Origin of the sequence: Streptomyces sp. NPDC048507, from assembly GCF_043199995.1 — a bacterium.
GTDB lineage: Bacteria > Actinomycetota > Actinomycetes > Streptomycetales > Streptomycetaceae > Streptomyces.
On record NZ_JBICWZ010000027.1, the window covers coordinates 1 to 55,796 of the forward strand.

Genomic DNA, 55,796 nt, shown 5'->3' on the forward strand with positions numbered 1-55,796 from the left:
CAGGGACTGCTCGCCTCCGAGCACGGCGGCCGCACTCGTCCGCACCGTCACGACGGCACCGCGCCCGTGCGCGGCCAGTCCACGGCCTGCCGGCGGGGCCGCGCCGGGTCGCGAGGCGAGACCGCGTGGGGAGCCGGGTACGCACCTGTGCTCGCGCGCTCGCGTGCACGGTCCGTCCGAACAACTGTGGACGCGGCCCGGGAGCGGCTGTCTCTACGGGATGGTGAAGAGGGGAGGGTGTCGGTTGCTTCGAGGAGGCGCCGTGTCTGACGGTTGAGGCCGGTCAGCCGGATCTCGGTGCTCTTCTTCTCGGCGCCGACGCGGGCGGTGATCAGGGCGTTGAGCCGAGGAGGGGGCGGCTGCGCTGGGTGATCATCGGAGGCACTCCGGGGGCTGGGGCTGGGGCTGGGGTTGGCAGGGGTGGGGGAGTGGGTCGGGCCAAGGCCTGGTGCGTGGTCAGTTCTTGCGCTTTTCGTCGCTGTCCGAGCGGAGCCGGTGGGTTTCCTTGCGGAGGTCGTCGACGCGCGTGGCGAGTTCGCGGTGGTGCTCGCGTAGGTCGGGGTGGGTGGCGGTGAGGGCCTCGGCGAGGCGCGCGGTGTCCGGTTGGCCGAGGGCAGCGGTCAGCTCGTCGATCCGGCCGCCTGATCCTGCGGGGAGGTCGCCGAGTCCGAGGATTTGTCCGGCGAGCTGGCGCAGCCGGCCCGCGTTGGTCTCGGCCCAGGCCGCCACGGTGCGGTCGGCGGCGCGTTGATCGCGGACGGACTGTACGCGTTCTTCGCCGGTGGAGCCCTTCTTGCCGGGGCGCAGGCGAAGGTAGCGGCGTTCGGCGGCCTGGCGGGAGGCGACGCCGAGGGGGCCTGCGAGGTCGGCCCAGCTCGCCCCCTGGCCGCGGGCGATCTCGATCAGCCCACTTTCCCAGCCGGCCAGTTGCTCCCGCACTTCGCGCAGGGTGAGCAGTGCGGCCAAGGCGGACTGGCCGGGCTCAGGCGTGGACGGCTCTGGGGCATCGGCTGTCCGGGCGGAGGGGCGGTGGGCGTTCTTCACGGACTGGTCGATGGCTTCCAGGGCCGCCGTGGCGGCCCGGAGGGAAACCGGCTCGGCCGACCGTTCGGCTTCTGTCATGGGCCTCTCCGTCTCTTGTCGTCCTCCGGATGACCTGTTGCTTGTCATCGTTTCGATGACATGCTACAACGGAGGCACGTTGAAGCGCATTGGCAGTTTCTGCCTGAACCAACTGGAGGTGTTTCGCGATGTTGATGCGCACTGACCCGTTCCGCGAGATGGACCGGATCGTCCAGCAGCTGTCGGGCACGTCGGGTACGTGGTCGAAGCCGTCGGTGATGCCGATGGATGCCTACCGGGAGGGCGACGCGTACGTGATCGCGTTCGACCTGCCCGGCGTGAATCCGGAGGCGATCGACATCGACGTCGAGCGGAACATGCTGACCGTGAAGGCGGAACGCCGCCCGGCAGCCAACGCCGACTCCGTCAAGATGGAACTCTCCGAACGCCCCCTGGGCGTCTTCTCCCGCCAGATCATGCTGGCCGACACTCTGGACACCGAGCGCATCGAGGCCGATTACGACGCGGGTGTCCTGACCCTGCGCATCCCGATCGCCGAGCGTGCCAAGCCCCGCAAGATCAGCATCGGCGCCGGATCCGGCCGCAGGCAGATCTCCGGCTGAACGCCCCCGCGGCCGGCCGCGGAGGGCGGGAAAAGCCGATTCCCCCCTCCGGCATCCCGCCCTCCGCACCCTCGACCCTTCCGCCTTCGCCGGAGGTGACGTCATGTCGATCCGCAGGGAAGCGTTCCTGTCCACGTCCACGTCCACGTCCAAGGCCACGGCGCGTACGCGACCGTGGGGCAAGCCGACCGGGTGGCCCGCGTCGTCCCGGCCCTGCTCGGCGCACATCTGGTCGGCACGGTGCGTGCCGAACTCGCCGCCCGACTGCCCCAAACGTACGCGCTGATCCTTCCCATCCGCTACAGGCCGTGGAAACCGCTCTCGCCGCAGCGGTTCGTCCGCGCGACCGCGGCCCGGATGGACGGCGCCACCGAGAGCACAGCCCTGTGGGGGGACATCGGCGCGGTCCTGTCCTGTCCACGGCCGCCGCGGCGGCGGGCGATGACCTCACCGGCGAGTTCCTCCCCAGCTCCCACCCGGCTACACGCCCTCCTTTTCGGCCGCCCCCAGCACGCCTGACCGCCGCCGCCACCACCACCGGCCCGAGGCCGGACACCCTCCGCAGAGAAAGGCAACCGCAGCCATGTACGACCAGCCTCGACCGAACGCCTCCCCGACGGCCATGACGTTCGAACAGATGCTGGAACGCGTGCGTTACGAGGGCGCCTACCCCACCCGAGAGCGCGCCGCGGAAGCCGTCCACCAGGTCCTGGCCGCCCTCGGCCGCCAGGTCACCGGTCAGGAACGCGCCGACCTCGCCCGGTGCCTGCCCATCGAGGCCGGCCTCGCCCTCACCACATCCGTCCACGCCATCGAGCCCCTCACGGGCTGGGGCTTCGTGAAGGACCTTGCCGCCCGTACGGGGGCCACCCCGGCCACGGTCCGCTGGGACGCCGGCGCCGTCCTCGCCACCGTCAAGCGCCTCGCCGGAGACGACCTCACCGCCCGTATCCTGAACCGGCTCCCCGACGGCTGGGCCCTGCTCTTCGGACAGGCACAACTGCGCCGCCGTGAACCGATCGCCGCCTGACCGAATCCACCTGCCGCCCCAACGGGCCCGGCCCGGCAAGGCCGGTGAGATCGGTGCGATCGCGGGTACGTCGGCCGCGCTCGGTGGGCAATCGGCGGAACCCGGCGACGGCGTACCGCTCGGCGATGCCCACTGCACCCCGGGGATCCGTCGTCCCGGCCAGCTCGGCCGTGACGCGACGAAGCCCGGACTGCCGGCCCGTGACCAGCACACCCGCACCCCCTCCGGAGGGTTCGGTCCGGCGGGGACTCCGGCCCGGACCGGCTCACGCCGCAAGGGGCCGAGGCGCGCTCTTTCCGGGGCTTCCGCCAGGGAGGACCATGTGTCGGACCATGTGTCGCGGCTCGCCGGCAACGCACCGGGTGGGCTTCGCCCGTGTCTGCCCGTTTGCAGCCGGTACGGCTACCGTCCCGTTGTGCAGCCGCCGTTCGTGACGGATCCGGAGCATGCCGTGTGCGTGATCTGCCCGGCGCCACGGCTGCCCCGCGCCGCGTTCGTCGCCCACGACCGGCCTTCCCGCGAGTGTCCCTTCGACCCGGCGGACGGATACCGCTACCCGGCCGGCCGCATTCCGGCCTGCGTCCACCCCCACAGACTCGGCGTGGACGCGGACCGCACCGCACCCCGCGCCGACGCCAGTACGGCCCCAGGCGTGAAGCCGCACCACCGCTGATCACGAGCCCTCGCGTTCCGGCGTCCACGGCGCCGTCCCCGGAGTCACCCCCATGCGTCATCCGGCGCTGCGGCCACGGAATCGGCAGGGGACGGTGCGAGGGGAAGCGGTGAGGAAGACGTGTTCCTCCCGCGGGGCCCGGCCCCGGCCTGTCGCCGGCCGGCCGGGCAGTGCCCGGGGCGCGGAGAAGGCGGACGGCGATGGGGATGCCGTCCGCCTTCCGGCTCTGCTACTGCTTGGCGCTGGGGACGGCGAGGGGCTCACCCGGTGCCTTCTTCTTCGCCGCCTCCATCTGCTCGCCGAGTTCGGTGAGGCGGTTGCGGCCCATGGCCTTGCGGACGTCGGGGAACCACTCCTTCTCCTCTTCCTCGACGTGGTGGCGGACGTTCTCCATCAGGACCGACATCTTGGCGTCGAACCGCTCGTCCTCGGGGTCCATGCCCTTCAGCTCGGAGAGCATCCACAGCACCACGTGGTGCTCCTCGACGCTCTCCAGGACGTGGTCCTTGGTGTCGGGGGCGGCTTCGCGGGCGGCCGGGTAGAAGATCTTCTCCTCGATCCAGGTGTGCGTGGTGAGCTCTTCGATCACCTGGTCGACGATCTTCCGCTTCTCGGCGCAAGCCTCCTCGCCGGCCTTCTCGAACTGCTTGAACAGCTTCTCGACCGTCTTGTGGTCTTCCTTGAGCAGCACGATCCCGTCCACGGGCGCCTCGTCTCCTGAGCGTCATCGGTTGACCCGGACGGCCACCGAAGGCGGTCTACCCGCAAGAGGCGCGTCCGGCGCAACCACGTCGACCCGTTGGCCCGCAGGGGTGACGCATCTGCTCCGTACGCCGCGCCGCACGAACGGGAACCCCTTGACCTCGCGGAGCGGGAGTCGCGCGGATGCGGGTGGTCAGCGGTGGGGGTGGCCTTGCTCGGGGTCGTCCTGGGGGGTCTGCCAGGAGTCCTGGCGAGACTGGGTGCCCTGGAGGGGTTCGACGGGCGGCTCGTGCCGTCGGGCCGCGCGCCTGCTGCCCCACCAGAACCCGGCCAGGAGGAGTGCGGCCACGACCACACCGACGATGATGAGCAGGAGCGGGCCCGTCTCCTTCTCGGCGGCCAGGACAGTGGTGGAAAGCATGGAGTCTCCTTCTTGTGCGGGGAGTACGGCGGCTACCCGGTTCCGGTCACCCCATGCAGCGGTGCACCCCGGCGCGATCGGAGAACGGCGGACAGCGCCGTACGGGGTCCGGACCTGCCCTGCCCCACAGCTCTCGTACCCGCGCGGCTCCGGCCGGCCCGTCGGCACCCTCGGTCACCCCGTTCCCTGCGAGGTCGATTACCTCTCTGTGGTGCGAACAAAAATCTGTGTTGGCCGGGGTAGACATTGGGTGTCAGTCTGGTTATGGTTTCTCTCGTAACCAAGAAGGACCGCAGGGCCCGGCAGACACGAACTGCCGGGCGGGCAGGACCGCAGGACCCGTAGTTGCAGTACGCAGAACGGTGCGGTTGTGGAGTGTCGAAGCCATGGCTTTCGCGGGACGGCGACGGGACTGATGACCGGACCGGGTGGCCCGCAGTGATCAGGGGCCGCCGCAGGTGGAAGTACCCGGCAGCGATGTTGGTGAAGTACCTCGGTGAAGGCGTCGGCTGCGGGCGCGCGCACCGGGAGGTTCGGCAGTGGGGTTCCAAGCCAGAGCAGACGCACGATGGGCAACGGGGCTGGCTGCCGAAGTGGCGCTGGAAGAGGCCACCAGCAGTAAGAGCGGTACCCGCCTCACGGCGGTTCGCAGTACCAGCAGTACGCAGTACCCGCTTGGTAAGTAGTTGATGGCCAGAGGGATAGAACGGAGGGGCCGAGCATCATCGGGATCGCCCGGACGCCACGCGAGTCCGGGTACCGCAGGACATCGATAGTGAGGTGGTCTGAGGTCACGCATCCGCGATCCCCGCACTCCCGACGACCTTCAGGTCGGGTGGGCGGAAACAGAAGGCCGGCGCACGATCAGGGCCGGCAGATGGTGTAGCAGTTCCTTCGGGGCCCGGGAGCAACAGCTCCCGGGCCCCTCCACGCGTTCCACAGAGAGGTTCGATGACCGCAGGAAACCCGACCGGCGGGCCGCTCGCCGGGCACCTGGACGACGACGATTTCCCCGCCTACACCATGGGCCGCGCCGCCGACATGCTCGGCACCACCCAAGGCTTCCTCCGCGCCCTCGGCGAATACTGCCTGATCACCCCGCTCCGCTCGCCGGGCGGCCACCGCCGCTACTCCCGCTACCAGCTCCGCATCGCGGCCCGCGCCCGCGAACTCGTCGACCAGGGCACCCCCATCGAGGCGGCCTGCCGGATCGTGATCCTCGAAGACCAGCTCGAAGAAGCCCAACGCCTCAACTCCCAGTACCGCCGCGCCGGCGAGCAGCCCCCACCCTCCGCGGGCTGAAGAACACCTGGCGAGGGTCTCGGGCCCTGTTCCTGCGGGCGGCCGTCGGCGCGGCCGGTCGTGCCGGGGTGATGGTGAAGAAGGCGATGACGCCGGTCCTCCAGCAGGCCCGGCAGGTGGGGCCGGCCGCGAGCGCGGAGTGCCTGACCGGCCCGCTGGTGGCAGACGTATCCGGGGTGGAGCTCGCGGATTCTCCGCTCCGCAGCCGGCGCCTCCACCTGGACGACTCGGCCCGGGTGACGTTGTGCGGGCTGGCGGGCTGGCGGGCTGCCCGGGACGGACGGGTGCGTGCGGCGGGATGCCGGCGCACGACGGGTACCCGCGCGGGCAGGGCCCGGCCGGTGCCCGGATGGCCCCCAACCCGGCCGCGCCCTGTCGGCCGCGCCCTGTCGACCCCGCCCGCACGCCCAGGCCCGCGGAGTGCATCCCGCCCGCCCGCGCACGTCCTGGCCGCCGGGGCGGCCTACGAGCAGAACTTCGGGGAGCGGCTGGTCACCCGGACCGGCGTATCGGGGGTGGATGGGCTGGTCGCCGGGCCCCTGTCCTGCCTGTACCGGCCCAGCTTCCGCGGCCGGACGAAGGCACGCCTCCACGACACCACCGAAACGATCACCGGCGCGATCGCCGCCACCCTGACCCATCCGAAGCCGGTGCCTGCGCCGACATGCTGCCGAGACGTGCCGCATTTCCGGGTCAACTGCGGTGGAGGGCATCAACACAACGCGCCAGCAGACTCTTCAGAGAGTCGCGCTCCTCCGGAGTGAGCTCATCGAAGATCGTGCGGTCGATGCGCACGGTTTCCCGGTCGGCGTGAGCGAGGAGCTCGGCCCCCGCATCGGTGAGACGGACCTCCAGGACCTTGTGGTGCCAGGGGTGCTGCGCCCTGGTGACCAACCCCCGCTCCTCAAGGTTCTGTACCACGGTGAGCCCCACCGTCTTCACTGCTGCCGCTGCTGTCGGCCTCCGCCCCCCTCGCGCGTCGTCAACGTGGCCTCGGTGGGACAAGCGCCCATCGACTTCGACGACGTCATGATGGAACGCGGCCATGAGGGACTCGAAGCGTGCTGCCGGAGCAAACTCGCGATGATCATGTCGACCTCCGGCCTGGCGGAGGAGCTCGCAGCCCTCGGGTGACCGACATGCCCTGCACCCTGCCCACCTCATGGATACGGGAGCGGTGCGCGAGTACGGCCTTGTGTCTCAGGCCGGGACGGACGCGGGGGTGCGGCCCACGATGCGGCTGATCACGGACCCGGGCCTCACGACTGTCACCGGCCCTACTTCGACCGGCTCAGCGAGGCACGGGCTCACGAACAGGCATACGACACTTCCGCCCGCGATCGCCCGCGCCGCGATCACCGATCGGCTCGCCCTCACCTGATCGCACCACCAGGCCCCACCCGTTCGTGACGGGCGGAGCCTCGGTGGCCGAGGGTGGTGCCCGTGGTGCGGGGCGGGCGCCGTCGCGGTGCTGGGGACGCTCCACCGCGACGATGCCTACCGGGCCGCCCCGGACTCGGCCGTCAGCCCACCGGCGCCTGATATCCCCGGCAGCCCGCCTTCTACTGCGGCTTGGCGGCGTCGACGACCTCGTCTGCCGGGGGAGCCTGCGGCTCGACGGGCTTGTTGAAGTCCGCGAAGGAGGTGGTGGAGTTCCCCTTGGCGCCCTTGCCGTCGATCTTGAGGATGTACGGCTCGCCCTCCGTGGCAACGTGGACGGTCAGGGTCTCCCCTTCGGCGGTCGTCTTGGTCAACGTCGCGGTGTTCTGCCCGTTGACCTGGGCGTCGGCGCCCCGAGCCATGCCCTGCCGCTCGGACTTGTCATTGTCGAGGGCCGCCAGAATCGCGTCCTTGTCACAGCCGGCCTGCGCGGCCTTGGCGCCCGATGCGGGCAGCTTGACCCACTTGTCCTTGAAAGCTTCCACGCTCTGCTGCGCCTTCGCCTCGCCGCCCTGCTGCTTGGCGGCCGCTTCCCAGTAGCTTTGGTTGCCCTTGATGAAGGTGTCCGGCCCGATGCGCCGCATCTCGGCCTTCGCGTCCTGCACGGTGTTCGTGCCCTGACAGCTGCCCTTGGTGTCGACGAGGTAGTCGGCCGAGGCCGACTTGCCATCCGCGTTCGTCTCGCTGGTGAGACGCAGCGACTGCGCCTTCTTGGTGGCGGCGACGGCCTTGTCTGCGATCTCGTCCGGCGAACTCCCCGCGAAGGCCTGTTCCTTCCCGCTCTCTCTGTTCTTGCCGTCCGTGGCGGAGTCCTTCGCCCCGGAACAGGAGGTCGCACCGATGGCCAGGGCGGCACATGCGACGGCGGGAAGGAGAATCCCACGGTTGAGCGTCCTAGCTGTCTTCAGCATTTCGGTGTGCTCCCTCGATAGTCAGCAGGACCGCGCTCCGCCACACCAACTCGGTTGCGACGCAACCGAGATGATGGTGGCCGGGCTCCGCTCCGCTGAGTCGGCGTGGTGTGTTTCAGCCCGGATGTCCTGGATCTTGGAGACGAAACCAAGCCCGTGGCCCTCCAGAGCAATTCGCGCCACCTTCGGTGCTTTCCCACCCGTCCCAGAAGTCCCTCACCCGGCGGCGCCCCCGCCCCGGCCCACCCCCGCTCCGGCCCGCGCCCGGCTGCCCGCACCCGCCGCTGTGCCGAGTACCGCCCCGACCGCCGAGCCCGCTCCAGCCGCTGCTGCGCCGGTAGGCCGACGATCCGTGGACGCCGCCCGCGAGTACGGACGCAAAGGGTTCCCGGGGCCCGCTGGCCAAGGGCCTGGACATGCTCCGGGATCTGGACCTCGGCGACCTCACGAATCCCACGAGCAGCTCGGCGGCAACCTGCTCGGGCACGCCACGATCGTCGGGCTCGTCAAGGACGTGCTGGCCGAGACGCAGGCCGGTCTCCTGGGCGCTTCGCGCCCTTGGCCCGTGCTCACCGGGCCGCACGGACCGGATCCGTGGCCAGGGCGGCTCCGCGCGCCTGGTCGGCCTCGCCACCGACACCTCCTGCAAGGAAGGGCGCCTGGAAGCGAAGCGGCGGCTCGGCCGAGGCCTGGCGTCTCGCGGACGCGACCCTCCACGCCTGACGACCCCAGCCCTCCACTCCGGCCGCGCCCCGCCCAGCGGGTGCGTGTCTCCTTGGCGGCGGCCCATTCCCGCCCCCGGCCGCCGCCCGCTGCCTGTCGCCCGTACGGGGTCCGTCCTCCAGTCCCGCCGGGCCAGCTCCGCCCGGTCGTCGCCGTGCCGGGTGACGCCCGGTGTGATCGTGGGCAGGAGCGCGCCGTCGTCGGGGAACGGGGCGAGGTAGGCGTACTGCCGCTGCCAGTCGACGGTCCGTCTGTACGTGCCCGGGTTCCAGGCGGGTCGATCACGGCCGGCTCGGCGGATGGTGGTGAGCCACTGGCCGATCGCCTGGTCCATCGAGGTCACATGCCGCGGCGCGGCAAGGGTCCCGTGCTGCTCGTAGTACGCCTGCGCGACGGTGAGTCTCCCGGCGAAGCCGGCGTCCGGGGTGTCCCACACGATCCCGAGCTGCTCCAGCTCGGCCGCGCGCCGCCCGGTCATGGCCCGGCTCGGTAGGTGCGCCGCCAGTCGGACAACCACCTCCCGAGCGGGTAGGCACCTTCGGTCTGGTCGTACGGGACCTCCAGGTCCCGGGCCCGTTCCGGGTAGCGCCATGCGGCTTCGTAGCCGCGTCGCCATCTGCCCTGCTCCGGGCTTTTGGCGCAGTGCCGCCCGCCGCGCACACGGCGCCCGAAGTCCGCGAGGACCGCTGCCCGGTGCTTCGCCTCGTGCTCTCCGCGCAGCCACCCGGTCCACGCGGATCCGGGATACCGGGCCGGATCGGCAGAGTGAAGCGGCGCGCCACGCGGTCCAGTCCCTCGGCGAACCCTGCGCCTCCACGGTGCGGTGAACTGGTGGTCCGCTCCCGGGGCAGGATCCGCGCGGACGTGGTCCACAAACGGATTGCCGTGATGGGCTTCACGGGCGGGGAACGCACCACCCGCCGGGTCACCCGGGAATCGACGATCTCCGTCGAGGCCGTCCGCTCGTCGGTCCAGCACGAGCTCATCGACACCGGGTCTGGGCACGTTTCCATGGCGACGAGCTGATCGTCACCGCCGTCGACGAGGCCGGCTCCGCCCGCGAGGTCGCCCGCCACCACCGCGGCGAGCCCGGCAGCGCGGTCCTGGACGACGGCCACCACCCGCCCCGCGAGGACAAGGAAGGCGACCGGAGGCCGAAAGCCCCCTCGGCAGAGGAATCCGCGTTCCTCCAGCTCGGGCCGGGTGCCGCGAGCTGGCTGATCGAGGCCGGGGCAGCCGGGGTCCGCCGGATGAAGACGAAGATGGTGGCCGCGATCGCAGCTAACCTCATTCCGTCATGCGCCGCCATGGCCACACCGGGCCGCCCCACCCCACTGCGCCGCGCTCAGGTCCGCTGCCTTCCGCGCACCGGACCGCGGCCTGGCGCCGACCGATCCCTCGTGGATCGCCGCGCTGTCCCGGCGTGCGGTGCTCCCGGCGTCCTGGACGCGCGCCTGCTCCGCCCCGAGCTCATCGCGGAGACATCCGCCGCCCGGGCCGCTGGGCGAGGCAGCGTCGACGCCGCATGGGTGGCGGCTGGGCCGCCCGTGCATCCCCCATGCGAGCTACCCCGTCGTCCACTCACGGGGGATGCCCCGCATGGGAGATCACCTTCTACTTTGGCCGGGTCGGCCCGCCACAGGTGGCGGGCCCGTTTCCCCGGGCAAGGAGTGGTACGTGTCCAGACGGAAAGTTGTTGCCATGACCGCTGCGGCTGCCGCCGCTGTGGGCCTCATATCGTTCTCTCCGCTCAGTTCTCCGGCTTTCGCGGCGGAGTGCTCCACGCCCTACTCCGCTACCGCCGTCTATACGGGTGGCTCCACCGCTTCGTACAACGGCCACAACTGGGATGCCAAGTGGTGGACGCAGGGTGAGGCCCCGTCCGCCGGAGGTTCGGGCGTCTGGGCCGACAAGGGCGCCTGCGGCCCCGGGCCCGGGGACCCGACACCGACACCGACCCCGACACCGACGCCCACGAGCCCGTCCTGCAGCCACCCCGCGTGGATGGCGGGGACGCAGTACGCGACCGGCGCGGTGGTGACGTACACGCTGAACGGGCAGTACTACATCGCCACGCACGACAACCCGGGCTACGACCCGACGGTGTCCACCTGGTTCTGGAGCCCCTACACCTGCACCGGTGACCCGACACCCACCCCGAGCCCGACCAACCCCGGCGACAAGGCACCCGGCGCTCCGGGTACCCCGGCCGCCGGCAATGTCACGGACACCTCGCTGACCCTGAGCTGGGCGGCGGCCACGGACGACAAGGGCGTCAAGAACTACGACGTGCTGCGCAACGGCACGAAGATCACCACCGTGACGGGTACCTCGTACGCGGACTCGGGCCTGACCAAGGCGACCTCCTACAGCTACACGGTCGTCGCCCGCGACACCGCGGACCAGATGGGTCCCGTGTCCGGCGCCCTCTCGGTCACCACCGCCGGCGGTGTGGTCGACCCGGGTGGCAAGGTCAAGCTCGGGTACTTCACCGACTGGGGCACCTACGGGCGCAACTACCAGGTGAAGAACCTGGTGACCTCGGGCACCGCGTCGAAGATCACCCACATCAACTTCGCGTTCGGCAACGTCCAGAACGGCGCCTGTACCGTCGGTGACAGCTACGCCGACTACGACCGTGCCTACACCGCGGCCGAGAGCGTGGACGGTGTCGCCGACACCTGGGAGGACGGCGCCCTGCGAGGCAGCTTCAACCAGCTGCGCAAGCTGAAGAAGCAGTACCCGAACATCAAGATCCTCTGGTCCTTCGGCGGCTGGACCTGGTCCGGCGGCTTCGGCCAGGCCGCGGCCAACCCGACCACATTCGCGGAGTCCTGCTACAAGCTGGTGGAGGACCCGCGCTGGGCCGATGTCTTCGACGGCATCGACATCGACTGGGAGTACCCGAACGCCTGCGGACTGTCCTGCGACACCAGCGGCGCCGCCTCCTACAAGAACCTCATGCAGGCGCTTCGCAGCAGGTTCGGCGGCTCCAACCTGGTCACCGCGGCGATCTCCGCCGACGGCACGAACGGCGGCAAGCTCAACCAGGCCGACTACGCCGGCGCCGCCCAGTACGTCGACTTCTACAACGTCATGACGTACGACTTCTTCGGCTCGTGGGATGCCAAGGGCCCCACCGCCCCGCACTCCCCCCTCACCTCCTACACGGGCATCCCGAAGGACGGCTTCAACTCCGAAGCCGCGATCACCAAGCTCAAGAACAAGGGCATCGCCGGCTCCAAGCTCAACCTCGGCATCGGCTTCTACGGCCGCGGCTGGACCGGAGTCACCCAGGACGCTCCCGGCGGGACCGCCACCGGTCCCGCCCCCGGCACCTACGAGGCCGGAAACGAGGACTACAAGGTTCTGAAGAACACCTGCCCCGCCACGGGCACCGTGGCCGGCACCGCCTACGCGAAGTGCGGCAGCAACTGGTGGAGCTACGACACCCCCGCCACCATCACCTCCAAGATGGCCTGGGTGAAGCAGCAGGGCCTGCGGGGCGCGTTCTACTGGGAGTTCAGCGGCGACACCGCCAACGGCGAACTCGCCAGCGCGGTCCACGCCGGCCTCCAGTAACCAGCCGGTGCGGCCGGGGAGGACGGGGCCGCTTGCTCGTCTCCCCGGCCGCGCCTGTCTGCACTCGTGTGCGGGCTGTTGATGGTCCGGCCCGTCGACGGTCGTCAGACCGACTGCTGCGACCGCCGCGTGCGACGTCGCACAGGGCATGACCACATTGCGAAGAATGGAATTCGTGCTGTGCTCGACCTCCCGATGACCATCCTGGCCTCCGACGGAACACCGCTGGCCGGAACCCTCACTCTTCCCGACGGGCCGGGGCCCTTCCCGGCCGCTCTGATGCTGCAGGGATCGGGTCCGCTGGACCGCGACGGCAACACCCTCCGCCTCCGCATGGACCTGGGACCGTCGCTGGCCTCCGCTCTGGCAGCCGCCGGGATCGCATCCCTGCGCTACGACCGTCGCGGAACCGGCCGCACCCCCGGTTCCTGGCGCGACAGCGGCTTCACCGGCAACCGTGAAGACGCCGCCGCCGCTCTTCACGCACTGGCCGACCGACCGGAGATCCAGGCCGATTCAGTGAGTATCGTGGGCCACAGTGAAGGAGCTGTGCACGGCATGGCCATCGCAGTACATGAGCGGGTCTGTGCGGTCGTGCTGCTGGCCGGCTACGCTCGGACGGGAGAGTCCGCACTGCGCTGGCAGATCCGCTCGCTGACGGCAGGCCTGCCCGCGCCGGCCCGAGTCCTCGGCAGGGTGCTGGAGCCGGCAGGTCAACGGGCGCTGGAGCGGGTGCGGTCAAGCTGCACGCCTACGGTGCAGATCGCGGGGAGCGTGGTCAATGCCCGCTGGATGCGGGAAATGCTTGTCCACGACAGCCGCCATGACCTGGCGGCCATCCCGGTGCCGGTCCTCGCCGTCACCGGCGACAAGGACATCCAGGTCGACCCTGACGACCTGGAGGAGATCAGCCGTCTCGTGCCGGGTGAGGCGGAGGTGCACTGGCTTGAGGGTCTGACGCACCTGCTGCGGCGCGACCCGGGCCGGCACACGATCCGCTCCTACCGAGGTCTCCTGAAGCAGCCGGTCGACGCCCCCACGCTCCAACTCATCGTTGGCTGGCTGGCCCGCCACCACTGAGACAGGCTATGCGCTCACCGCCAGGAGGCCGTGAACGCCGCTGTGCTGTTCAGGCTGGTTCACCTCGGCGAGGCAAGCTCCCCGTGGGCAGTCACCGCGCCGGCACGCACGCGGATCCACGATCGAGCAACCCGACCTGGTGGCGGCCACGGACTGGGAGGCGGGAGAGGCCGGCCCGGGAGTGGCGTCCACCTGCTGCGGGTCGGCTGGAAAGTCATCAGCAGGTTCGCCGACGGCGATCATATGATCCTCGCCGAGCACGCTGAGCGGTCCCCTTGCCGCCCACGAAGTGTCCGACCACGAGAGGAGTGTGGCCGGTCCGGTGCTTCTGGACGCCACACGGGCCCGCCGCGCCACCGGCCCTTCTCGTGATGGTACCTGGGGCGCCGGCAGTCCCGGCCCCCGACGTCCGTAACCAGATCCTGGCACCTGAAGGGCCGGTGGCCGGAGCAGCGCGTGCTGGCGGACGCCCCGGCACGGGCAGCCGGCCATACCGGTGGAGGTGAGCCGGCCCGGGGGTGCCGTACCAGGAACGGTCCATTCCCGTGTACCGTCCGGCCCTGCAAAGCCCTGGAGACGCGGCCGGCCCAAGCGGCTGGCCATAGCCGCCCAGGGCGCATCAGCACGGCTGCCGACCGAGACCACGCCATCCACCTCGCCTGCCCAGACCTGGCCGAACGCGCCATCCATCAGGCTGCCGGCCAGATCCGCCACGGGGCATCAGCCGAGCCCAGCTCGCGCAGCGGCCCTCCAGGCCGCCACCATGGCATGTGATGGCCCCGCTCCGGCGGCCCACGCTGCGGGCCGGCTTCGAAGTGAAGAGCCCAGCAGCAGCTGAGGATACGGAGCACCCGTTGGCGGAGCCGCTGCAGTCGAGGATCCGCGCGCAGCTGCTCGGAGAACCGGACTTGCCCCAGCCCCGCCGATATCCCGCACGAAGACCAGGCGCTGGGCTGCTTACAACTCCCTTGTAAATTGGCCCTGTTACTGAATATCGCAGGCTTGCCATCCCCCGAGCGAGCTATCCCGGACACCCCCTGCCGGGTGACGTCAGATAGCAGCGCCCTCTTGTTGACTCATCGCAGTCAGCAGGTCGAGCAGCCAAGGACAGAGCCATGTACAGCTCCCCCCGTTTCACAGCACATCGTTCTCTTGCCCACAAACGCGCCGCACGCCGACGGATCGCCGCTGGGCTCGTCGTCGCCCTGACCGGCGGCATGCTGGTCGGGTGCGAAGGCGGCGCTCCGGTACCCGCCAGGACTTCGTCCTTCACCGGGCCGAGGCCGGCCAGTGGCAGCCCCCAGGCCGCCGACCCGGGCGGGCAAGAGGGCAAGGGCAAACGCATCACGTGGGGTGCCTGCCCGGCCCCCGCCGCCGGGCAGACCCGCAACTCCGAGCTGCGCTGCGCAACCCTGGCGGTGCCGCTGGATTACCAGCAGCCGCGCGGCCCCAAGATCAAGGTGGCCGTCTCCCGGCTCGCCGCCACCGGCCGTGGGCAGCGGCACGGCGTCCTGCTGCTGAACCCCGGCGGCCCGGCGCTCGGCGGGCTCTCCATGCCGGAGACGATGGCGCCTACACTGCCCGCCTCAGTGCGGGACCAGTACGACCTCATCGGCTTCGACCCCCGCGGCGTCGACCACAGCACCCCGCAGAGCTGCAAACTGCCGAACCCGTCCGTCGCCGCGATGTTCCCCTACCCGGCCGCCGACGGCTCCATCGGCAAGAACGTCACCCTGGCCAAGTCCTACGCCCGCAAGTGCGCCGACGCGATCGGCAAGGACCTGCGTCACTTCACCACCGCCAACACCGCCCGCGACATGGACCGCATCCGCGAGGCGCTCGGCGAGCAGAAGGTCTCCTACTGGGGCCAGTCGTACGGCACCTACCTCGGAGCCGTCTACCGCTCGCTCTTCCAGGACCGTACCGACCGGATGATCCTGGAGGGCAACGTCGACCCCACCAAGGTCTGGGACCGCGAAGTCGCCGACAGCTGGGGCCAGGGCATGGCCGAACGCTTCCCCGACGCCGCCCGTGCCGCCGCTGCGCAGGACTCCACCCTCAAGCTCGGCGCGACCCCGGAGCAGGTCACCGACACCTACCTCGCCCTGGCAGGCCGGCTCGACCGCACCCCCGCCCCGCTCCCCGGCGCACCGGTACCACTGGACGGGGCGCTGCTGCGCAACGTCACCTACGCGCTCCTCCTGCACGACGAGACGCTGCCGGTGGCAGCCCGATTCTGGCGGGCTGCCACCGACGTCGCCGACGGCAAGCCCACCGAGGCCGACGCCGCAGTTCTGAAGGAGGTGCTGGCCCAGCCGCCGGCCCCCCAGGACATACCTGCGGACAATCAGGCCACCATGTTCATGGCCCTCACCTGTGGTGACGCCCAATGGCCCAAGGACGTCGACGGCTACGCCACGCGCACCGCCGCCGACCGGAAGAAGTGGCCTCTGACCGCCGGCATGCCCGCCAACATCTGGCCCTGTGCCTTCTGGGACAAGCCCGCCGAGAAGCCCGTCGCCCTGACCACCGGCCCCCGCAACACACTGATCCTGCAGAACCGCCGGGACAACGCCACCCCCTGGGCCGGCGGCCTCGGCATGCACAAGGCCCTCGGAGCAGGTGCCGCCTTCGTCGGCGTCGACAACGGCGGCCACTACGTCTACAACGCAGGCTCCGCCTGCGCCGACCAGGCCACCGTCACCTTCCTAACCACAGGCCGCCTCCCCGGCCAGGAGACCACCTCCTGCAGCGACGTGAAGGTGAAATGACCCAGCCCGCCGGCTCGGCCTCACGGCCGGCCGGCACGCAGGACGATCCGCACGAGCACTCCGTGGAGCGACGACGAGACACGCGGCATCGGCACCGCCCGCCTGGATGCGCTGCTCGAACGCTGGGCGGGCGGCTCTGACTGGGGCGTGCACGAACGCCGTATCGCCGCACTCCCCTGGGCGACCGTCCAGGCAGGCGGCAGCCAGACGCGAGTGATCCACCAGCGGTCCCCGGATCCCGGCGCCCCCGTGGTCGTACTGCTGCACGGCTGGCCGGACTCCGTCCTGCGCTTCGAGCGCGTCCTGCCGCTGCTCCCGGACCTGAACGTGGTGGTGCCCGCCCTGCCGGGCTTCCCGTTCGCGGCCCCGCTCACCGAGCCCGGAATGTCGGCGAACCGGATGGCCGAGATCGTCGCGGACGCCCTCGACGAGCTGGGGCACTCCCGGTACACGCTTTCCGGCGGCGACGTGGGCGGCACCGTCGCGGAAATCCTCGCAGCCCACCACCCGGACCGGGTTCCCGCCCTGCACCTGACGAACGTTGCCCCGCAGCGGGCCCTCACCGCGAACCCGACGCGGCTCGCACCCGACGCAGCCGCCCACCTCCAACGGGCGGCACAGTGGTTCCGCACCGAGGGCGGATACATCGCCGAGCAGGCGACGCGGCCGAACACCCTCGCCGTCGCCCTCGGCGACTCGCCCGCCGGCCTCGCCGTCTGGATCGTCGAGAAACTGGAAGCCTGGTCCGACCAGGAGACCTTCACCGAGGACGAGCTGCTCACCTGGGTCACCGCCTACTGGGTCACCGGCACGATCGGCACCTCGTTCGCCACCTACGCCGTGCCGGTCACCCTCCCCGAACGCATCGACACGCCGACCGTCCTCTCCGTCTTCCCCCACGACCTCAAGCCCGAGCCCCGCAGCTACGCCGAAACCCTCCTGAACATCCGCGACTACGTCCAGCACGAGGCCGGCGGGCACTTCGCGGTCTGGGAACAGCCTGCAGCCTATGCGGACGACCTGCGCCGCGCAGTCGAGCGGGGCAGCTGAGGGGCGGACCCGCAGAGATGGTCCGATAGGCCATGGCTGGCGGGCGCTGACGGTGGATTTGTATCCTGAATCCTCCTCCCGCGGGTACGTAGCCCCAAGAGGGCGTCGAAACCGGCTCCGGAAATGCCACCGAGCCTCGGCCCTTGCCCCCCCCATGACGCGGACCTTCGCCTACCGACCACCCCTGGAACTCGTTCACGGAACTCCTGGCAGAGCCGTGTGCTCGATGAGAGCCGTCATCACCGCGGGCGGACTCGGCTTCCGCGTTCTGCGCCGCATCAGCCCTCTGGCATCCACCAGGCAACCCTGCCGAGCGTCATGGCACTGAGGCGCCGTCGGGCAGCCAATCGAGAATGCCCCGCGATGCTGCCGGCCGATCGTCGGCGGGAAGCATCGCGGGGCATTGTGCCTGGTGTGCTGAGGTGTTACAGGGGGTTAGTGTTGGTCCAGGCCCAGACGGAGCCGTTGGCGGGGCCGATGTCGATGTAGTCCTCGCGGCCGTCGCCGGTGACGTCGGCGAAGACGACCTGCTCGAAGGAGACGCCGACGCCGGAGGCGACCTCCCCGATCGGGTTCCAGGCCCAGCCGGAGTCGGAGGCGGCGGAGGGACCTCCGTTGATCCAGGCGCGGACCGAGCCGTTGTCCCTTCCCATGACGAGGTAGTCGGCCCGGCTGTCGCCATTGATGTCGGCCATCCGCACCAGGGAGCCGAGTTCACCGGCTCCTGGGGCGATCCTGCCCAACGGGTCCCATCGCCAGCCTCCGGAGGAGCCGGGGCCGGCGTTGTGGAAGGCGCTGATGTAACCGTTGGCACCACCGCCGATCAGCAGCAGGTCGGCCCGGTGGTCACCGTCGATGTCCGCGAACCCGACGATGTCCGCTGCCGGCAGCGGGGGTCCGATGAGGCCGAGGTGGTTCCAGGTGGGTGTGCCGGCCGGGTTGTCGCTGCCGTTGAGCCAGCCGGCCATCCGGTAGTCCCCGGCGACCTTGATGTAGTCGTCGCGGCCGTCGCCGTTGAGGTCGGCCAGGTGGTAGGCGCTGCGCGGCCCGGGAGGGTCGGCGCCGGGCTGCGGGTCGGGGCTGATGGAGGCCCCGTACCCGGAGGCGATCATCCCCTTGGTGAACCAGTTCGGTGCCCCGAGCCCGCCGCCGTCCCCGGTATCCCCTCCCGGCGGGGGCTTGACCCAGCCGGCCACCTCCACCGACTGGATGCCCTGGTAGAAGATGTCGCCCATCTTCCGGTAGCCGCTGTCGTTGGGGTGCATGAGGTCTGCCAGGTCGGAGACGTTGACGGGGTCCATGTCGACCATCCACACGTGCTTCCCGGCATTCCGCCGTTCGGCCACCACCCCGGGAATCGAGTTGTTGTAGGCGGCGATACGACCCTGCACGACCGGGTCACGGGCGGGCACCAGGGTGGATACCACGACGGCCACATCGGGCTGGTCACGCACCACCCGGTCGATCAGCTCGCCCAGGCGTCGCGGTGCGCCCCCTGGGTCGCGGTTGGTGTTCATGTCGTTGGGATCGCCCCGTCGTGCTGGGAGCCGACGAAACTGGTGACCGTCTGGGTCTGGTTCTTCAGGTCCTCCCACAGCTCGCGGCGGTAGCCGGACCCGTCCGAGCTGCCGGCACCGAAGGTGATGGAGTCGCCCAGCGGCAGGATCCGCAGGTCGGGCGGCTCGGCCGCGGCCCGCATGGTGCCGACCTGGACGGCATAGTGATCGGCCTGCTCTCCGTTGCGGCGTACGACCGGAAGGTCGTTGATCTGCTCCGAGGACAGGACCCAGTCGAGCTCACGGCTGCTCTGCTGCGTGGGCAGGCCGGTGGCGTAGCGGTAGGAGTTGTCCGGCTGCGCGAAAGTCCCTGGCTCTGTGTTGAAGTCTGCTCCGATGGTCCAGTTCCACCCCTGGCCATTGTCAGCCATCGCCCGCGCATCGCGGGCGCGTCAGCCGCAGAACCGGACAGTGCGTGAAAGGAGTAATACCACTCGTTACCCAAGCGGATGCCGAGCGCATTGCGGGCCGTAGGCGCGCCGTTGTGATTGTCGATGATGCGGATATCATCCGCCCTCTGCCGGGTCACGATAGCCAGATTGTTGCGATTGCCGATGTAGTTGCCACCGTTCGGATCGGTCTGCAGAAAGCAAATGTGGAACTGTTCACGGTTACGGCCGTCGGCGTGGCTCCATCGATGGTGCTGGATGTACCCGGATCTGCCGGGCGCGTTCGGATTCAGGACGATGTTCTCCACGAAATCGCCGGGCAGTTCAGGTCCGGCCTCCTGAACCATGACGACATCAGCCGCTATCGCATAGTTCCTGACCGTGTTGAACCACTCGCTCGCCCTCGCCCGTCGTATCCCCCTGAAGGTTGTACGTGATCACCCCCGTCGTCCTCAGAGAGCCGGCATACGCCGGAGCAGCTTCGCCAAGGGTGACGGTCAATCCGGCCAAGAGTGCCAGTACCAACGTCGCGGCGGCCGATGCTGCCCTAGGGCGCGCCCCTGCGGCTGGCGGGCGGCCCCGGGCTATCCCATGACGTGGCGAGGGGCGGGGTCTGGGAAAACGCAAGCGAGGTCCTTGCTTTCGGTTTGTGGAATCGCCTGCAGGCAGCGTCGGCAGGAGTATCCGCCCGGCAGGAGGCGGAGCCTCGTTGTGAACGCAGGCGGGGAGGGGCCGACGCAGGACACGAAGCGGCCATCGCGAACCTGTGCCGTGACGACGCTACGAACCCCGCCCCCTGGTGTGCATCCCCCGCGCGTGGACACCGCCTGTAGCTTGCTCGGGGGATGCGCCCAGGCGGCACGACGTCCATACGCGGGCCGAACACCAGCAGCATCTGCGGACCTCTCCCCGGCGTCTGCCGAACCACCCGCTCCCTGCAGAGCTGCGCGAGCCGCAGGCTCTCCGAGCCCAGCCCGGCCGACGTGTGGCCGGCCTGCTCGTTGACGGGATACCGGTTGCCCGTGCCCCGTCGGCGACGGGCAGGACGCCGTTGCCACCCCGGGGCAGCACTCCGGGCCCGCCGGCGGAGGCTGGGCTGGGACCGCAGGAAGCGGCGGTGGCATGGCTGAGGGTGTCGCGCATCCCCCGTGAGAGCTATGGGAGATGTCCCGCTACGGGTGATCCGCTGCCGGAGTCCAGCTCCTAGCTTGGGGTTCAGGCCGCCGCCCGTGTGGCCGTGATGACGAGAGGGCCCGTGATGAGCGAGTCGACCACCACGCAGCACTGCGAGGGGAGCGGTCCTGGCCGAGACGGTGACGGCCGCGTGCGCCGGATGCTGCGTGCTCCGCTGGGCTGGATGCTGATCGGTCTGGTGGGTGTCGGCCTGGTCTCGGGGCTGACCGCCGAGGGCCCGGGGCCCATTTTGTTGTTGGGGGCGGCTGCTGCGGTCGGCGTGTACTGGCTCGTCATGCGCCGTCTTGCACACCGCGCGGTGCCGGAGATTGCCCGGCGCGACGCCGGCCGCGAAGTTCTGCTCGGCAGTGCGCTGGGCCTGGGCTTCGTCCTCGTCTCCACCCTGCTGATCACGATGGTCGGCGGCTACTCGTTCTCCTGGGCCGACGACGGCTTCTTCGGCGTCGTCTTCGGGGCGATCGTGGTGCAGGTCGCCGCAGCAATCACCGAGGAACTCATGTTCCGCGGCCTGGCCCTGCAGGCACTGGAAAGGATGTGGGGCAGTCGGGCCGCCATCGTGATCACCGGCCTGTTCTTCGGCCTCGCCCACCTGGGCGCCCCCAACGCCACCGCATGGAGCTCCCTGGCTATCGCCCTGGAGGCCGGCGTGATGCTGGGTGCCGCGTTCCTGTGGCGGCGCAGCATCTGGTTCGTCGCGGGCGTGCACTTCGCCTGGAACCTAACCGTGCAGTTGCTCGGCATCCCGGTCTCCGGACACCCCTCCGAAGGCCTGTTCACCGTCGAAGTGGACGGTGGGGCATGGCTGACCGGGGGTGGGTTTGGCCTGGAAGCCGCCTTGTTGACCGTTGTGGTCGGCGTACTGATCGCGGCCCGCCTGCTCTCCCTCGCCGGGCGCAGTGGCAGACTCCTGCCCCGCAGGTCCGCACGCCCCCAGCCTGTGACCGGAGGAGACAGCTATGACGTTCCGTCAGAGAGTGGGGAGACGGGCCTTCCTCGCGGCGTGGAGTAGGTTCTGGGGAAGGCGAAACGTCCTTGTCAGGGATGGCGTCTTGGCTTGCTCCTATGGCCTGGTTACCCTCCTCATACCGGCCCTGTCCCACATCGGGGCGCAGATTGGGGATCTCCCACCGCGTCCCGTAGGCATCCTGGGGATCGGTCTCGTCCTTGCCCAGGCACTGCCGCTGGCCCTTCGGCGCCGTAACCCGGCCCTCTGCCTGATCCTGGTGGCCTGCGCGTTCGCCGCGCACCAGATGCTCGGCTTCGCAACGACGTTCACCAGTCTGGGACTGTATCTGGCTCTTTTCTCCGCCGGAGCCCACCAGGCGGCCTGGCGTCACCGCCTGGCCGCGGGGATGAGTGCGGGATACGTCGCACTGGCGCTGGCCCTGAAGGGAATCGGGTCACCGCAGAATGCCGCGGCCTTCGCCACGTTCTGCCTGTTCCTGGCCGCCTTTTGGATAGTGGGGAGCACGATGCGCGCACGACGCGTACAAGAAGCGCACCGCCACCGGCTGGCGGGCGAGCTGGCCACGGCGGCCGAGCGGGCGAGGATCGCCCGCGAACTGCATGACGTGGTAACCCACCACGTCACCGCCATGGTCATCCAGGCCGACGCCGCCCAGTTCGTCCTGACCTCCGCTCCCGACAAGGCCGCGGAAGGACTCACGGCCGTGAGCGGCACCGGCCGTCAGGCCCTGACCGAGCTCCGCTACCTCCTCGGCGTGCTGGAGGCCACCGGCGACGGCGCAGCAGACCACCCGGATGAGGCCCAGCGGGCACCCTCCCTGGGCCGCGTCCAGGACCTGGTCATACAGGCCCGAAGGTCCGGACAGCCCGTGGACTTCGATGAACAGGGCATACCGCGCGAGCGATCGGTGGACGTGGAACTGGCCGCCTACCGGGTCGTCCAGGAAGCCCTGACCAACGCACTCAAACACGCACCCGGCTCGGCCACAGCCGTCACCGTCGAGCACGCTGAGGAGCACCTCGAAGTCACGGTCACTACCGCCGCACCCGCCCTGGCACCGGCCACCGCTCCACCCGCCGCCAGACCCGTACCTGTCCCGGGCCCTGCGGGCGGCCGCGGACTGGCCGGGCTGTACGCACGAGTACAGATGGTCGACGGCCGGCTCCATGCCGGAACCATGTCCCAAGGCGGGTTCCAAGTCCACGCCGTCATCCCGTTCAAGCCCGTCCAGGAGTAGCCCGTGCCCGACGCGTCTGTCCCCATCCGTGTACTCGTCTGCGACGACCAGGCACTCGTACGCATGGGCTACAGCACCATCTTCTCCGCGCAGCCCGATCTGGATGTCGTCGGCGAGGCCGAGAACGGACACGAAGCCGTCCAGGCCGCACAGCTCCTCCGCCCCGACGTGGTCGTCATGGACATCCGCATGCCCCTCCTCGACGGTATCCAGGCAACCCGCCAACTCGCCGGCCCCGACATTGTGAATCCCCCGAAGATACTGGTCGTCACCACCTTCAACGTCGACTCCTACGTCTACGACGCACTCCGCGCGGGCGCCAGCGGCTTCCTCCTCAAAGACGCACCCCCCGCAGCCATGATCAATGGCATCCGCACGGTGGCCCGCGGCGAAGCCCTCCTCGCCCCGGCCGTCACCCGCCACCTCATAGGCCACTACGCCCAGCACCTGCAACCCGCCGACAGCAACAGGGCGGGGCGGGAAGACGTCGTCCGAGCGCTCACTCCGCGCGAGCTCGACGTTCTGTGCCAACTCGCCGAGGGACTTTCGAACACGGAGATAGCCGAGGAGCTGTTCATCGCACCCGAGACCGTCAAGACCTACGTGTCCCGGATCCTCACCAAACTCGATCTGCGTGACCGCGTCCAGGCCGTCGTGGTAGCCCACCGCACCGGACTGGTCTCCCACACCCTCTGAATCTGCGAGCTCACGGCTGCGCCTCTCTGTTCGAGCGCGCGGCATCAGCGGCTCCGGGTAGCGGGAGCCGTCGGGAGGCCGCAGGGCGGCGGCGCTGCGTCAGGACACCCGAATGCCCCGGCGTAAACGGAGGCACCTACGGGATGCCTGGTTGAGGTCCCGCTCCGGCACCACAGACCTGGCCGCCCGCACTTGGGACTGCCGAGGAAGCCGCCCTCACGCTGCTGGTTCGGCGCACCGGGAGGGGATCCGCGGCTGGTGCTCCAGCGCGCCTCCGGCGAACGCCCCGAGGCGGCGGATGCGCTGGCCGCCTTCCTCGACACCCACTCGCCGGAGCTGTTGCACCGCTACCTGCGCGCCAGCGGCCTGGACGACGCCGCGGCCCCGCGACCGGGCCGCCGCGATCGACGCGTTCGTGCTCGGCATATCGACCGCCGCCGGGTGCTGCGCTCCGAGCTGGGTGACCGGGCGGTGCTCCAGGACTGGCTGAGCGCGACCATCCAGCGCCTGGCCGACGGGTGATGCCGCACGCGTGAGCGGTCACCGGCGGCGTGCGGCAGGCACTGCGGATACGACGGACGGACGCCGCGCCGCGTGGGGGTGGCCTGGGCTGCGAGTGTTCCCCACCGGCTGCGGGACATCCCGGCCGCGCCCGGGCCCGGGCTGGGGCCCGCGCCCAGGCTGGAGTGCCCGGGCGGGCGTGGGCTGGAGTCCGTGCCTGGGCTGGAGCCCTGGCCCGGGGGAGTGCTCGCGCCCGGGCTGGAGCTCGTACCCGGGCCCGGGCTGGAGCCGGTGCTCGGGTGTGGGGGCTCGTACGGCGGGCTGGGTGTGTTCCGGAAGGTCGTCTGCTGGCGCCCCCGGGTACCCGGCGGCGGTTCCTAGCGGCTTCTCGGCCGGTTTGGTGGCGGTTTCAGGCCGGTTGGGTTGTGGTCTTGGCTGGGTTTGTGGCCGGGAGGGATGATGGGGGCCGCCGGGGTGTTCACCTTTGGCCTGGGGTTCGGGGGTGTGTATGCGGGTGCACGGGAAGGTGTGGGAGACGGAGGAGAAGCTGCGGGAGATCGGCGCGGATTACCTCCAGGAGGTCGCCGCCCTTCGCGGGCAGGCAGCCGCTGCTGAGGAATCCCCTGAGGACACCCCCTCCGAGACAGACTGAAGACCGCATCGCCCTGAACGAGGCCACACGCTCGCGGAGCGGTTTCTGAAGGTGCGGTGGCGCACGGCCGGGGACGTCGCGGCCTGGTGCTCGCCGTGCGCGTGGGTGGGCAGGCCGCGGCCGGACGTTTGCGTTTCCGCCCGCGGTGCTAACGCGACCTTGCACGCCCTGACGCGCCCGCCCTCCGCCCCGGCCGCGCCCCGCCACCTGGTTCTGTCCGGCGGCGGCCCCCGCTCCCGCCCGCTCCACCATCCCGGCCGCCGTCGTGCCCGGGGAGCTGGCCCTGGCGGGGGATGCGGTCCCCGCGTATCGGCGGCAGGCGTTGCTGGCCGAAGGTGCGGGGCGTTCGCGGTGAGCGTCGGCTGCGGGGAGCCGGGCGGGCGGGATCTGGTGCCGCAGTACGGCCGGGCCGCCGTAGCCGGGCAGGCGGCGAGCGGCACGGGCGGGGCGTAAGCACAGCCGGCCCGCCAGCCCCCGTCCAGCTGGTCGCGGAGGTGTCCGCCGACTGGGCCACAGACCACGGCCGACGGCTCCGCCACCGGCTCCGGTTCGAGCGGCTGCGCACCGATGTGGCGCTGGAGGATGTTCCCGGGCGCGGGGTGGGGCAGGGTGCGGAGCCCCGTGCCGGGCCCAGCCGACACCAGGCTCGGCAAGCGTCAGGTGGAAGGCTGGTTTCGCTGACGGGTTGGTGCGGTCAGGGGGGTGTCCGGGTTGTCGAGCCAGAGGTGCTGGCCGTCGCTGTCGATGGTCAGGCCGGCCCGGTCCCGGCCGGGCCGGCCGAACCCGCTCCACCACTGGAGGGCGGCTTCGGCTTCGTCCCAGAGCCGGCGGGGGCCGAACTGGTCGACGTCGTAGTCGGTGGTGTCGGGTGTGTATTCGACGGTGGCCCAGGAGGCGCGGTCGTCGGCGAGGATCCACAAGGTGGCCTCTCCGCTGGCGTCTTCGGCTTCGGCGAGGAGGTACCAGGCGTCGGGCAGGGCCAGCCCCGTGAAGAACAGTCCGTCCGGATCGCGGGTGAACGCCCGCGGGCTGATCCGGGTGCTGCTGGGGGTGCCGGTGTCGTGCTGCCGGTAGAAGTCGGAAAGGTAGCCGCGGTGGGGCCGGCCGGTCCGGGTCCGCATGAATGCCGGCCACCCCGTGAACCGGCCCGTCGCCTTGCCGCCGGTGACGTCCAGGACGGCGTAGGAGTGGGAGAAGAAGCTTCCGCCCCACGGGGCGACGATCCGCCCCGTGGGGGTCTGCTCGACCCAGGCGTAGGGGATCTCGGGCACGGTGTAGGTGGCGATCAGCCGGTCGAAAGGCGCACGCAATGGACAGCCCAGCCCTGCGTCCCCCACCGCCAAATACGGCGCATATCCTGCCGCGGCCAGATTCTTCCCGGCCCGCGCCACCAGCCCACCGTCGATGTCGACCGAGGCGACGTTCTCCGCGCCCAGGCGGTGGCTGAGCCAGGCCGCGTTGTACCCGGTCCCGGTTCCGGCCTCAAGAACCCGCATGCCCACCCGGACATCGAGGAGGCCGAGCATCTCCAGCATCACCGTCGGCATCGAACTCGACGACGTCGGCAGCCGGTACCCGCCCTCACCCACCGGCAGCCCGTCATTGACCTGCGTGGTGACCGGCACATCGTCATAGACAGCCCGCGCCCACCCGGCCGGATCCTGCGCCCGGGAGAGGACGGTGTCGCCGACCTCGATCTGGTCGGGAACGAACAGCTCCCGCGGCACCGCCCGCACCGTGTCGGCCCACGTCTCGCCGAGGGAGCCCTTGGCGGTGAGGATCCGGGCGAGTTCGTCGGGGGAGGGCATCGGCTACTTCTTCGGGGGGTTGGACACCGGCTTGGTCCACTGCCCGTCGGACTCTTTCGGGGACTGCTGCTTGTCCCCGTCGGTCCCGCCCTTGCCGTCCCCGTGCTTGCCCACCGAGCGCCTCCCTCACCGCAGATCGGAACCCGTAGTCTCGTGGACACGGAACGTGAAGGGAAGACGGCAATCGGCCGTCCCGGTCCCCAAGGAGCGAGCGGCCTTACTCCGGGCGGGGGTCGGGCTCGGAGGGCGCGCGGTCGGGTGTGCGCCCGCGTCCGTGCTGGCGGCGGCCGGGGGAGCGGGGTGAAGGCTTACGCCCGCGCGCCCGTTCCTGCTGGGCCTGTGGTGCCGCCGGACCGGCCGGGCCATAGCCGTCCGGGCCCGCGCCCGGGCTGGGGGCGCGCGCAGGAGCTGAACACGGACTCGCCGAGCGTGCCGCTCCTGGGCGGTTCACAGGCTGGGCAGCCGGATTTCAGGAGACGAGTGCGGGCTCGGTGCGGGCCCGGTGGAGGAACTCGGCGGCGGGCCTCTCGCGGTGCCAGGGGGCGATGGTCGTGGTGATGTCGGCGACGTAGTCGCGGGCGCGGGCGGAGGCGACGCGGCCCAGGATGTCGATGGCCCGGTGCCCGACGGCGAGGCCCTGGTCGAGCTCGCGCTGCTGAAGGTGGGTGGTGGCCAGGACGGTCAGGCGCAGGCCGACCGAGCGGGCGAAGCTGTCCGGGCTCATCGCGTCGGCTTGGGCGTTCCACCGCCAGGCCGCGGCCGGGTTGCGCAGGTCCCGGTGGACCTCGACGGCGTCGGAGGCGAGCCGGGTGTGGGTGAAGTACCGGATCCAGGCCGGCTCGTCGGCGTCGCGGTCTGCCGCTTCGAGGCAGCGTTCGGAGGCGGCGAGGGCGGCGGAGGCAGCCCGTGCGTCATTCGCTCTGGCGTGGGCGCGGGCCTCGATCAGCTTGGCGAACCCCAGGACCCGGTGGCCGGCCCGCCCGCGGGCGCGGTCGTAGGCGCCCTGGACCATGTCGATGGCTTCCTCGTGGTACCCGCGCAGCAGCGCTTGAAGGGCCATGTTGGCCATGACGTGGCAGCCGATGTCCACGGCGCCGCCCGCCTTGGCCATTCGGAGGGCCTGGATGAAGTGCCGCTGGGCGACGTCGTGGTGCCCGGTGTCGACCGCGCTCCACCCAGCCACCCGGGCAAGTTCGGCGGTGACCGCGGACAGGCCCCGCCCGACGTCATCAGTGTAGGAGCCGTGCAGGAGCGGGACGGCCCGCAGGGTGAGGCAGTGGGTGACCGAGGAGGCCCGCCAGGTCCCGCCGCCGTACTGCGAGTCCCACCGCTGCGCTTCGTCGGCGGCCTGCCACAGCTCCGCCAGGTCCTGGTGCCCGACCCGCCTGCTGCCGTGGTGCCCGGAGCCCGGGTCGACGGGAACGCCGAGCCAGCGGGCGACGGGGGTCGCGTACGCGCCCACGGCGAAGGCCTTGTTCAGGAAGGCGCGGCGGTCCAGGTGTTCCACGGTGCTCCAGAAACTCACGGCGTGCCGAACGGCTTCGGCGGTGTCCCGGGGGAAATCCAACCCGAGTTCCGCCGTGTTCTCGCGCACCGTCTTCATACCGATCTCGGCGACGTCGACGGGCCGGCCGAGCCGTTCGCCCAGCGCACGCGCGATGAACTCGGGCATAGGGGCCTTCGGGGCCATGCCGCGGCGGGTCCAGTTCACGACACTCGTATGGGTGTAGGCCACGTGCAACCCAGCCTGCCCGGCGAGTTCGTTCACCCGGCGGGCCAGCGCGTGATGGCTCATGCCGCTGGAGGCCAGCAGGCGCTCCAGAGCGAAGTTGGGCGGCTTGGCCCGGCGCGGGGTCGGAGCCATCACGGGCACCTCCTTCACGAAGACCCGGTCACGGCGGAGCGTGCCCGAGCCGGGAGCAGCAGGGTAGGCCCGCAGCCCACGGTCCGTCGCCGGTTTGTGAGTTGTGAGCCCCCTTTGTGAGCCTGCCCAGTCCCAGGACAGCGGCGGTTTCCTTAAGGCATCCCACCGGCCACCCGGCACAGGAGCCGCCATGAGCCCCACCCTGCTCACCCCCGCCCCGGGATCCGAGACCGTCGCCGACGAGCTCACCCCCGCCTACTACCTCCGGCACGACCAGCTCGGCGCGTACGTCACCGGCCTGCTGGGCCGCTGCACGACCGTCTTCGACATCAAGCCCACCCTGACCGCCGACCTCACCCACCCGGAACGGAACGGCCTGACCGGGGGAGGCGTGATCGAGGACGGCGCGCACGTCACCGGCACGGTCATCGTCCAGCCCGGCGCCCGCATCGAGGCCGGCGCCCGGGTCGTGGGCCCGGTCCTGGTCTGCGAGGGCGCCGTCATCGCCGCCGGGGCGTACGTCCGTGACCACGTCGTCGTCGGCCCGCGTACCCAGGTCGGCTTCGGCGCCGAGATCACCCGCAGCCTCCTCGGCGCGGTCGTCTTCGCGAAGCACGCCTGCTTCATCGGCGACTCCGTGATCGGCTCCGGCGTCAACTTCGGCGCGTTCTCCTCCACCACCGGCCTGCTCTCCAGCGCAGGCCCCGTCACCGAGCCCGCGACGAAGGAGATCACCGTGTCGCTCGGCGGCCGCAAGTACGGCACCGGGCAGACGAAGTTCGGCGCGGTCATCGGCGACGGCGTCACCCTGTGCGCCGGCACCGTCCTGTGCCCGGGAACGCTGATCGGCCCGGGCACCGTCATCTACCCCCGCACCCAGCTCGGCGGCTTCATGCCCGCCGGATCCCGGGTCCGGTGACCCGCATGACCACCCCCACGCTCGCCACCCGCGCAGCCGACCAGCAGCTCATCCAGATCACCGGCGGCCGACGCCTCACCGGCCGGATCCGCGTCCAGGGCAGCAAGAACATCGCCCTCCACCTCTACGCCGCCGCCCTCCTGGCCGACACCGAACTCGTCCTGCACCAGGCACCAAAGATTCTCGACACCGGCGTCTGCGCCCAGATCCTCACCCACACCGGAACCCACACCCACGCCCCCGGCGACGGCACCTTCCACGTCGTCCCCACCCCGAACCTGCGCCCGGTCATCCACCACGACCTCGGCGCGAAGGTCCGCACCACCGCGGTCCTCGCCGCAGCCGTCCTCGCCCGCACCGGATCCGTCACCTTCTCCGCCCCCGGCGGCGACGCCTTCTGCCCCCGCCTGATCGACCGCCACCTCGCCGCCATGGAAGCCGCCGGCGCCACCGTCACCGTCGACGAGCACGGCCGCACCATCCACGCCGCCCTCCCCACCAGCCGGACACTGCGCGCGTTCCGCGTGGACGTCTCCACCCCGTACGGGCCCTCCCTCGGCGCCACCGTCAGCGCGCTGCTCCTTGCCGCCCGGACCCCGGGGGAGTCCCTGATCACCGGCCCGAGCATCGAGCCGGAGGTCACCGAGACCCTCCGCTTCCTGACCGAGCGCGGCGTGCGGGCGGCCTGGGACGGCGAGGGCATCCACGTCCACGGTGGTGACCGGATCGAGGGAGGCGAGTTCACCGTCGCCGGGGACCGGATCGAGGCCGCCACCATGATCATGGCGACCGCCGCGACCGGCGGCGCCATCGAACTCGACGGGATCACCCTGCCCGAACTCCCCGAGGCCCAGCGCCAGCTCCTCGCCGACGCGGGCCTGATCCTCACCTCCCACGACGCAGGCATCCGGGCCGCCACGGGGCCGGACGGCCTGCGCGCGGTGCGGGCCCGTACCGGCCCGCACCCCGGCCTGCCCACCGACACCGCCCCCCAGCTCGCCGCCCTGCTCACCCAGGCGACCGGAACCAGCCACATCTTCGAGGCCGTCTACCCCCGCCGCGACACCCACGCCGCACCCCTGCGCGCGTTCGGCGCAGACATCACGGCCGACGGGCAGGACATCCGCATCAACGGCCCGGCCCGACTGCGCGCCGCCGACGTACAGGCGGCGGACATCCGGGCCGTCACCGCCCTGCTGATTGCCGCCCTGGTGGCCGAGGGCACCTCTACGATCGGCGGCATGTACCACCTCGCGCGCGGCTACGGCCGCCTGCTGCCCAACCTCGCCGCGCTGGGTGCCGACATCACCACCACCGCGGAGGCCCGCCGATGACCCAGCTCGTCCCGTTCACGTCCGCCGACACCGCCCGCTTCGCCGACACCCTCGACCAGGCCGTCGCCGACGGCGCCACCCCCGGCGGCGTCATCGCCCTGGGCACCCTGGGCGAGCCCCCTCGCTTCCTCAAGGCCGGCCGCGTCGCCGACGAACTCGGCGACACCGCCCCCGGCCCGGACACCGTCTACGACATCGCGTCCCTGACGAAGGTCGTCGCCACCTGGCCGCTCGTCTGCCAGGCCTTCGACACGGAGATCCTCGTGCGGTCGGCCCCGGTGCGCGACTTCCTGCCCGCGATCGAGGGCCCCGCTTCCAGCGGGGACGCCACGATCGAGCAGCTCCTCACCCACACCGCCGGACTGAAGGCCTCCACCCGCCTCGACCGCTACCGCGGCACCGAGACGCCCCTGCACGAACTCCTGTGCCGCGAAGGCCTCGAAGCCGAGCCCGGCACCCACCGCTACATCAACCGCGGCTACATCCTCCTCGGCCTGGCCCTCGCCCACGCCCACCGCCGCCCGCTCGACGAACTCGGCCGCGCCCTGTGGGACGACCTCGGCATGAGCGGCACCACCTACGGGCCCGTCGCCCGGACCCCGCAGGTCGCCCCCACCGAGCAGCGGATCCCCGGCGCCCCCCGGATCTGGGGCCAGGCCCACGACGACAACGCCGCCCTCCTCGGAGGCGTCGCCGGTCACGCCGGAGTCTTCTCCACCGCCCGCGACCTCGCCCGCTACGCCGAATACCTCATCGACCCCGCCAGCCGACTCCACGGCTGGCTCCGCACCTCCATGCTCCCCTTCGCGCCGATCGAGACCGGCCTCGACCGCGGCCTCTCCTGGATCGTCGCCCCCGGCGGAGTCGCCTACCACCACGGCTTCACCGGCACCAGCCTCTACCTCAACCCCGCCGCCGGCCGCTACCTCGCCATCCTCACCAACGCCGTCTACCACGGCGAAGCCCGCAAAAAGATCGCCCCCCTGCGCGCCCTCGCCCTCAAGACCATCACCGCCACCTGACACCCGGGAGGCCCTCCATGGGACAGCACCAGCTGTCCGACCACACCACGCTGCGCCTGGGCGGCCCCGCGCCGCTCTGGCTCAGCCACACACACGAAGCCGACTGGCCCGACCTCGCCCGCACGGCCGCCGCGCACCCCGGGCGGCCGTTCACCCTCGGCGGCGGCAGCAACACCCTCGCCCCCGACCAGGGCACCACCCGGCCCGTCATCCACATGGCCACCCGCGGCATCCGCACCCGCCACCTCGCCGACGGCCAGGTCGAGGTCATTGTCGCCGCCGGCCACCCGCTCGCCGCACTCGTCGCGCACACCGTCGCCGACGGCCTCTCCGGCATCGAGTACCTCGGCGGCATCCCCGGCACCGCCGGGGCAGCACCGGTCCAGAACGCCGGAGCGTATGGGCAGGAGATTGCCGACCGGCTCGCCGCCGTCACCGCCCACGACTGGACCACCGGCCGCACCACACGGATCCCCGCCGCCGAGTGCCGCTTCGGCTACCGCACCAGCCGCTTCAAGCAGCACCCCAACCGCTGGACCATCCTCACCCTCACCCTCCACCTCACCGCCTCCACCGCGGCGGCCCCCGTCACCTACCAGCACCTCGCCACAGCACTCCACGCCCCGCTGAACAGCAGCCCTCCGCTCGCAGAAGCGGCGGCCGCCGTCCTGCACGACCGGGCCGCCCGAGGGCTCCTCCTGCCCCAGGCCGGACACGACCACCGCCAGGCCGGCTCCTGCTTCCTCAACCCCACCGTCACCGACGACCAGGTCCACGCCCTGCGCAGTCAGGGCGCCCCGCTCTACCGCACGCCCGTCCAAACATGGCGGGCCAGTGCGGGTTGGCTGCTGGAGGCCTGCGGATACCGCCCCGGCGCCGAGGTGACCCGCGGCGTGAACTCCTCGACGAGCCGCACCCTCACCCTCACAGCCCAGGCCGATGCCACCGCGTCAGGATTCCGGACCGCATTGGAGGAGATGGCCGCCAGCGTGCACACGGCCACAGGAATCGCCCTCCACCCAGAACCGGCGGCCGTCTGATGCGCTGCGCCTTCCCCGCCACCCCCGAGTACTGGTAAGGCCCCGACCTCCTGCCCGACATTCCTGAGCATGTCCGGACCGGCCGCCTCATGGGCCTGTGCGAACGGGCCGTCATTCCGACCTGGCAGGGCCGTGGCATCGGTACCCGCCTCGCTCGCGCGGAGAGGACGCCTGCGAGGGTGTGACCGGTATCGGCTGGAGAGGCTCACCTCCGCTCGCGCGGAGAGGACGCCTCGATCTGCCGGTCGATCGCCCCCGGCTCACCTCCGCTCGCGCGGAGAGGGCGCGCCTTCGTGTACCGGTCGTCCTTCCGGGTGCGGCTCACCTCCGCTCGCGCGGAGCGGACCGGGTCGCCGGCGGTGCCGACCCATACGCCGGCGGCTCACCTCCGCTCGCGCGGAGAGGACGCTCCCGCGCTCAGCGTCGGCATGGTCGGCATCGGCTCACCTCCGCTCGCGCGGAGAGGACTGGTCACGAGGGCTCGATCAGCTCTCCGGGTCCGGCTCACCTCCGCTCGCGCGGAGAGGACACCGAGCCCGAAGGAGGGCCTGACATGGTGAGCGGCTCACCTCCGCTCGCGCGGAGAGGACCGCAGGTCAGAGGGGTATTTCGCCGACGCCCTCGGCTCACCTCCGCTCGCGCGGAGAGGACCGGCCGCGGACCTCGCCGCTCTTCTCCATCTCCGGCTCACCTCCGCTCGCGCGGAGAGGACGCAGTCAACGCGGCTGCAGGTGACGTAGCCGCCGGCTCACCTCCGCTCGCGCGGAGAGGACAGTTTCGCAAGTGCTTTACGGTACTCGTCAGACGGCTCACCTCCGCTCGCGCGGAGAGGACCGACGCCGGAGCCGGAGCGGCTGACGCCGATCAGGCTCACCTCCGCTCGCGCGGAGAGGACTTCATAACCCGAGCGCCGGCGCGCAACCGTGGCGGCTCACCTCCGCTCGCGCGGAGAGGACGTCACGCGGACCAGGCGGAGCAGGGCACGCCCGGCTCACCTCCGCTCGCGCGGAGAGGACATGGCGCGGTCCAGGGCGGCCCAGGCCATGACCGGCTCACCTCCGCTCACGCGGAGAGGACCCGCCCACGCCTATCTGCGAGGTCGCCCCATCCTGGCTTACCTCCGCTCGCGCGGAGAGGACGGCTCACCGGAACAACTGTTGTTCGACTGCTACGGCTCACCTCCGCTCGCTGGGAGAGGACACCGCCAGGAGCAGCAGCACGTTCTGGATCAGCGGCTCACCTCCGCTTGCGCGGAGAGGACTCGGCCCTCATCCACCCCGCCTGAGGCGTTCCCGGCTCACCTCCGCTCGCGCGGAGAGGACATGACGGTCTCGTCAAGCTGGTGCCGGGGCTGCGGCTCACCTCCGCTCGCGCGGAGAGGACTGTCACACGCCTGTGAGTTCGCGGGGACGGATCGGCTCACTTCTGCTCGCGCGGAGAGGACTGGATCGTACCCGCGTACGCCAGGTCCGCGTGCGGCTCACCTCCGCTCGCGCGGAGAGGACGGCTTCCCGAGCACGGTCACGTTCACGCTCTACGGCGCACCTCCGCTCGCGCGGAGAGGACAGGTCGGCGACCGCCATGTCCGCGGCCTGCTGCGGCTCACCTCCGCTCGCGCGGAGAGGACCCTGACACCCAGGGCCTGCAGCTCCTGACCCGCGGCTCACCTCTGCTCGCGCGGAAAGGACGAGCGCGCCGGCGAGGACGCCCTCGCGCAGGCCGGCTCACCTCCGCTCGCGCGGAGAGGACGAACCGCTCGCGCACCTGCACACCCAGGCCGACGGCTCACCTCCGCTCGCGCGGAGAGGACGCCGCCTGGCATTTGCTGACGCCTACAAGGTGCGGCTCACCTCCGCTCGCGCGGAGAGGACCCTGACACCCAGGGCCTGCAGCTCCTGACCCGCGGCTCACCTCCGCTCGCGCGGAGAGGACCACCACCCTCCGCCGTACCGACGGCAGCCAGGCGGCTCACCTCCGCTCGCGCGGAGAGGACCACCACCCTCCGCCGTACCGACGGCAGCCAGGCGGCTCACCTCCGCTCGCGCGGAGAGGACGACTGGCAGTGGCGGCGCTTCGCCGAGGTGGACGGCTCACCTCCGCTCGCGCGGAGAGGACGTGGACATGAGGAAGGCCCTTCATTGAGGGGCCGGCTCACCTCTGCTCGCGCGGAGAGGACAGGTTGCTGACGCCCGAACAGGGCTCCACATGCGGCTCACCTCCGCTCGCGCGGAGAGGACAGGATGCGGTCCTTCGCCGTGACCCGCTTCGGCGGCTCACCTCCGCTCGCGCGGAGAGGACAGGAACGCCACCACCGTCACCGAGGCGCAGATCGGCTCACCTCCGCTCGCGCGGAGAGGACATCCCCGCGTGGTGGTCACCAGTACCGCCAGCCGGCTCACCTCCGCTCGCGCGGAGAGGACGACCTCCTCCAGGACAACGAGGCCCGCTTCTACGGCTCACCTCCGCTCGCGCGGAGAGGACACAACGCGCGGCCAGGCCGTCAGCAGCGGCACCGGCTCACCTCCGCTCGCGCGGAGAGGACCTCCGGCACATCTGGGCCGCCTCCACCGAGTCCGGCTCACCTCCGCTCGCGCGGAGAGGCCCCCGACTCCAGGCCGACCTCACGCAAGAGAAGCGGCTCACCTCCGCTCGCGCGGAGAGGACGCACGCCTCGACCACCTCATCGCGACCGACGCCGGCTCACCTCCGCTCGCGCGGAGAGGACAGGTCCCTGGCGTGACGTCGATCGTCGGACAGCGGCTCACCTCCGCTCGCGCGGAGAGGACGGCGACCCCACCCAGTTCAACTCCCGCGAGCGCGGCTCACCTCCGCTCGCGCGGAGAGGACGCGTGCACCACGGGCATGAGCAGGACGGTCGTCGGCTCACCTCCGCTCGCGCGGAGAGGACTCATCGGCGTTCGGCGCGATGCGTCTTGCCGCCGGCTCACCTCCGCTCGCGCGGAGAGGACGTCTCGATCGTTTTGTACATGGTGCCGCCGCACGGCTCACCTCCGCTCGCGCGGAGAGGACCGGCCCGCCGGGTCCGCCGGTTCACTGGACTGCGGCTCACCTCCGCTCGCGCGGAGAGGACCCTTTTTGAGCTGTGGTTCTTTCAGGGCTTTGCCGTTGCTTTGCGGTTGTTGGTTGTTGGGTGTTTTGTGGGTGGGGGGTTGGTTGTCAGTGGTGCCTGCTAAGTGTGTGGATGTGGACCGTGAGCGCATAGTAGTGATGTCGGGTTGTCCTGATGGGCGGCTTTGGGGGAAGTCCCGGGGTGTGTCGGGGCCGTATCCGGTGGTGTGTCATCTGCTGGATACGGCGGCGGTGTGCGGGGTGTTGTGGGATGAGGTGCTGGGTGAGGGGACCCGGGCTCGGATCGGTGAGGCGCTTGGGCTGTCCGTGGGGCAGGCGCGGTCGGTGGTGGCGTTCTGGGCTGGTTTGCATGATTTAGGGAAGATCACGCCGGGGTTTCAGGCGCAGGTGGGGGAGGCGTTCGCGCGGTTGAGCGCGGATCCGGTGTACGCGCTCGCGAGGGGCGTGGGGGACCTGCCGGTGTTGCGGCATGAGACGGCGTCGCACTGGGCTGTGGCTGCGCTGCTGGAGGAGGCGGGGTATCCGCTGGGGCGGGTTCGGCCGGGTGGCAGGCGGTCGTTGCGGGACGCGGTGAGTCATCAGGTCGCGCAGTTGCTGGGCGGGCATCACGGGCTGTTCGGCGGGGTGCTGGAGGCGAGGGAGCTGGCGTCCGCTGCGGCGTATCAGCCGGGGCTGGGCGGCGGGGGCTGGGCGGAGCAGCGGCGGCTGCATTTTGAGGAGCTGCGGCGGGTGACGGGGGCCGTGGCTGTGCCGGAGGGCGGGTTGCCTGCCGAGCTGGCCGTGGTGGTGTGGGGGCTGGTGGTGGTGTCCGACTGGCTGGTGAGCCAGGCGGAGGTGGTGGAGTCGCTGATGCCCGCGGCCGGGTGGGGTGGTTCGGCCGCCGAGGTTGAGGGGCACTGGCGTAGGGCGCGGGATGCGGCTCCGGGTGTGGTGCGTGCGGCGGGTGTGGGGCGGGCACGGTTCGCGGCCGAGGACTTCGTGGAGATGTTCGGGTTCGGCCCGAATCCTCTGCAGCGGGACCTGGTCGGGCAATTGCCCGCTCTGGTGGAGGAGGGCGGGCCAGGGCTGGTGCTGGTCACGGCCCCGACGGGCGACGGGAAGACGGAGGCGGCGCTGTTCGCGGCGTCCGTGCTGGGGCGCGCGGCCGGCTGCCGGGGCCTGTACGTGGCACTGCCGACGATGGCGACCGCGGATGCGATGTTTCCCCGGGTGGGCCGCTTCGCCCGGTCGGCGTTGACGGGGGACCGGTCGATGGCGTTGCTGCATTCGATGGCGTGGCTGCGTCCGGCGGCCGAGGCCGGGCTGGAGGGGACGGCGCAGGTGAGCGCGGACAAGTTCACCGCTGCTGAGGCCGAGGCGTGGCTGGGCGGGCGGCACCGGGGACTGCTGGCTCCGCTGGGGGTGGGCACCGTCGATCAGGTGCTCACCGGGGTGCTGCCGGTGAAGTACGGGCCGATGCGGCTGTTCGGGCTGGCGGAGAAGGTCCTGGTGGTCGATGAGGCGCATGCGTACGGGCCGTGGATGCACCAGCTGCTGGTGCGGCTGCTGGAGTGGCTGGGGGCTCTGCGTGCGCCGGTGGTGTTGCTGTCGGCCACGCTGACGGGCCGTTCGGCGACGTCGCTGGTCGATGCCTACCGGCGGGGGGCCGGGTTCGGCGACGCCACGGTGGTCGAGCCGTGCTATCCGGGCTGGCTGTTCGTGAGCGCGGCCACGGGCGCGGTGTCGCGGCCGCGGCAGGTAGCCAGCGGGCGCGAGCGGACTCTGGAGGTGGCCGCGCGGCCGGTGGTGTGGGACACCGCTGAGCAGGGGAGCGTGCGGGCGGGCGGACGGCGGGAGGCGCTTCGGGAGGAACTCGCGCCCCTCGCCGACCACGGCGGCACCGCCCTGGTCTGCTGCACCACGGTCGCTGAAGCGCAGCGCACGTTCCGCGACCTCGCGGAGGCGTTTCCCGGGCTGGCGGCGAGCCCGGGCGGTTTGCGGCTGCTGCACGCTCGGTACCCGGCGCGGGTGCGGCAGACGATCACCGCGCAGTGTGAGGAGGCGTACGGCAAGCCCGCCACCGGACCGGCAGTATGCCGGCCGGCGTCGATTCTGGTGGCGACGCAGCTGGTCGAGCAGTCCCTCGACCTCGACTTCGACATCGTGATCAGCGACCTGGCCCCGTTGGCCCAGCTCCTGCAGCGGGCGGGCCGCTGCCGCCGCCACGTGCGCGGTGCCGCGGGCCGCCCGGCATGGGCGGCTCGGGAGGACGCGCCCAGGCTGGTCGTCCTCGACCCGCTGGCAGGGCAGGGCCCGGGCAGCCGGCCGCCGGCGGCGTGGGGCCGCGTCTACGACGCAGGTCTGCTCCACCGGACCTCGCTGCTCGTGGCGGACTGCAGAGAAGGCATCGCGGTGCCGGGGGATGTGCAGCGGCTTGTCGACCAGGTGTACGCGCCGGACTTCGTCGACGGTCTGGAGGAGTCGGTGCGCCGGGACCTGGCCCGGCTGGACGGCGAGCGGCAGGCCGGGGAGTCGGCCGAGGCCTTCCTCGCGGACCTCACAGCGATCTGTTCACCGCAGGACGTGCGGGGGGACCTGTCCGCGCTGACCCATCGCGAGCCCGGGGTGAGCGAGGAACTGCTGGTGACCCGGCTCGGCGCGGACTCCGGCCGCGCGGTGTGCCTCTACGACCAGGGCGGCGGCGTGATGACCCTTGACGAGGCCGGGACGATGCCGCTGCCCGCCCGGGGACTGTCACGGGAAGACGTCGCCGAGATCATGTCGTGGGTGGTGCCCGTACCCGGCCGCTGGCTCGCCGCGGCACAGGGCCACCCCCAGCCGGACGGCTGGAGCAAGCACACGGTCCTGCGGGACGTGGTGCTGCTCCCGATGCAGCTGGCCCCCTCAAGCGGGTGGGCCTGCCGCCACGCCGGGCGGACCCTGAGCATCGGCGCCGCAGGCCTCGAAGAGATCTGAGAGCAGCTTTCGCGGACTCCCCTACCAGCGGTGACAAACATCGCTAAGGTGCAACTACCGGCCAATAAAGGGTAGTTAGAGATTTTTCGGTTGTGGAGTGTGTGGCCTTGCCGTCTGCGCTGCCCTGGGGCGACTTCCGGTTGTTGCTCCCGCACAGCAAACGGCGTGCCCGCCCGCCATGCGGTACCCGCCTCACCGTCTACGGATCGGATGGATTCCATGCCAGAGGGCGTCTACAGCCTGATCGAGGAGCCGTGGGTCCCCGTGCGGTGGCGGCCCGACGCAGCCGGCGGGCCTTTACCGGAGTGCGTGGGGCTGCGGGAGCTGCTGCTGCGGGCTCAGGACATCGCCCAGCTGGCCGTCACGGACGCTCCGGCGCACGCGGCGCTGCTGCGGGTGCTGTACGCGCTGACCGCGCGGGTCACCGGTCTGGACAGCGCCGGACCGGACTGGAGCGAGCGGCGCGAGGACATCCTGGATGAGGGCCGCCTTCCGCCCGGCTCTACCGGCGGGCCGGGCCGGCCGGGCGGGGTGGAGGGGTACTTCGCCCGCTGGCGCGAGCGGTTCTTCGTGTTCGACCCGGTCGGGGGCCGGCCGTGGATGCAGGACCCGCGTCTGGCCCGCCAGTGCGACCCGGCGAACACGGCCGGGGTGAACAAACTGATCGTCACCCGGTCCGCGGGCAACAACTTTTCCTGGTTCCGGCATGGCACCGATGCCCGCCCCGATCTGCCGGCCGTACCGGAAGCCGTGCTGAATCTGCTGGTGTGGCACTACTGGGGCCCCTCCGGCCGCTGCTCGGCACGCGAGGTCGCGGGAGTGAAGACCGCCAGCGCGACCGCGGGCCCCCTGCGCACCGCACTGTCCTTCCACCCGGAAGGCGACAGCCTGTTCGAAACACTCCTGGCCGGGCTGGTCCCCGCCAAGACCACCGACCGTCCCGAGCAGGACCTGTGCCCGTGGGAATGGGAGGAGCTCCCGGACCCGGACGCCCCGCCCCCGCTGCCGCACGGACCGTGCTCGCGCCTGACAGCCCGGTCCCGCCACGCGCTCCTGCTGGTCCCCCACAACGACGCCGCACAACCAACGCCCTCCCCGGGACCCGTGAGCCGCCCCACGACACCACCGCGCCCCAACGAGCCCGCGCCCGGCCCCGCTCGGCTCCCGGAACCGCTGGTGGGCGACGCCTACATCACCTGGGCCTACCGCCTGCCCGGAGCACCGCGCGACGACGACTTCCTGATCTGGCAGACCAGCCAGCAGGACAACCGCTACCCCCGCCCCGCCGACGCCACCCGCGGCTTGTGGCGGGACCTGGACGCCCTGCTACTCCTCAAGCCCGCCGGCAGCGCACAGCCCGTCCGCCCGGCGGTCTTCCGCATCGCCCAAGAAGTCACCGGCCGGCTGCGCGTGCGGGCCCTCGGCTTCGACCAGGACAGACAGGCCAAGGACCACCAGTTCGTGGACGCCTCCACCCCCGCCGTCTTCGACCTGGCCGAGGAACGCGCCCCCCACACAGCCCCCGCCGTGGGCCAGCTGCGCCAGCTCGGAGAGACCCACGGAAGGCGCCTGGAACGCGCGGTGCGGCGCGCCTGGACCGCCTACATGAACAACCCGAAATCCGACGCCGGGTCCTGGCTCGCCGACGCAGCCGGACGCTACTGGCCCCGCGCCGAACGGGAATTCTGGGACCGCTTCGCCACCCTGGACCGCGGCCAGAACCCGCAAGAACCCGGCCTGGACACCACCGAGGCACGCAAGGCGTTCCTGCGCCTGGCCGAAGAGGCCTACGACGCGGTCACCGCGACCGTGACCCGCACCCAGCGCGGAGCCAAAGCCGTCAGCGAAGCCCGCACCGAGCTCTACGGCGGCACCCGCACGACCCACAAGAAGAAGCAGCCATGAGGACGCCCGGGCCACAGGGCGAACGGAGCGACACGATGACGACCACACCCCCACAGGACCCGCCACTTCGAACGCAGCAGCCCCTACCGCCACCGGTACCAGGACCGCGCGCCGCCGAACGCGCAAGCCGCGAGAAGAACTTCGTACTCTGGGTGCAGCACCTGTGCGCCCAGGATCCCGGCGCACGAGCCGCGCTGCGCAGCGGCCTGCGCAAGGACCTCGACGCCGTTCCGCGCATGCACCGCTTCATCGCGCCGTACCTTCCCCAGGACCGTACCCCGCTCGAGGTCCAGCAGGCCTACTACGCGATCGCCTCGATGATCGCCGCCCAGCCCCGGCCCGCTCCGCCCGCCAGCCCGGCCGCCACCGACGAACAGGACACCCCCGCCCGCAGCGACCCGGGTGCGAGCGCCGCCGAACCCCCCGCCGTCCTGCCCGAGCGTGGCACCAGCCTCGGCGCGGCGTTCGCGGCCGCCGTCGGCCCCGGAAGCGAGGGCCGCATGCGGCCCGGCACGGCCGAGAGCCGCCTGAACCTGCTCACCCGGCAGAGTCTGCCCGGCCTGCACCGCCATCTGCCCGCCGCCGTTACCCACCTGCGATCCCTCGACGTTCCCGTGGACTTCACCCAGCTGCTGTCCGACCTCGCCCACTGGCACCGCCACTCGGGCAGGATCGCCCGCCGGTGGCTGCAGGACTACTACCGCATCCGGGCCCGCGCCGACCGCGCCGACCCCGACACCCTCACCGCCCCCGACCAGCCCACCGCGCCCTGACCCACGCCAAGGAGAGCAGCCATGCCCACAGCACCCGCACGCTTCATCGACATCCACATCGTGCAGTCCGTACCCTTCGCCAACCTCAACCGCGACGACACCAACTCCGTCAAAACCGTCCAGTACGGCAACACCCTCCGTACCCGCGTCAGCAGCCAGTCCTGGAAGCGGGCCATCCGCACCGTCTTCCAGGACCACACCGGAGAAAGCGCCCTGCGCACCCGCCGCATCGGCGAACGCGTCACCCGCCTGCTCCTCGAACGCGAATGGCCCGAGCAACTCGCCGCCCGCGCCGGAGCCCACCTCGCCGCGGCCTGCAGCAAATTCGAACTCGCCAAGGACCCCGACCACCCCAAGCAGACCATCGCGAACAAGGTCCTGACCAACGCCATGGTCTACGTCCCTGAAGCCGCCGTGGCCGAACTCGCCGACCTCGCCACCCACCACCGCGACCAGCTGGAAACAGCAAAGGACATCACCAAGCCCACCGACAAGAGCATCCTGCCCAAGCCGAACATCGACACCATCCTGCGCACCCGCAACGGCGTCATCAACCTCTTCGGCCGCATGCTCGCCGAAGTCGACGACGCCGGCGTCGACGGCGCCGTCCAAGTCGCCCACGCCATGACCACCCACGCCACCGACATCGAACTCGACTACTTCTCCGCCGTCGACGACATCACCGCCGCCTGGGCCGACTCCAGCGGCAGCGGCCACATGGGCCACGCCGAACACAGCGCCGGCACCTTCTACCGCTACGCCACCCTCGACCTGCGCGACCTGACCGCCAACACCGGCGGAAACCCCCAGCAGCTCCGCGAACTGGCCCACGGCTTCCTCCAGGCCTTCATCACCTCCCTGCCCCAGGCCAAGAAAAACTCCACCGCCGCCCACACCATCCCCGACCTCGTCCACATCAGCGTCCGATCCGACCGCCCCCTCTCCTACGCCGCCGCATTCGAGCAGCCCGTCACCGCCGCCCACGAAGGCGGATACGGCGCCCCCACCCGCGAAGCCCTCGCCGACTACGCCCGCGCCGCCAACACCATGCTCGGCACCCGCCACATCGTCACCGCCGGCTGGACCAGCCTGGAAACCAAAACCCTCCAAGGCCTCGGCACCCGCCACGACTCCTTCGACGACCTCCTGACCACCACCGTGACCACCGCCCTCACCCAGCCCGACGGACCCCGGGCATGAACACCCCCACCCGGCCCGCACCCGAAGCAGGCATCCTGCTCCGCCTGACCGGCCCCCTGCAGTCCTGGGGACGCCTCAGCCACTTCAACGACCGCGACACAGCCCCCTTCCCCACCCGCTCCGCCCTCATCGGCCTCCTCGCCTCCGCCCTCGGAAGACACCGCGAGGAACCCATCGACGACCTCGCCACCCTCACCCTGACCATCCGCACCGACCGCCCCGGCATCCCCCTGCGCGACCTGCACACCGTCGGCGGCGGTCTCCCGGCACGCGCCACGGTCACTACCGCCGAAGGCAAAAAACGCACCGGCAACTCCACCACCCTGCTCACCCACCGCACCTACCTCGCCGACGCCGCCTTCACCGCCGCCCTCACCGCCACGCCACACACCCCCGACCGGCTCCTCCACCACGCAGCCGCAGCCCTCACCCACCCCAGGTGGCCCCTCTACCTGGGCCGCCGCTCCTGCCCGCCCGAAGGACCCCTCCTGCTCGGCACCAGCGACGACGCCCTCCACCACCTCGTCCACCTGCCCATCGCAGCCCCACCACCCCGCCCCCACCAGCACACCCCCATCGCCTTCACCTCCGACCAGCCCCTCAGCCGCCTCCCCGCACCCACCGACCAGACAACCGCCACCGACCCAGACGGCGACACCCCCGCCGGACAGATCAACGACCAGCCCGAAACCTTCCACCCCCGCCGCCGCAGCTACCGCGCCCGCACCGCCTACCACCGCAGCCTGCACCTGCCCCGCGCCCAGTACGCAGGCCTCGGCACCCCCCAACTCCACACCCTCACCGCCTACACCACCACCCACCTGACCCACCCCGAAAGCAGCCCCCGATGACCGCCGCCTACCTCACCCGCATCATCCCCGACCCCCGCTCACCACAAGCCCGACGCGACACCCGCACCGCCGTCGACCTCCACCGCCGCCTCATGTCCCTCTTCCCCGACAACGCCGGACCCGACCCCCGCGCCCGCTTCGGCGTCCTCCACCGCACCGAAGACACCCCCACCGGCCCCCACCTCCTCATCCAAAGCAACCACCACCCCGACCTCACCAAACTCCCCACCACCTACGGCACCGCCACCACCAAACCCCTCGACACCCTCCTCGAAGCCCTCCGACCCGGCCTCACCATCCGCTACCGCTGCGTCGCCAGCCCCGTACGCAAACCCGGCGCCACCACCCGCGCCGCCTACAAACTGCCCGCCGTCGTAGCCCTCACCGGCACCGCAGCCGACGAATGGTGGCTCCGCCAAGCAGACGCCGCAGGCCTGAACATCACCAACCTCCACGCACAACCCCTCGACACCGCCCACGGCACCCGCACCCCCCACTCCGGCGACCGCCAGCGCATCCACCACACCCGCACACGCTTCGACGGCACAGCCACCGTCCTCGACCCCGAACAACTCCGCACCAAAATCCTCGAAGGCATCGGCCGCGGAAAGCCCTACGGATGCGGACTCCTCAGCATCGCCCCCGCCAGGCCGGAGCCCCAATGACCACACCCCACCCCCACCAGCCCACCAACGACGCCCGCCGCAAACTCGCCAAACCCACCCTCGCGATGCTGCCGCGCATCGCCGACTCCCTGTCCTTCCTCTACCTCGACCTGGTCCGCATCCAGCAGGACGACACAGGCGTCCGCGCCGAAGTAGCCACCGCACGCGGACAAGAAACCGTCTACCTGCCCACCGCCGCACTCAGCTGCGTACTCCTGGGCCCAGGCACATCCATCACCGCCCGCGCCCTCACCACCTTCGCCCGCCACGGCACCACCGTCCTGGTAACCGGCTCCGGCGGAGTCCGCTGCTACGCCGCAACCCTGCCCGACTCCCTCAGCACCACCTGGCTCGAACGCCAGGCCCGCACCTGGTCCAACGACACCCAACGCACCGCGGTCGCAACCGCCATGTACGAGAAGCGGTTCGGCACCGGCACCGCCCCCGCCGGCACCTCCCTCGCACAGCTACGCGGAATGGAAGGCCAACGCGTCAAGGCCCACTACCGCCTCCTCGCCCAGCAACACCGAATCGGCCGCTTCCGCCGCACCTACGACCCCGCAGCCTGGGACAGCCAAGACCCCGTCAACCTGACCCTCTCCGCCGCCAACACCTGCCTCTACGGCATCGTCCACGCCGCCATCCTCGCCCTCGGCTGCTCACCAGCCCTCGGCTTCGTCCACTCAGGCAACCAGCAAGCATTCATCTACGACATCGCCGACCTCTACAAAGCACAACTCACCATCCCCCTCGCGTTCTCCCTCCACGCCTCCACCAATCCCGAAGCAGCAGCTCGCAGGTCCTTCCGCGACGGCCTACGGCTCTTCCGCCTCCTGCCTCGGATCGTCGCCGACATCCAGGACCTGCTCGCCCCAGACACCCAGCACACCACCCCAGACCTCGACGAAGAACTCGTCGACCTCTGGGACCCGGTCACCGGGCCCATCCCCGGCGGAACGAACCACGCCTCCTCCACCGGTGCCCCGACATGACCTCGATGATCGTCATCGCCGCCACAGCAGTACCAACGCACCTACGAGGCGCACTCACCCGATGGCTCCTCGAAGTCACCCCAGAGCTGTACATCGGCACCGTCTCCGCCCGCGTGCGCGACGAACTATGGTCCTCGGTGACCGCCGCTTGCCAAAATGGGTCTGCTGTCCTCGCCTACCCAAGCGGCAACGAACAAGGATTCGAGCTACGCACCAGTGGCAGCCAACGCCGCTCGCCTGTCGATTTCGACGGACTGACCCTGGTCGGCTTCCGGCTCGAGAGTCAAGAATCTGCAAACTCGACCTAACGCTGCAGCTCAGAAAGGGTGGTCTCCGCGCGAGCGGAGGTGTCCCGCCCCGGCGGGGGCTTCTTGCGTTCCCGAGGCCGTGGTCTCCGCGCGAGCGGAGGTGTCCCGGTCATGCGCACGCTGCGCGCAATGGGAATTCGGTGGTCTCCGCGCGAGCGGAGGTGTCCCGCCGGAACTGACCCGGGTCCATTACTGGCTGATGTGGTCTCCGCGCGAGCGGAGGTGTCCCGCACCGGCTTACCTGGCCCACCACCCGCGACAGGTGGTCTCCGCGCGAGCGGAGGTGTCCCGCAGCTTGCCGCGGTGCTGCTGGGCATCGCCGTGTGGTCTCCGCGCGAGCGGAGGTGTCCCGGCGCTGAGGCTGGGCGGGGATGAGCTCCGAGTGTGGTCTCCGCGCGAGCGGAGGTGTCCCGCACGGAGCTCCCGCATGCACGGGTCATAGTGGGTGGTCTCCGCGCGAGCGGAGGTGTCCCGGCGGCCAAGGCGAAGTCCAAGGCCCGCAAGGCGTGGTCTCCGCGCGAGCGGAGGTGTCCCGTCGGGCTTTTCTTCGGGCGGCGGGGGCAATCAGTGGTCTCCGCGCGAGCGGAGGTGTCCCGCCGAGCATGTCGAACGCGGCCATGAGCCGGTCGTGGTCTCCGCGCGAGCGGAGGTGTCCCGGCCCCTCCCCGACCCGCCGGGGCGGGTTTCTGGTGGTCTCCGCGCGAGCGGAGGTGTCCCGGCGGTCCGTCCCGGGGCCGGCCGCACTCAGCGGTGGTCTCCGCGCGAGCGGAGGTGTCCCGGTGCAGCTCGGGGTGCCGTGGTCCGTCGCGGTGTGGTCTCCGCGCGAGCGGAGGTGTCCCGCCTCCGCCTGATCCTCCAGGCGGGGGCTTTCTGTGGTCTCCGCGCGAGCGGAGGTGTCCCGCCGGAAGGCGCAAACGAGAGGGGGGATTCCGGTTGGCGTGGGTGGTCTCCGCGCGAGCGGAGGTGTCCCGTCGACAACGGCGCGGGCGGCCGCACGGCCAGCGTGGTCTCCGCGCGAGCGGAGGTGTCCCGCGAGTTGGTGCTGGATCCCGCAGGGCGGGACGGTGGTCTCCGCGCGAGCGGAGGTGTCCCGTCATGCCCCGCTACGCCCCGCATCACCGTGATGTGGTCTCCGCGCGAGGGGAGGTGTCCCGGAGAGGGAGGCCGCCGCCGGCCGCAAGGAGAGGGAGGCCGCCGCGTGGTCTCCGCGCGAGCGGAGGTGTCCCGAAGCCGGAAACCCCCCGGAAAACCGATCGGCAGTGGTCTCCGCGCGAGCGGAGGTGTCCCGCTCGACACCAAGGCGCGGCAGTACATCTGCCGGTGGTCTCCGCGCGAGCGGAGGTGTCCCGCGCCAGGAGGTGTCGGACCGGCTTGAGGAGATGTGGTCTCCGCGCGAGCGGAGGTGTCCCGACGGCTGTCGCACCGACCCCGGCCGCAGGGAGGCGGTCTCCGCGCGAGCGGAGGTGTCCCGAACAAGGCGGACGGGGCCGCGGACAACACCTCGTGGTCTCCGCGCGAGCGGAGGTGTCCCGGTGGCCACAGCGGGCGCCAGCGCGGGGTGCTGGTGGTCTCCGCGCGAGCGGAGGTGTCCCGTTGAGGAGGGGCGCTCCGGTGCTCTGAACTGGGTGGTCTCCGCGCGAGCGGAGGTGTCCCAGAACCACCCGAACGTCTACCTCAACGACTGACGTGGTCTCCGCGCGAGCGGAGGTGTCCCGTCGCTCTTGCTCCGGCGGCTGCACCAGGAGAGGTGGTCTCCGCGCGAGCGGAGGTGTCCCGTGCCCATGGGGAGGAACGGGGAGACCGCCGGCGTGGGTCTCCGCGCGAGCGGAGGTGTCCCGGCGGCGATGCCGAGGCAGATGCCTCCGCCGAGGTGGTCTCCGCGCGAGCGGAGGTGTCCCGCACCTGCACATGCTGCGGACGGGTGAAGTGCCGCGGTCTCCGCGCGAGCGGAGGTGTCCCGATGTTCTTCACGTCGTGCATGCCGGTCTCGTTGTGGTCTCCGCGCGAGCGGAGGTGTCCCGGCCTGGCAGCCCAACGACACGTCCGTCACCTGGTGGTCTCCGCGCGAGCGGAGGTGTCCCGGCTCCTGGGCCGCCCTCAGGGTGAGGGCGGCCGTGGTCTCCGCGCGAGCGGAGGTGTCCCGCTGAGGATCTTCTGCCACACCCAGTCCCAGGCGTGGTCTCCGCGCGAGCGGAGGTGTCCCGATCACCGGGGTGTTCACGCCGTCGGACTCCGCGTGGTCTCCGCGCGAGCGGAGGTGTCCCGCCGCCGGGCTCTTCGTCGCCGGCGGGTGGCAGGTGGTCTCCGTGCGAGCGGAGGTGTCCCGTCCCCGGGTTGGGCGGTACCAGCGCCTGCCGGGTGGTCTCCGCGCGAGCGGAGGTGTCCCGGCGGACACACGTGTTCCACGCCGATGCCACTGGTGGTCTCCGCGCGAGCGGAGGTGCCCCGCGGCCTCCGGATGCGGACGGGGCCGGCCGGAGGTGGTCTCCGCGCGATGTTCTGCCCGTTCGGACCCGGTAGGTGGTCAGGCACTGGTTGGCGGACAAGCAGGTGTGATCGGCAGCTCTCGCGCGTTCTCCCGCCGAGTGATGAAGACGGACTCTGAGGCAGTCACACACCGACGGCCGAGTGGCTAGGTTCAACCGGTGGTTGGTTGTCGCTTCTTTGTGGTGTGCCGGTTGGTGTGGGTGGTGGGGGGTGGGTGTGGGTGTGTGGTGGCTCGGCGGCGTGCTGGTGGGCGGTGTGGTGGTGTGGGTGTGGGGTTGTTGGCGGGGTGGTGGTCTGGTGGTGGCGCGCGTGGTTTCCCGGCTTCCGGGCGCACGGTCCTGCAACCGTTTTTCAGGCATTAGAAATTGGCAGCCAGTTAGTACGTAATGGGGGCAGTAAGCCCCTGGGGCGCCGGAAAGCCGGTGGCTGCTGGCACGGAATGTGAGGGGCCTTGGTGGCGCTCGAAGCGAATGGGAATGTGGTTGGGCGGCGTCGTGAACGGCAGGCCGGTGAGCCACGGAGGAAGCGCTTCTACGTGTCGTTCAGCGACGCCGAGCTGGCCGTGGTGCACATTGCTGCGGGGCGGGAGGGGATGGCGTCGGCGGCGTGGGCGGGGCGGCAGGTGATGGCGGTCGCGCAGCATGTGCTGGTGCCGGTTTCCCGGGACGCGGAGGACGTCCTTCGGGAGCTGATCCAGGTCCGGGTCGAGTTGCGGGAGACGGTGGCCGCGCTCCGCGCCCTGGACGCTCGCGGTGTGCCCGGGGCCGGTGCGCCGGTGTCGGCCGGCACCGTCGTGGAGGAGGCCCTCAAGGTGGTCGGCCGGGTGGATGCGGCGACGGTCGCGGTGATGCGGGAGAGGCGCCCCCGCTCGTGATGCCGAAGAAGGCGAAGTCGGGTTCGACGACGGTCGATCTCCTGGACTACCTCTTCGGTCCGGGCGAGCGCGACGAGCACACCGACCCCCACCTCGTCGCTGCCTGGGATGCGGATCTGCCGTGCCCGGCGCGGTCCCCGGAGCGCATGACGCTCGCCGATCTGGCGGTGCTGCTGGACGCCCCGGTTCAGGCCTTGCGCGGCCCGAAGCCGGAGGAGCACGTGTGGCACGTTGCGGTCCGCAACGCCCCCGGCGACCGCCGCTTGTCGGATGCCCAGTGGGCGGAGGTCGCGGCCGTCATGGTGCACGCCGCGGGCATCGCGGAACACGGCGACGGACAGGCCTGCCGGTGGGTCGCGGTCCGGCACGCGGACGACCACATTCACATCGCGGCGACCCTCGCCCGGCAGGACGGCCGCCGCCCCCGGGTGCGCGGGGACATCCCCGCGATGCACACCGCGGCCCGTGCTTTCGAGGCCCGGTGGGGCCTCACTTCGATGTCCCCGCTGGACCGGACCGCGCGCCGCCGCCCGGTCACCGGGGAGGCGGAGAAAGCGGCCCGCCGCGGTCTGGCGGAGACTGCCCGGGAGTCCCTGCAGCGCACGGTGCGTACCGCGGCCGCGCTCGCGCACGGCGACGCCGATTTCCTGGACCGGCTGCGTGACGCCGGGGTGCGCGTGCGTGAACGCCGGGACGACGGCGGGACGCTCGTCGGGTATGCGGTCGCGCTGCCCGGGGACCGCGCGGACCGTGGCAGCCGTCCGGTCTGGTTCGCGGGCTCGACGCTCGCCTACGACCTGTCCCTGCCGCGCGTCCGCGAACGCTTCACCCCGCTCGTCACCGACGCGGACTGGGCGCTCGCCGAGCACCGGATCCGTGAAGCCGCGCTGCTTCTGGGGCGCGCCGGGCAGGACGAGGGCGCCGGTGATGTCGCCGCGCTCGGCGACCTCCTGGCGGTGGCCGCCGCCCATGCCCCGGCCGTGGTGCGCGACCGCGTCCAGGCGGCGGCCGATGCCTTCGAGCAGGCCGCCCGCGCCCCCGGCGCCCGCACCCTCGAAGGCCGGGCGCGGGCCGGCTGGCGCGCCTCGGCGTGCGCCCTGGAACGGGCGCCGCGCGCGGCCCGGGGCGGCGGCGCCGAGCTTGTCCTGACCCTGCTGCTCGCGCTGGTGGAGGCGGTGGAGGCCGCCGCCGACTGGCACCGCGCGCAGGCCTTCCGGGCGCAGGCGAAAGCCGCCGCAGACGCGGCGGTCCTGCTGCGGGAGGCAGCCGGCCTGACCGGCGCCCGGCCCCTGGCCACGAAGCCGCGTGCCGGTCGGGTGGTGCGCACCCCGGGCCGTGGCCTGCCGCCCGCTGGGCCCGTTACCGGTGTACCGGTGTGGCGCCCCGATCCCGGCCGGCCGGGACCGTCCCGTACGCGCTGACCCTCCGAGGGAGCTGTTGCTGATGACGTACCCGCCCCAGCCCGAGCCGTTCGCCGAATCCCTGGGCGAGGCCGCGCAGAGCGCCGCGATGGCCTACCGGCTGATGATGACCATCACCGACGCCGTCCGCCGCGCCACCCAGAAGCGGCTGACGGGCCGGGAGGAGGAACTCGGCGAGGACGCGGCCAAGATGGCGCCGGGCTGGTCGGCGGACCAGCTGCGCGGCGTGATCGGCGACGATGTCCTCGCCGAGCTGATGCGGGGTGCCGACTGGCCGGTGATGGCCCGCCAGCTCGTCGGCCTCCAGCAGGCCGGTGTCGACCTCTCCACGTTTCTGCCGCAGCTGGGCCGCATGACCGCCGGAGTCCACCAGGCCGTCGCCGCGAACACCGCGCGGACGAAGGCGGAGGGCACCAACCGGTGGGCCGACCTCCTCACGGCCACGATGCCCGAGGGCCTGGTGCGCGACGCGGTCGTGTCCTCCCCGGCCTGGCCGGACATCGCGGCCCAGATGGGCCTGCTCGACGAGCGCGGTATCGACGTCGCCCGGATCCTCCTCGACGCCCACCGGGCCGGAGCGGGCGTCGACCAGGCCATCGCCGCCGTCACCACCGCGGCCGCCGCCCAAGCCCCCGCAACCGCAGCCGCCCCGGCCCCAGCTCCTGCGGCCGCGTCTGCTCGGGGCGGCGCGCGGGTGCCCGCACCCGCCGCTGCGCCGGGTACCGCTCCGACCACCGGGCCCGGGCTCGCGGCTTCGAGGCCGGTGGGGGGGGCCGTCGATCCGTGGGCGCCGCCTGCGAGCCGGGATGCGAAGCGTTCCTGGGGCCCGCTCACCGAGGGCCTGGACGTGCCCCGGGACCTGGACCTCGCCGACCGCAAGAAGGCCCTGGAGCAGCTCGGCGTGAACCTGCTCGGACACGCCACGATCGTCGGGCTCGTCAAGGACGTGCTCCCCGAGACACAGGCCGGCCTCCTGGTCGCCTCCCGCCCCTGGCCGCTGCTCGCGGCCCGCATGAACCAGATCCGCGAACAGGGCGGCCCCGCACTCCTCGCCGCGCACCTGGCCCGCCTCACCACCGACACCGGGAAGGAAGGAGCGTGGAAGGGAAGCGGCGGCGGCTCGGCCGCGGCCGGCCGTCTCGTGGACGCGACCCTGAACGCCCTGACGACCCCGCCCTCCGTCCCGGCCGCGCCCGCGTCCCCGGTACGGATCCGGGTCTCCGCAGCGGCGGCCCGCACCCGCTCAACCACCACCCCGGCCACCGCCGCGCCCGGGCAGCCGGCCCCGGCCGAAGCCGCCGTCCCGGCCCACCGCCAGCAGGCCGGACCGGCCAGGGGCACGGGGCGCGCCCGATAGCGCGCGCCGCTGACGGCGGACCGGGCGGAGCGGGTGGAAGCCGAGCGGACGGCCTGAGACGGGCAGGCGGCTGCACCCCGGTGACGAAAGGGCAGCGCGCGGTCGGGTCCGAGCCCGCGCCCCCGCCCGGGCGCGGGCTCGGGCACGGGCTCGGGGCCCGTGCCCGGGCTGGTCCTTGTACGCGGACGGGAGCTGGGCCCGCGGCCGGGGGAGTGCTCGTGCCCGGGCTGGAGTTCGTACTCGGGCCCGGGCTGGCGCCGGTGCTCGGGGGTGGGGGCTCGCACGGCGGGCTGGGCGCGTTCCGGAAGGGGCCCAGCCCAGCCCGGGCACCGAATCCGGCCCGCGCCCGCAGTTGCTCGGCGTCCTTCCGGCCGGGCCAAGGCCACTACCCGCCGCCCGCTGCCTGTTGCTCGTGCGGGTGCATTCCCCAGTCCTGCGGGGCCCGCTCCGCCCGGCTGTTGGCCCGGGCGGAGCGGGCGGGAGTCGAGCGGGCGGGAGTCGAGCGGGCGGGAGTCGAGCGGGCGGGAGTCGAGCGGGCGGGAGTCGAGCGGGCGGGAGTCGAGCGCGGTGGGAGTCGAGCGCGGTGGGAGTCGAGCGGGCGGGAGTCGAGCGCGGTGGGGTCCGCACCCGCACCCGAGCTGGCGGCGGCCGGGGGAGCGGGGTGAAGGCCCAAGCCCCCGAGCCTGCTCCCGCTGCGCCTGTGGTGTCGCCGGCCTGGCCGGGCCGTACCGTCTGGGCCCGCGCCCGGGCTGGGGCTCGCGCCCGGGGTGGCGCTCGTGGTTGAGCTGGAGCTCGCAAGCGGGTTGATGCTCGGGCCCGGTCTGGAGTCCAGCCCGGGCCCGAGGGCGGGCGCGGGAATCCCACCGTGACGACCCCGCACCCGGCCACTGCGGGCCTCCCCGGCGTCCGCTCACGCCTCGGCCCACGGGACACCAAGCCCGGCGAGCGCCGCGAGCTGCCCGGTGTCGAGCCGGTCGCGGCGCTGCTTCTGGTTGACGATCCACACCCCCGTACGGTGCTCACCGCCGCCGGGGAGCTGCTCAACGTGCCCGCGCCCCGGCAGACCTGCGCCTTCCCCTTCCCGCTCCACCCACTGCGTGAGGGCCTGGACGCCCTGCTGGAAGGCGGCTGCGCCCCGCCCGGACGCGGTGGTCGTGCTCGTCTTCACCGCGGCCGTGCGGGCGCGTACGGCTTTCTTCACGCCGAGCGCGGCGAGCCGGCCTTGCTGCTCGGGGTTGAGCTGGTCGAAGCCCCGGCGCTGGGTGGCGAGCCAGCGTCCGACGTCCTCGCCGTGCCGGGTCACGCCGGGCCGGATCGCCGTGAGGCGGGCGCCTTCGGCCAGGAGCTGGGCGAGGTAGGCGTAGTGGCGTTGCCAGTCCACCGTCCACCCGTGCTCGTCGTCGCCGGGGTTCCAGTCGGCATCGATCGCCGCGAGCGCATCGGCCCGCCGCTGGGCGCGCACTGGGTCCTTCCCGAGCCCTTCGGGCCGGCGGATGTTGGTGAGCCACTGCCCGAGGGCCCGGTCCATGGAAGTGGCGTGCCGCGGCGCGGCGAGGGTGCCGTGCTGCTCGTGGTACGCACGGGCGGCGGCCAGGTTCTCGGCGAACCCTGCGTCCGCGGTGTCCCACACGATCCCCAGCTCCTCCAGCTCGGCGGCGCGCTGCCCGGTCATGCCCCCGGCGCGGTAGGCGCGGCGCTGGTCGGACAGCCACCGGCCGAGCGGGTAGGCGCCCTCGGCCCAGTCGTACGGCACCTCCAGGTGCTGCTCCCGCTCCCGGTACCGCCACGCGGCCTCGTATCCGCGCCGCCAGTCGGCGCGTTCGGTGTCGAAGACCTGGTAGCTGATCCACTTCGCGATGAGCGCGGGGTCCCGCGGGACCGCGAACCGGAGCAGGAGACGGCTCTCCTCGTCACCGTCCTTGGGCGCCTTCCCGATCGTGAGCGACGGCTGCACGACCCGCTTCTGGTTTTCCTGCGGAATCGCCAGCATTTCGACAGCACGTTCATCATGCGCCCGGATCCCGTTCAGGACCTTGATGAGTGGCCCGTACGAACGGGAAGAAACAATGTCCTGGGGAGTTTCATCCTCCCGCAGGAAGACGGGCACGATCAGCGTCGCCATTTTCCCTTCTCCGGGCTTTTGGCGGAGTGCCCGGCCGATGGCCTGGACGATGTCGACGGCGGACCCCTTGGGGTCGATCAGGGCCACCGAGTCCACGGCCCGGATATCGACGCCCTCGCCCAGGACGCGGCAGTTCGACAGCACGGCGCGCCCCGCGCGGCGGCCGAAGTCGGCGAGGACGTCGGCCCGATGCTCGGGTTCGTGTTCCCCGCGCAGCCATCCGGTCCACACGGTTTCGGGGTGCCGGTCGGGGTCGACGGCGTGCAGCCGACGGGCCACGCGGTCCAGCCCTTCGGCGAAGGCCTGCGCCTCCACCGTGCGGTGGTGGAAGGTGATCGTCGTCTTCAGACCGTGCGCCGCCATCGTCTCCAACAGGGCCGTCTGCATCGCGGCGAGCCGCTGGCCGCGCAGCCGTTCCTCGTGGCGTTCCTCGCTGTAGAGCCGGGCCGGCGTCACCACGGGATCGGTCAGCTCGGCGACCACGACCTGATACCGCGCCAGCAGCCCCCGCGAGATCGCGTCCGCCAGCGACAGCTCGTAGACCACCGGCCCGAACACCCGCGGGTCGTCCATGGAGCAGGCCATCTCCTTGGGCAGCCGGTCCCACCGCGGCACGGGCACATACGCCCGCCCCTCGGCCTCCGCCTCGGCCTTCCGCTCCGCCTCAACCGCCTTCCGCATCTGGTGCTGCGCCCGTTCCTCCTCCCGCGTGCGCGGGGGCCGCTCGGCCCACACCCGCGGGGTGGCGGTCATGTAGAGCCGGCGGTGCGCGGGGATGACGGCCTGGCGGTGGATGTCCCCCCACGCCTTCCCTGCCGACCCCGAGGTGCGGTGCGCCTCGTCCACGACCACCAGGTCGAACGCCTCCAGCTCCATCCCGTACGCGCCCCGGTGGGCTTCGGCGATCACGCCGAGGGAGGCGTACGTGGCGTAGATGGTGACGGGCCCGCTCCCGTGCCACAGCGCGAGCTGCGGCGCCGAGGTCGTCGTACGCACCCGCCCGGCCCACAGCGCGGGATGGCCATCGAGCGAGCAGACGGCGACCGCCGGCCCGGTGTGCCCGGCGGTCCGCCACTCGCCGACCGTCTGCGTCAGCAGGTCCAGCGTCGGGAGGAGGACCAGGACCCGGCCGTGCCGCGCCAGTTTGAGGGCGGCGGCTGCGGCAATGAACGTCTTCCCGGTCCCGCACGCCGCCACCACCGTCGCCCGCAGCCCGTTCTTCGGGATCAGTCCCCCGGGTGGGATGTCCAGTCCGCGCACGATGGCCTCCACCGCTTCTTCCTGGTGGGGCCGGAGCGTGATGTCACCGGTTTCCAGCACGTGTTTCCTCCATCAGAAAGGGGACGCATTCCCGGGGTAGTGGCCGGTTTTCTCGGGATGGTGCACAGCATCCGAATTCACGGATACCGGTTCACGTGAATTGCGGGGAGCCCTGTCCGACGGGATGGTGGCAGCGGGTTCCTCGTGATACTACACAGGTACATCCGGTATAGATGTAAGTTTCACCCTACCCAGTGAACGAGCGGGGGGACCGGCTCCGGGTTCCGCTCGGCGGAACCCGGGCGGGGGCCTGTCGTTGTCCCGGCATGATGATGCAACGTGCACCCATGGTCCTTGCCCTCGCCGGGGTAGCGCTCGGCGCGGGACTCGCTGGAGCTGCGCCCGCAGCGGCCGGCGGGGTCGGGGATGTCCTGTCGCCGGCGTTCGGGACATCCTGCACGAACCGACAGGGGGCGCAGGCCGAGGGAAACACGACGAGTGGCACCGGAGCGGCGACCGGAAACCTGGCAGGCCTTCCGATCCTGGGAGCCCTCAACCAGTGCGGAGGAGCCGACCTTCCGATCGATGACCCCAACGCGTCACTTAGCGAAGCCGGTACTCCGTTCGTCAAATTTGTGAAGAATAGCCGCCTCTGGAACATGTAGGTCCAGCGGGTTTTCGTTGTGGAGCCCAGCCCCCGTACACCTGCTGCACTCGACCGGGAGAACCACCGACAGTGTTGCCGGCGCCCGCGGAGCGGGCTGGTCCTGAAGGCGGAGCCGGAAGGACCGGGGCGGGGGAGCGGAGCGGACCCGCCCAACGGGCCGAAGGCCCGGACCCCGTGAAACGGGGTCACCCGGGCCCGCGGAGCGGGCCGTTCGAGGCCGAGCGCAGCGACGCCTCGAACCGGTCCGGAGCGAAGCGCAGGACCCCGGCCGAAGGCCCGCACTGGCCCGGCGCAGCCGGGCCCCGTCGAGCGCAGCGATG

General features: G+C 71.6%; 41 protein-coding genes, 2 pseudogenes and 2 CRISPR repeat arrays. Of the genes and pseudogenes, 31 read left to right on the plus strand and 12 right to left on the minus strand.

All coding sequences use genetic code 11. From position 1 onward, the window contains the following. Positions 1–456 precede the first annotated feature (456 nt). Positions 457–1,122: an HSP18 transcriptional regulator gene (locus ACGFXC_RS35660; RefSeq protein WP_393719078.1), complete on the minus strand. Its 666-nt coding sequence runs from the start codon at positions 1,120–1,122 to the stop codon at positions 457–459. A gap of 128 nt (positions 1,123–1,250) precedes the next feature. Here ACGFXC_RS35660 and ACGFXC_RS35665 point away from each other — a divergent pair, with 128 nt between their 5' ends. From ACGFXC_RS35665 to ACGFXC_RS35680, 4 genes and pseudogenes are all read left to right on the plus strand, one after another. Beyond that, the gene (locus ACGFXC_RS35665; protein WP_393719079.1) at positions 1,251–1,685 is read left to right on the plus strand and encodes an Hsp20/alpha crystallin family protein; all 435 of its coding nucleotides are present in this window, start codon (positions 1,251–1,253) and stop codon (positions 1,683–1,685) included. 103 nt (positions 1,686–1,788) lie between these two features. Further along, a pseudogene (locus ACGFXC_RS35670) lies at positions 1,789–2,204 on the plus strand (DUF2267 domain-containing protein). 64 nt (positions 2,205–2,268) lie between these two features. Continuing rightward, positions 2,269–2,715, plus strand: coding sequence for a DUF2267 domain-containing protein (locus ACGFXC_RS35675; protein ID WP_393719080.1), 447 nt, complete (start codon positions 2,269–2,271; stop codon positions 2,713–2,715). A gap of 415 nt (positions 2,716–3,130) precedes the next feature. Next, positions 3,131–3,388 (plus strand): hypothetical protein, encoded by a 258-nt coding sequence (locus ACGFXC_RS35680; protein ID WP_393719081.1) that lies wholly within the window; start codon positions 3,131–3,133, stop codon positions 3,386–3,388. 229 nt (positions 3,389–3,617) lie between these two features. Here ACGFXC_RS35680 and ACGFXC_RS35685 read toward each other — a convergent pair whose 3' ends face one another. Further along, the gene (locus ACGFXC_RS35685; RefSeq protein ID WP_393719082.1) at positions 3,618–4,091 is read right to left on the minus strand and encodes a hemerythrin domain-containing protein; all 474 of its coding nucleotides are present in this window, start codon (positions 4,089–4,091) and stop codon (positions 3,618–3,620) included. A gap of 192 nt (positions 4,092–4,283) precedes the next feature. Then, a complete protein-coding gene (locus ACGFXC_RS35690) occupies positions 4,284–4,511 on the minus strand; it encodes a DUF6479 family protein (protein ID WP_393719083.1) in 228 nt (75 codons plus the stop codon). A 951-nt stretch (positions 4,512–5,462) separates the two neighbouring features. Here ACGFXC_RS35690 and ACGFXC_RS35695 point away from each other — a divergent pair. Then, positions 5,463–5,813 carry a MerR family transcriptional regulator gene (locus ACGFXC_RS35695; protein WP_393719084.1) on the plus strand — a complete coding sequence of 117 codons (351 nt, stop codon included), beginning with the start codon at positions 5,463–5,465 and terminating at the stop codon, positions 5,811–5,813. 693 nt (positions 5,814–6,506) lie between these two features. Here ACGFXC_RS35695 and ACGFXC_RS35700 read toward each other — a convergent pair. Then, positions 6,507–6,755, minus strand: a complete 249-nt coding sequence (locus tag ACGFXC_RS35700; RefSeq protein WP_393719085.1) for a MarR family winged helix-turn-helix transcriptional regulator — start codon at positions 6,753–6,755, stop codon at positions 6,507–6,509. Positions 6,756–6,809: 54 nt separating this feature from the next. On the opposite strand from ACGFXC_RS35700, the gene ACGFXC_RS35705 reads away from it, so the two are divergent. Next, positions 6,810–6,947 (plus strand): hypothetical protein, encoded by a 138-nt coding sequence (locus ACGFXC_RS35705; RefSeq protein WP_393719086.1) that lies wholly within the window; start codon positions 6,810–6,812, stop codon positions 6,945–6,947. A gap of 428 nt (positions 6,948–7,375) precedes the next feature. Here ACGFXC_RS35705 and ACGFXC_RS35710 read toward each other — a convergent pair whose 3' ends face one another. From ACGFXC_RS35710 to ACGFXC_RS35720, 3 genes are all read right to left on the minus strand, one after another. Continuing rightward, the gene (locus ACGFXC_RS35710; RefSeq protein WP_393719087.1) at positions 7,376–8,164 is read right to left on the minus strand and encodes a hypothetical protein; all 789 of its coding nucleotides are present in this window, start codon (positions 8,162–8,164) and stop codon (positions 7,376–7,378) included. Between the two features lie 115 nt (positions 8,165–8,279). Beyond that, the gene (locus ACGFXC_RS35715; RefSeq protein WP_393719088.1) at positions 8,280–9,479 is read right to left on the minus strand and encodes a helicase associated domain-containing protein; all 1,200 of its coding nucleotides are present in this window, start codon (positions 9,477–9,479) and stop codon (positions 8,280–8,282) included. Next, a complete protein-coding gene (locus ACGFXC_RS35720; RefSeq protein ID WP_393719089.1) occupies positions 9,362–9,865 on the minus strand; it encodes a helicase associated domain-containing protein in 504 nt (167 codons plus the stop codon). The genes ACGFXC_RS35715 and ACGFXC_RS35720 overlap by 118 nt, the downstream gene beginning before the upstream one ends. Here ACGFXC_RS35720 and ACGFXC_RS35725 point away from each other — a divergent pair. The 5 genes and pseudogenes from ACGFXC_RS35725 to ACGFXC_RS35745 form a co-directional block, all read left to right on the plus strand. Beyond that, a pseudogene (locus ACGFXC_RS35725) lies at positions 9,782–10,164 on the plus strand (IS21 family transposase); the annotation flags it as partial. The gene ACGFXC_RS35720 and the pseudogene ACGFXC_RS35725 overlap by 84 nt on opposite strands. Positions 10,165–10,588: 424 nt before the next feature. After that, complete coding sequence (locus ACGFXC_RS35730; protein WP_393719090.1) at positions 10,589–12,469, plus strand: glycosyl hydrolase family 18 protein; 1,881 nt, start codon at positions 10,589–10,591, stop codon at positions 12,467–12,469. A gap of 180 nt (positions 12,470–12,649) precedes the next feature. Continuing rightward, the gene (locus ACGFXC_RS35735) at positions 12,650–13,549 is read left to right on the plus strand and encodes an alpha/beta fold hydrolase (RefSeq protein WP_393719091.1); all 900 of its coding nucleotides are present in this window, start codon (positions 12,650–12,652) and stop codon (positions 13,547–13,549) included. 1,115 nt (positions 13,550–14,664) lie between these two features. Next, positions 14,665–16,320: an alpha/beta hydrolase gene (locus ACGFXC_RS35740; protein ID WP_393719092.1), complete on the plus strand. Its 1,656-nt coding sequence runs from the start codon at positions 14,665–14,667 to the stop codon at positions 16,318–16,320. 45 nt (positions 16,321–16,365) lie between these two features. Continuing rightward, positions 16,366–17,370 carry an alpha/beta fold hydrolase gene (locus ACGFXC_RS35745; RefSeq protein ID WP_393719118.1) on the plus strand — a complete coding sequence of 335 codons (1,005 nt, stop codon included), beginning with the start codon at positions 16,366–16,368 and terminating at the stop codon, positions 17,368–17,370. 425 nt (positions 17,371–17,795) lie between these two features. Here the strand turns inward: ACGFXC_RS35745 and ACGFXC_RS35750 are convergent, their stop codons facing one another. Both ACGFXC_RS35750 and ACGFXC_RS35755 read right to left on the minus strand, forming a co-directional pair. Next, on the minus strand, positions 17,796–18,887 hold the full coding sequence (locus ACGFXC_RS35750; RefSeq protein ID WP_393719093.1) for an FG-GAP-like repeat-containing protein: 1,092 nt from the start codon (positions 18,885–18,887) through the stop codon (positions 17,796–17,798). After that, positions 18,884–19,297 carry a hypothetical protein gene (locus ACGFXC_RS35755; RefSeq protein WP_393719094.1) on the minus strand — a complete coding sequence of 138 codons (414 nt, stop codon included), beginning with the start codon at positions 19,295–19,297 and terminating at the stop codon, positions 18,884–18,886. Before ACGFXC_RS35755 ends, ACGFXC_RS35750 begins: the two co-directional genes overlap by 4 nt. Positions 19,298–19,410: 113 nt before the next feature. Between ACGFXC_RS35755 and ACGFXC_RS35760 the strand changes: the two genes are divergently transcribed. The 5 genes from ACGFXC_RS35760 to ACGFXC_RS35780 all read left to right on the plus strand — a co-directional run bounded on the left by ACGFXC_RS35760 (position 19,411) and on the right by ACGFXC_RS35780 (position 23,931). After that, a complete protein-coding gene (locus ACGFXC_RS35760) occupies positions 19,411–19,752 on the plus strand; it encodes a hypothetical protein (protein ID WP_393719095.1) in 342 nt (113 codons plus the stop codon). Between the two features lie 821 nt (positions 19,753–20,573). After that, complete coding sequence (locus ACGFXC_RS35765) at positions 20,574–21,518, plus strand: CPBP family intramembrane glutamic endopeptidase (protein WP_393719096.1); 945 nt, start codon at positions 20,574–20,576, stop codon at positions 21,516–21,518. Between the two features lie 40 nt (positions 21,519–21,558). Beyond that, positions 21,559–22,713 (plus strand): sensor histidine kinase, encoded by a 1,155-nt coding sequence (locus ACGFXC_RS35770; protein ID WP_393719097.1) that lies wholly within the window; start codon positions 21,559–21,561, stop codon positions 22,711–22,713. 3 nt (positions 22,714–22,716) lie between these two features. Continuing rightward, positions 22,717–23,409 carry a response regulator gene (locus tag ACGFXC_RS35775; RefSeq protein ID WP_393719098.1) on the plus strand — a complete coding sequence of 231 codons (693 nt, stop codon included), beginning with the start codon at positions 22,717–22,719 and terminating at the stop codon, positions 23,407–23,409. Positions 23,410–23,667: 258 nt separating this feature from the next. Continuing rightward, positions 23,668–23,931, plus strand: a complete 264-nt coding sequence (locus tag ACGFXC_RS35780; RefSeq protein WP_393719099.1) for a hypothetical protein — start codon at positions 23,668–23,670, stop codon at positions 23,929–23,931. A 1,287-nt stretch (positions 23,932–25,218) separates the two neighbouring features. Here the strand turns inward: ACGFXC_RS35780 and ACGFXC_RS35785 are convergent. Continuing rightward, a complete protein-coding gene (locus tag ACGFXC_RS35785; protein WP_393719100.1) occupies positions 25,219–26,370 on the minus strand; it encodes a methyltransferase domain-containing protein in 1,152 nt (383 codons plus the stop codon). Positions 26,371–26,839: 469 nt separating this feature from the next. Continuing rightward, positions 26,840–28,234, minus strand: a complete 1,395-nt coding sequence (locus ACGFXC_RS35790; protein WP_393719101.1) for a sporulation protein — start codon at positions 28,232–28,234, stop codon at positions 26,840–26,842. Between the two features lie 190 nt (positions 28,235–28,424). Between ACGFXC_RS35790 and ACGFXC_RS35795 the strand changes: the two genes are divergently transcribed. From ACGFXC_RS35795 to ACGFXC_RS35865, 15 genes are all read left to right on the plus strand, one after another. Continuing rightward, positions 28,425–29,153, plus strand: coding sequence for a hypothetical protein (locus ACGFXC_RS35795; protein ID WP_393719102.1), 729 nt, complete (start codon positions 28,425–28,427; stop codon positions 29,151–29,153). 5 nt (positions 29,154–29,158) lie between these two features. Next, entirely contained in the window at positions 29,159–30,487 is a 1,329-nt protein-coding gene (locus ACGFXC_RS35800; protein WP_393719103.1) for a UDP-N-acetylglucosamine 1-carboxyvinyltransferase, read from the plus strand. Next, complete coding sequence (locus tag ACGFXC_RS35805) at positions 30,484–31,509, plus strand: serine hydrolase domain-containing protein (RefSeq protein WP_393719104.1); 1,026 nt, start codon at positions 30,484–30,486, stop codon at positions 31,507–31,509. The genes ACGFXC_RS35800 and ACGFXC_RS35805 overlap by 4 nt, the downstream gene beginning before the upstream one ends. A gap of 17 nt (positions 31,510–31,526) precedes the next feature. Next, positions 31,527–32,549, plus strand: a complete 1,023-nt coding sequence (locus ACGFXC_RS35810) for a UDP-N-acetylmuramate dehydrogenase (RefSeq protein WP_393719105.1) — start codon at positions 31,527–31,529, stop codon at positions 32,547–32,549. Between the two features lie 140 nt (positions 32,550–32,689). Continuing rightward, positions 32,690–35,640: a CRISPR direct-repeat array (repeat unit 29 nt; unit sequence CGGCTCACCTCCGCTCGCGCGGAGAGGAC). 182 nt (positions 35,641–35,822) lie between these two features. Further along, a complete protein-coding gene (locus tag ACGFXC_RS35815; protein WP_393719106.1) occupies positions 35,823–38,594 on the plus strand; it encodes a CRISPR-associated endonuclease Cas3'' in 2,772 nt (923 codons plus the stop codon). A 219-nt stretch (positions 38,595–38,813) separates the two neighbouring features. Next, complete coding sequence (gene casA / locus ACGFXC_RS35820) at positions 38,814–40,499, plus strand: type I-E CRISPR-associated protein Cse1/CasA (protein ID WP_393719107.1); 1,686 nt, start codon at positions 38,814–38,816, stop codon at positions 40,497–40,499. A 152-nt stretch (positions 40,500–40,651) separates the two neighbouring features. Next, entirely contained in the window at positions 40,652–41,272 is a 621-nt protein-coding gene (gene casB / locus ACGFXC_RS35825; RefSeq protein WP_393719108.1) for a type I-E CRISPR-associated protein Cse2/CasB, read from the plus strand. 21 nt (positions 41,273–41,293) lie between these two features. Then, on the plus strand, positions 41,294–42,472 hold the full coding sequence (cas7e, locus tag ACGFXC_RS35830) for a type I-E CRISPR-associated protein Cas7/Cse4/CasC (RefSeq protein ID WP_393719109.1): 1,179 nt from the start codon (positions 41,294–41,296) through the stop codon (positions 42,470–42,472). Beyond that, on the plus strand, positions 42,469–43,323 hold the full coding sequence (cas5e, locus tag ACGFXC_RS35835) for a type I-E CRISPR-associated protein Cas5/CasD (protein ID WP_393719110.1): 855 nt from the start codon (positions 42,469–42,471) through the stop codon (positions 43,321–43,323). The genes cas7e and cas5e overlap by 4 nt, the downstream gene beginning before the upstream one ends. After that, complete coding sequence (gene cas6e, locus ACGFXC_RS35840; protein WP_393719111.1) at positions 43,320–43,988, plus strand: type I-E CRISPR-associated protein Cas6/Cse3/CasE; 669 nt, start codon at positions 43,320–43,322, stop codon at positions 43,986–43,988. Before cas5e ends, cas6e begins: the two co-directional genes overlap by 4 nt. Then, entirely contained in the window at positions 43,985–44,980 is a 996-nt protein-coding gene (gene cas1e / locus ACGFXC_RS35845) for a type I-E CRISPR-associated endonuclease Cas1e (RefSeq protein ID WP_393719112.1), read from the plus strand. The genes cas6e and cas1e overlap by 4 nt, the downstream gene beginning before the upstream one ends. Continuing rightward, positions 44,977–45,288 carry a type I-E CRISPR-associated endoribonuclease Cas2e gene (cas2e, locus tag ACGFXC_RS35850; protein ID WP_393719113.1) on the plus strand — a complete coding sequence of 104 codons (312 nt, stop codon included), beginning with the start codon at positions 44,977–44,979 and terminating at the stop codon, positions 45,286–45,288. The genes cas1e and cas2e overlap by 4 nt, the downstream gene beginning before the upstream one ends. An 18-nt stretch (positions 45,289–45,306) precedes the next feature. Next, a CRISPR array of direct repeats spans positions 45,307–47,797; the repeat unit is 29 nt; unit sequence GTGGTCTCCGCGCGAGCGGAGGTGTCCCG. A 432-nt stretch (positions 47,798–48,229) separates the two neighbouring features. Continuing rightward, positions 48,230–48,649, plus strand: a complete 420-nt coding sequence (locus ACGFXC_RS35855) for a hypothetical protein (protein WP_393719114.1) — start codon at positions 48,230–48,232, stop codon at positions 48,647–48,649. Further along, a complete protein-coding gene (locus tag ACGFXC_RS35860; RefSeq protein ID WP_393719115.1) occupies positions 48,649–50,070 on the plus strand; it encodes a mobilization protein in 1,422 nt (473 codons plus the stop codon). Before ACGFXC_RS35855 ends, ACGFXC_RS35860 begins: the two co-directional genes overlap by 1 nt. Before the next feature lie 22 nt (positions 50,071–50,092). After that, positions 50,093–51,427: a hypothetical protein gene (locus ACGFXC_RS35865; RefSeq protein WP_393719116.1), complete on the plus strand. Its 1,335-nt coding sequence runs from the start codon at positions 50,093–50,095 to the stop codon at positions 51,425–51,427. 910 nt (positions 51,428–52,337) lie between these two features. Here the strand turns inward: ACGFXC_RS35865 and ACGFXC_RS35870 are convergent. After that, positions 52,338–54,869, minus strand: a complete 2,532-nt coding sequence (locus ACGFXC_RS35870; RefSeq protein WP_393719117.1) for a Helicase associated domain protein — start codon at positions 54,867–54,869, stop codon at positions 52,338–52,340. Between the last annotated feature and the right edge of the window lie 927 nt (positions 54,870–55,796).

Excerpts from the sequence above, each read along its gene's own strand:
- ACGFXC_RS35660 (WP_393719078.1), bottom strand. The coding sequence starts at position 1,122 with ATGACAGAAGCCGAACGGTCGGCCGAGCCGGTTTCCCTCCGGGCCGCC.
- ACGFXC_RS35665 (WP_393719079.1), top strand. The coding sequence starts at position 1,251 with ATGTTGATGCGCACTGACCCGTTCCGCGAGATGGACCGGATCGTCCAG.
- ACGFXC_RS35675 (WP_393719080.1), top strand. The coding sequence starts at position 2,269 with ATGTACGACCAGCCTCGACCGAACGCCTCCCCGACGGCCATGACGTTC.
- ACGFXC_RS35690 (WP_393719083.1), bottom strand. The coding sequence starts at position 4,511 with ATGCTTTCCACCACTGTCCTGGCCGCCGAGAAGGAGACGGGCCCGCTC.
- ACGFXC_RS35695 (WP_393719084.1), top strand. The coding sequence starts at position 5,463 with ATGACCGCAGGAAACCCGACCGGCGGGCCGCTCGCCGGGCACCTGGAC.
- ACGFXC_RS35710 (WP_393719087.1), bottom strand. The coding sequence starts at position 8,164 with ATGCTGAAGACAGCTAGGACGCTCAACCGTGGGATTCTCCTTCCCGCC.
- ACGFXC_RS35715 (WP_393719088.1), bottom strand. The coding sequence starts at position 9,479 with ATGGCGCTACCCGGAACGGGCCCGGGACCTGGAGGTCCCGTACGACCA.
- ACGFXC_RS35730 (WP_393719090.1), top strand. The coding sequence starts at position 10,589 with ATGACCGCTGCGGCTGCCGCCGCTGTGGGCCTCATATCGTTCTCTCCG.
- ACGFXC_RS35740 (WP_393719092.1), top strand. The coding sequence starts at position 14,665 with ATGTACAGCTCCCCCCGTTTCACAGCACATCGTTCTCTTGCCCACAAA.
- ACGFXC_RS35750 (WP_393719093.1), bottom strand. The coding sequence starts at position 18,887 with ATGAACACCAACCGCGACCCAGGGGGCGCACCGCGACGCCTGGGCGAG.
- ACGFXC_RS35755 (WP_393719094.1), bottom strand. The coding sequence starts at position 19,297 with ATGGCTGACAATGGCCAGGGGTGGAACTGGACCATCGGAGCAGACTTC.
- ACGFXC_RS35765 (WP_393719096.1), top strand. The coding sequence starts at position 20,574 with ATGAGCGAGTCGACCACCACGCAGCACTGCGAGGGGAGCGGTCCTGGC.
- ACGFXC_RS35785 (WP_393719100.1), bottom strand. The coding sequence starts at position 26,370 with ATGCCCTCCCCCGACGAACTCGCCCGGATCCTCACCGCCAAGGGCTCC.
- ACGFXC_RS35790 (WP_393719101.1), bottom strand. The coding sequence starts at position 28,234 with ATGGCTCCGACCCCGCGCCGGGCCAAGCCGCCCAACTTCGCTCTGGAG.
- ACGFXC_RS35795 (WP_393719102.1), top strand. The coding sequence starts at position 28,425 with ATGAGCCCCACCCTGCTCACCCCCGCCCCGGGATCCGAGACCGTCGCC.
- ACGFXC_RS35800 (WP_393719103.1), top strand. The coding sequence starts at position 29,159 with ATGACCACCCCCACGCTCGCCACCCGCGCAGCCGACCAGCAGCTCATC.
- ACGFXC_RS35805 (WP_393719104.1), top strand. The coding sequence starts at position 30,484 with ATGACCCAGCTCGTCCCGTTCACGTCCGCCGACACCGCCCGCTTCGCC.
- ACGFXC_RS35810 (WP_393719105.1), top strand. The coding sequence starts at position 31,527 with ATGGGACAGCACCAGCTGTCCGACCACACCACGCTGCGCCTGGGCGGC.
- casA (WP_393719107.1), top strand. The coding sequence starts at position 38,814 with ATGCCAGAGGGCGTCTACAGCCTGATCGAGGAGCCGTGGGTCCCCGTG.
- cas7e (WP_393719109.1), top strand. The coding sequence starts at position 41,294 with ATGCCCACAGCACCCGCACGCTTCATCGACATCCACATCGTGCAGTCC.
- cas5e (WP_393719110.1), top strand. The coding sequence starts at position 42,469 with ATGAACACCCCCACCCGGCCCGCACCCGAAGCAGGCATCCTGCTCCGC.
- cas6e (WP_393719111.1), top strand. The coding sequence starts at position 43,320 with ATGACCGCCGCCTACCTCACCCGCATCATCCCCGACCCCCGCTCACCA.
- cas1e (WP_393719112.1), top strand. The coding sequence starts at position 43,985 with ATGACCACACCCCACCCCCACCAGCCCACCAACGACGCCCGCCGCAAA.
- cas2e (WP_393719113.1), top strand. The coding sequence starts at position 44,977 with ATGACCTCGATGATCGTCATCGCCGCCACAGCAGTACCAACGCACCTA.
- ACGFXC_RS35860 (WP_393719115.1), top strand. The coding sequence starts at position 48,649 with ATGCCGAAGAAGGCGAAGTCGGGTTCGACGACGGTCGATCTCCTGGAC.
- ACGFXC_RS35865 (WP_393719116.1), top strand. The coding sequence starts at position 50,093 with ATGACGTACCCGCCCCAGCCCGAGCCGTTCGCCGAATCCCTGGGCGAG.